Origin of the sequence: Saliphagus infecundisoli (assembly GCF_020177375.1) — an archaeon.
GTDB lineage: Archaea > Halobacteriota > Halobacteria > Halobacteriales > Natrialbaceae > Saliphagus > Saliphagus infecundisoli.
Genome location: NZ_JAIWHV010000001.1, coordinates 753,472 through 807,520 on the forward strand (window position 1 = coordinate 753,472; position 54,049 = coordinate 807,520).

A 54,049-nucleotide genomic window follows, 5' to 3' on the forward strand; every position below is an offset into this window, starting at 1 on the left:
TTTACTCCTCGCCCGGACTGTAGTTGGGCGCCTCGTCGGTGATGACGACGTCGTGGGCGTGGCCCTCGGCCTGGCCCGCACTCGAGACCCGGACGAACTCCGAGCGTTCCTTGAACGCCGGAATCGAGCCGGCGCCGACGTAGCCCATCCCCGAGCGCATCCCGCCCGTGAGCTGGGTGAGTTCCGATCTGAGCGTGCCCTTGTAGGGCGTGGCGGCCTCGACGCCCTCCGGGACGACCTCCTCCTCGTCGCTATCCTTCTGGTAGCGGTTGCCCTCGCCGGATTTCAGCGCGCCGACGCTGCCCATCCCCCGGTACTGCTTGTATCGCTTGCCGTTCATCGTCACGACCCGGCCCGGCGCCTCGTCGGTGCCCGCGAAATAGGAGCCGAGCATGACGGCGTCGGCGCCCGCCGCGATGGCCTTGATCGCGTCGCCCGAGTACCGGATTCCCCCGTCGGCGATCACGGGAACGTCGTGGTCGCTCGCGACGTCTGCCACCTGGGCGACGGCCGTGATCTGGGGCATTCCCGAGCCGCTGACAACCCGGGTCGTACAGATCGAGCCGGGACCGATGCCGACCTTGATCCCGTCGGCGAACTCCACGAGGTCGGCGGCGGCCTCGCGGGTGCCGACGTTGCCGACGACGACGTCCGCGTCGACCTCGCTACTGATCTCGCGGGCGCTGTCGATCACGTTCGCGTTGTGGGCGTGGGCACAGTCGATGAAGAGCACGTCCGCGCCCGCCTCGTCGGCCGCGGCCGCGCGGTCGGCCTCGAAGGGGCCGACGGCGACCCCACACCGTAGCTGGCCGTTTCCGTCCCGAGCGGCCTCCTTGTACTCTCTGCGCTGGAGGATCCCCTGCATCGTGACCAGGCCGACGAGCAGGTTCTCGTCGTCGACCACGGGAACGCGCTCGATCTTATGGTCGTACATCAACTCGAAGGCGTCGCGGGGATCAACGTCCTTCGGGGCGGTAATCACCTCGTCGGTCATCGCCTCGGTGACGGGGTCGTCCTCGCCGACCTCCAGATGGGGCCGGATGTCCGTACTCGAGATGATCCCCAGCACCTCGCCGCGGGTGTTGACGACGGGTGCGCCCCCGACGCCCTCCCGGGCCATCAGCTCGTCGACCTCGCGGACGGACGTCTCGGGGTGGGCCGTGACGACCGACTCGAGGGGGATGATGAGTTCGTCGGCGCGTTTGACCTTCTCTATCTCCTTGACCATCCCGTCGACGTTCATGTTCCGGTGGATGACGCCCATCCCGCCGTGGCGGGCCATCGCGACCGCCATCTCTCCTTCGGTGACGGTGTCCATCGCCGCCGAGAGGATCGGGACCGAGACCTCGACCGACCGGGAGACCCGCGAGCCGAGATCGGCCTCGTCGGGTTCGACCCGGCTCTCTTTGGGACGGAGCAAGACGTCGTCGAAGGTGAGCGCCTCCGGGACACGAAGCTTCGAGGAAAACGGCTCGTCTACATCGTTCGCCATGTAAACTGTGTGGAACCCCGCCCCAAAAGGGTTGCGAGGGAGGGGGTTTCACGGACCGAACCCCACGTTCGGTGATCGGATACGTTCATCGGTGACCGTTTCCGGACGGTCGGCCGCTGTTTCGAGGACAAACGCGTGGCGGATGGGGGCGCGTCTCACGCAATCTTTATTGACGCAAGTCTGTTGCGATCTATTATGTTCGCTGCAGGAACGAACGATGCCCGCATCGGCGGTCGGACGAACGGCGACGCCAGCGGCGGCGCCAAAGCGTTCACGGGCACGTTCACCCCCTTTGCAGCGACGGGCGGTTTTACACGGTCGATGGACTGGCTCGCCCCCGCGACGTGGAGCCACCCCGATCGAGGAGCCGCCCGACCCGAAAGACGGGGCCCCCGCCACGATCGATGAGCACCTCACGCCACCCCGTTGCGCTGCGCCTCGAGTCGATCGTGGGAAACGACGCGCGCCTGCTCGCGCTCGTGATGGCCCTGCCGCTCGTGGACGGGATCTTCGTTGCTCTCGTTCTCTCGGGAGCCCTTGACACCGTTGTCGGGGCCGTCCAGGTCGGCCTGCTCATCTTCGGAGGCAGCGCCACCGTCGCCGTCATCCTCGCGGACATGACCGGAACGCCCCGCGAGCAGGCCGGCGTCGTCCTCCTCGTGGGAGTCCCGCTCATCGTTCTGGCGGCGATCCAGGCCGCGCTGGCGCCCGCGATCGCGAGCGTGCTCGATATCGCGATCTTCGAACGGTTCGCCGCGCTCGTCATCATGGCGGTCGCCGCCAAGACCGCGAGCGCGACCATCGGCGACTACCTCCCCAGCTCGGCGGTCATCATCGCGCTCGGGCTGGTTGCGAGCCTCGATCCCTCGGGCGCCGAGTTCGCGGTCCTGCACGACACCGCGCTCGTGGTCAACGCGACCGCCGCGGCGGTCGTCGCAGTGACCTTCGCGCTCGCGCTCTCGCTCTCGGGACCGTACCTCCGGGCGTACGTCGACCTCGACCGGTTCCGGTTCGGCAGCGCCGTCGCGCTCGGCTTGCTCCCGCTTGCGGTGCTCGGGATGCCCTTCGGAAACGCTCCCCTGGCGGTGCTCGCGGTGAGCGCGCTGTTCGCCTTCGACCCCGGCGACGTCGACCTCGGCGACGCCGTCACCGGGGCGTTCGGCTCGAGGGAGACCACCGATGGCGGTTCTCCGGAGAAGCCCGAGGCGAGCCCGGAGATGGGCGCCGACGGCGCGAGCGAGGGGGAGTCGGGAGCGATCGACGAGGCGTATCCCGGCGGCGATTCCGGCGAGGAACGCGCCCCCTGGCTGTAGGGGGAACCGAAACCACTTTAGGCGGGATCACCCAACGGAGGGACGCGGGGTCGTGGCCAAGCCAGGAATGGCGACTGACTCCAGAGGTATGCGCCCGGGACGAAACTCCAGACTGATATACTGATCCGGCGGCTGATCACCGTCGGTGTGATGACCCTCTGGAGTTCCGAGGCGCACCGGAGATATCAGTCGATCGGGGGTTCAAATCCCTCCGACCCCATACCTCTGCCGCGAGCAAATCCACGAGCGGCAGATATGTAACTCGTGGGATTTGAACGAGACCGAGGTTCTGCGAGCGAAGCAAGCAGGTTCTCGGGCGTAGTTCACAATCCCTCCGACCCTACAGCGACGAACGATATTTCCACCTGTCGAAACCGCTTACTCCACCTGATTGTCGGGGACCACGCCCGTCACCTCGTGGCCCATCTCTCGGATCTCCTCTAGGATCGCCTCGTGGTCGGCCGTCGCCTCGTAGTAGAGCACGACGTCGAAGGTCCCCTCCCGGAGCAACTGTTGGCACTCCCAGACGAACGCCTCGTCCTCTAAGGTCCGTCCCTGGTGCTGGTTCGAGGAGAAGTCGGTGTCGTCGTTGCCCGAGTAGACGTAGCAGTCGGCGGGGTCGTGGCCGGCGGCTGCGGCGATGACGTCGCCGGCGTCGATCGTCGCCTGCATCATCTTGACCTCCGCGTCGGAGCCGTAGTCGGTGTGGACGATCGCGCCGTTGAGTTCGATCTCGCCGGGCTCGAGCAGGGCCTGTGTCCGCCGGTAGAGGTCGTCGTCGATCGAGTCGGGCATGCTCGTGAGGTGGCGGGCCGGACGGATAGCGCTCACGATCGGTGTCCGTGATCGACTGTCGGGATTCCTGTGGGGGCCGCCGAGTCGCAAGAATCATGGTCGTCGGCTGGCATGGGGGAGACGAATGAAACGTCGCCTTCGCCGGGGCGTCTACGCGGCCTACGAGCGCCTGCTGAGCCGGGAGGTCGGGAAAGCGCCGACCCACGTCGCGGTCATCCAAGACGGAAACCGTCGCTACGCCCGGAAATCCGGCGACGAGCCCACGGAGGGCCACCATGCAGGCGCGAAGACGACCGAGCGGGTCCTCGAGTGGTGCCAGGAGGTCGGCGTCGAGGAGCTGACCCTCTATACGTTCTCGACGGAGAACTTCGACCGGCCAGAGGACCAACGGGAGGCGCTGTTCGATCTGCTCTGTGAGAAGCTCTCGGAGTTCGCCGACGCCGATGAGGTCCACGACAACGAGGTCTGTATCCGCGCGATCGGCGACATCGACCAGCTTCCAGGACGGGTCCAGGAGGTCGTTGACTACGCGGAGAGCCGGACCGAGGGCTACGACCGGTTCGTGCTCAACATCGCGCTGGCCTACGGCGGCCGCTCCGAACTACTGGAAGCCGCCCGGAGCGTCGCCCGCGACGTCGACCGGGGCGAGCTCGCTCCCGAGGAGATCGACGTCGGGACGATCGAGCAGCGGCTGTACGACGACCCCGTGCGGGACGTAGACCTCATCATCCGGACCGGTGGCGACGAGCGGACCTCGAACTTCCTGCCCTGGCACGCCAACGGCAACGAGGCCGGCGTCTTCTTCTGTACGCCCTACTGGCCGGAGTTCTCGAAGACCGACTTCCTTCGGGGCATTCGAACGTACGAGCACCGCGAGGCCTCCTGGCGCCGGACCCGGGCCCGCCGGGCGCTTTCTCTCCTGCGTGCGGTCGGCGAGACCGAACTCGCCGAGGCCCGCGAGGTCCTCGCCCGATTCCGGGACTCGCTGCCGATCGCCGAACGCCCCGACGCCGAGGACATAGAGGGCGACGTCGCGGATTCGGCCCGCGTCGCCGACGGCGGGGAGTCCCCCCGGCTGTAGCCCGCGGTCCGCGGATGGAGTTATATTTATAACATAACCAGGAGTTGCCGTTGGTAATGAGATCGACGGCCACCCCGATCGACGTCGAACGGTTCCGGGACCGGACGAGGATCGGGACGGACGACGCGTACCGACTGCTCGCCGACAGCCGCGTCCGGACGACGCTTCTGGTCCTCCGCGAGAACGAGGTCGTCGGCATCGATCGCCTCGTCGAGGCTGTCTTCCGGGTTGAGAGCACGGTCCGAGCTGACGTCGTCAGGATCGAACTCGTCCACGTCACGCTCCCCAAACTCGAGGAGTACGGTCTTCTCGACCGTGAGCGCGATGACGGTCGGCTCGTCGTCGAGCGTGGGCTCTCCGCGGAGGCGTTCGCGGCGGCGGTGGTCACGGCCGACCGGGCCTGATCGGACGTCGGTGTCGCCTACTCGCCGTAGCGCCTCGATCGGTTACAGAACTCGCGGACGGCCCGAAGGAAGTCCCGTTTGCGGAAGTCCCGCCAGTTGACGTCGGTGAAGTAGAGTTCGGAGTAGACCGACTGCCAGATCATGAAATCGGAGAGCCGTTCGGCGCCGGTCTTGATCACCAGGTCGGGCTCCTCTGGGAAGACGAGGTGGTCCTCGATGTGGCCGTCGTCGATCTCCTCGGGGGACAGCTCGCCGGCCTCGACGCCGCCGGCGATCGTTTCGACCGCGCTCGTGAACTCGTGTTTCCCGCCGAGGCCGATCCCGATCTGGATCGGCGCCGACGCGGGCGTCCGGTCGTCGGGTCCCCGGACGGCGACCGCTCGCGGGGCGTCGATCCCCTCTAACTCCCGGCGGAGCGTCGGGACCGCTGCAGCATCGAGGACGCTCACGTAGACCGTCACCCGCTCGGCGTACTCGATCGCCCACTCGAAGAAGTCGGTGAGGGTCCCGTAGGCGCCCTGCTCCAGCAGGTCGCGTTCGGTGATCACGAGCGCGACGTGATCGGGGGGGTCGCCCTCGTGGCGCCGGAGGCGAACCGAGAGGTAGCGTTCGTACAGTCCCACGGCCTCCCGTTCCCGGCCCGGAATCCTAACGATACCGGTTTCGGGTCGAAACTCACGGAAAGGGGAAGTTAAGTAACCCCCACGGAAAGAAGCGACACCGTGACATCGACCGTTCGGCGGGCGGGAGCCTTCGCCGCGCTCTCGACGCTCTCGCTTGCCGTCCCGCTCGTCGGCCCGGCGCCCGCGGCTCCGATCGCCGCGGTCGTTCTCGCCGGGGTCGTCGCCGTCCGCGACGGCCCGCTGTTCGATCTCTTTGCCTATCCTGGCGACTACGAGGACGAGCGTCTCTACGGGCTCGCGACGTTCGTCCTCGCGGCGGCCGCCCTCGGCCTGCTCGCGGCCGCCTTCGGGCTCCCGATCCCCGTCTTCGTCGCCGCCGTCGTCCTCGTCGGCTACGGCAACCTCGCGGCGGTCGCCGCCGGCGACCGGACCGACCGCGACGTGGCCCCCGCCGTCGCCTTCTGTCTAGGGGGTGCAACGGCGGCCGTCGCCGGCCAGACCCTCGCGCGGTGGCTCCTCGCCGCCCCCGTCGAGCCCGCGCTCCCGCTGGTCGTCTTCGTCGCCACGAGCGCCGGCCTGCTCGGGGCGCTCCTCCGGGACGTGCTCACCCCCTACGACGACCCGATCGTCATGCTCGCCGTCGGCCTGCTCGCCTGGCTGCTCGCCGGCTTCGAGCCCGTCGTCGGCACCGTCGAGATCGCGGGTGCGCTCGCGGTTACCGCCGCCGTCGGCTACGCCGCCGTCGCCCTGGGCGCGGCATCGGTCGCCGGCATGCTCACCGGAACGTTGCTCGCGCTTCTGACGATCGTCCTCGGGGGATACAGCTGGTTCGCCGTCCTCATGGCGTTCTTCGGGATCGGCAGCGTCTCGACGAAGTTCCGCTACGAGGAGAAGCGAAGCCGGGGCATCGCACAGGAAAACGACGGCGCCCGGGGAAGCTCGAACGTCCTCGCGAACTCCGCGGTCGCGCTTGCGGCCGTCCTCGGCTACGCCGCCGGCTCTGCCGACCTCCTTCCCGTCCCGCCCGACCCGTTCCTCTTTGCCTTTGCCGGCTCGCTGGCGACCGCACTGAGCGACACCTTATCGAGCGAGGTCGGCGGCGTCTTCGATACGCCCCGGCTGATCACGACCCTGAAGCCCGTCGATCCGGGCACCGACGGCGCCGTCACCTGGCAGGGCGAACTCGCCGGGATCGCCGGCGCGGCGGCCGTCGCCGGCATCGTCTACGCGCTCTTCCCGACCGTCGGGGCCGCCGGCGCGGCGGTCGTCGTCGTCGCCGGCGTCGTCGGGATGACCGTCGACAGCCTGCTGGGCGCGACGATCGAGGGCGGAGCCGTCGGCAACCAGGGCGTCAACTTCCTCGCGACGCTCTCGGGCGCTCTCGTTGGGGCCCTCGCGGTGTTCCTGTTTTAAGGATTCTCCGGGGCGACGTCGGCGATCGAGTGGAGCCGAACGGCCGTAGGGCGTTTCGTGAACTCCCCCAGCGACCGGCCGACGATCCGGGCGACCCCCCGGTCGGCCGCCAGGTCCGCCAGCTTCTGATCGACGACGCCGTCGACGACGACCGTCTCGGGGACCGTCTCGAGGGACGCGAGACGGTCGTAGGCCTCGCCGGCGTCGGTCTCCGCGATGACCGTCCCGGCGTCGTCGACGTATCGGACCCGGCCGGTTCCCTCGCGAACGATCTCGGTGGCGTGGTCGTAGACGGTCCTGGCGGGGTCGCCCCCGGAGTCGTCCTCGTCGCCGTCCGTGTCGGTTCCTTCCTCGCCGGGTGTGGCCGTACCCTTTCCCGATCCCACGTTCGCGCCGTCCGGTTCCGGCGGTCGCTCCGGTTCTCCGGTGGACTCGGGGGTCGGCGCCGGATCGGGTGCCGGTGCCGGGGTCGCGCTCCCGTCGGTCGCCGCGACCTCCCTGGGGGCGCTTTCCTCGGCGACGGCGTCGTAGGGGGTCTTGTTGCGAAGCGCGGTGAACACCTCGTGGTGGCCCAGTTCCTCGACCGAGCGCTCCTCGGGCGCGAAGGCGACGTAATCGACGTCACCGACCTGGGTCAGTTCCTCCAGAATGAGGTCGCCGCCGCGGTCGCCGTCGAGGAAGGCCGTCGTCGTCCGCTCCTCGGACAGCGCCGCGACGGCCTCGGGGACGTTCGTCCCCTCGACGGCGACCGCGTTCTTGATGCCGTACTTCAGAAGCGTGAGGACGTCCGCCCGCCCCTCGACGACGATGATCGCGTCGCCCTCCTCGACCCGCGGGCCCGCGGGCAACCCCTCGTACTCGGTGACGTCGTCGACCCTGACGTGTTGTCGGACCTCCGCTAAGATCTCCTCGGAGCTCATCACGGTGTCGTCGAACCCCGTCCGGAGGAGTTCGGTCGCCCGGTCTACCACCTGCTTTCGTTTCGCCGCGCGGACGTCCTCGATCTCGCGGACCGTGAGTTCGGCCCGACAGGGGCCGACCCGGTCTATGGTCTCGAGGGAGGCCGCCAGCGTCGCGGTCTCGACCTTGTCGAGGCTGGTCGCGATCGTGACTTTCCCCCTCGAACGGCCCTCCGTGCTCTCGATCTCGGCATCGATCCGGCCGACCTTCTGGGAGTGGCGCAGGTCCCGGAGGTCGAGTTCGTCGCCGAGCAGCCCCTCGGTCTGCCCGAAGATGGCGCCGACGACGTCGCTTCGCTCGACGACCCCGTCGGCCGTGACGTCCGCGTGAATGAGGTATTTCGACGTGTCTTCCATGGAACCACCCCTCTCGGGGGACCGGCGCGGGCCCGCGCCGGCGATCTATTGGATACTCGTACGGACGTTACGTGCAAATACCTGTTGACCTCCCGGTCGGTCTCAGTAGGGCCTGCGGTACCACCAGACGGTCACCAGGGTGAGCACGCACAACCCGCCGAGGAAAAAGAGGACACCGGGCGGGACCGCACCGAGGACGGCGTCGGCCGCCTCCGGCGCCCCGTCGGCGGGCGTCCCGGTGCCGACCGGTTCGGTTTCGGTCGGTGTTGGCGTCTCCGTCGGGGTGGACGTCTCGGTCGGCGTCGGGGTGTCGGCCCCGCCAGTGCCCGTTTCGTTCGTACCGGTCGCGTTCGCGTCGGCACCGTCGTCCACGCCGCCGGTCTCGTTCGCGCCGCCGCCGGTGTCAACGCCGCCAGTGTCGTTGCCGCTCGATTCGTTCGCCCCTCCCACGTCCTCTATCCCAGCACCCTCCTCCTCGAGGGCGTCCTCCTCGTCGGCCGCCTCGGTCTCGCGCGCGTCGTCCCCTTCGTCGCCGTCCCCTTCGGTACCGCCGCCCTCGCCAGCGTCGTCTCCGTCCGTCGAGGCGTCCTCCGGACCGGCGTCGTCGCCGCCAAAACCCGACGAGTCCAACAACCCCATCGCGGAGGCGAGTCGCTCGAGGCCGTACTGGACGAACAGGCTCGCGCCCGCGAGCACCGCGAGCCCGCCGAGATACCGCGACAGGGCCTCCCGGAGCCGGTCCGCCCGCGAGCGGTCGGCCGCGACCACGAGCGGGCCGTCGCTGGCCGCGTAGACGCTCATCTCGTTGCCCCGCGAGGAGTACCAAGTATCGACGACCTCGATCAGCCCCGCCTCCTCCAGGCTCTCTATGTGGTAGCGGACGTTCTGGATCGAGGTGTCTACCGCCTCGGCGACGTCGCTCGGCGTCGCGGGCTCTGCGGCCAGGTGGCCGTAGATCCGCCGGGCCGTCGTCGAGGACAGCGCCCCGAAGACGGCGTCGGCGTCCTCGCCCTCGAGGTCGACGACGCGGGGTCGGTCGTCGGTCTCCGGCGTCTCCGAGCGCAGGGGGAACAGCCGGGCCATCTCAGGTCGGTCATTCGAAGCGACACGTATAATCCCTTCTGCTACCTGAAATCGCCGTTTCACCTTGGAAAACGGGCGTTTCACCGTCCTCACTGGACGGCTGCCGGGATGGAAAGCGTTACCACCCGCCCACGGCAAGCCCGGTCATGAACCACGGTAGCCTCGAACTGGCGGGCTGGATCGCCGTGGCGGTCGTCCTCGTCTCCCTCGCGATCCCCTGGTTCCTCTGGGGAGTCGAGACGACCGCCGCCGGCCTGCCGGTCTGGCTCTGGTGGCACGTCGGCTGGATGCTCCTCGCCTCGGTGGTCTTCCGGCTGTTCGCCGACCGTGCCTGGGGAATCGGAATCGAAACCGGCGACGGGACGGACGGCGACTCCGACCACACGGAGCGGGGTGTCGAGTCCCGATGAGCGTCGCCCTCCAGGTCGGGATCATCGTCGGATACCTGATCCTCGCGCTCCTCGTCGGGGTCTACGCCTACCGGCTGACCGACCGGACCGCCGAGGACTTCTATCTCGCGAGCCGTACCCTGGGGACCGTCGTCCTCCTCTTTACGACGTTCGCGACGCTGCTGTCGGCGTTCACGTTCTTTGCGGGGCCGAACATCGCCTACGCGAACGGTCCCGAGTGGATCCTCGTCATGGGGTTGATGGACGGCATCGTCTTCGCGATCCTCTGGTACGTCATCGGCTACAAACAGTGGCTCCTGGGCCGCCAGTACGGCTACGTCACCGTCGGCGAGATGCTCGGCGACCGGTTTGGCTCTCGGTACCTGCGGGGACTCGTCGCCGGCGTCAGCCTCCTCTGGCTCTTTCCGTACGTGATGCTCCAGCAGGTCGGTGCCGGCACGGCCCTGGAGGCGCTGACCGAGGGGGCGATACCCTACTCGGTCGGCGCCGGGCTCATCACCCTGTTCATGATCGTCTACGTCGTCCTCGCGGGGATGCGCGGGATCGCCTGGACCGACACCCTCCAGGGGGCGTTCATGCTCGTCATGACCTGGGTCGCGCTCCTCTGGGTGCTCGTCGCCATCGGCGGCCCCTCCGCTGCGACCGCGACCCTCGCCGACTCCGCCGAAACCGCCGGCTTCCTCTCGCTGGGCGGCGACTTCTACACCCCCCAGTGGATGCTCTCGACGGCGATCACGATCGGCTTCGGCGTCGCGCTCTTTCCCCAGGTCAACCAGCGATTCTTCGCTGCGGGCTCCCGAAAAGTCCTCAAACGGTCGCTGGCGCTGTGGCCGATCCTCTGTGTCCTGCTTTTCGTCCCCGCGTTCATGCTCGGCTCGTGGGCCGCCGGGCTCGAGCTCTCCGTGCCTGCGGGCGATAACGTCCTGCCGGTGATCCTCGCCGAATACACCCCGACCTGGCTCGCCGCGCTCGTGATCGCGGGCGCGATGGCCGCGATGATGTCCTCGTCGGACTCGATGTTGCTCTCCGGCTCCTCCTATTTCACCCGAGACCTCTACCGGCCGTTTATCGACGGCTCGATCTCCGACCACCGGGAGGACCTGATCGCCCGCGTCGGCGTCGTTCTCTTCGCGACCGCCGCCTTCGTCGCGAGCCTCTACAATCCTGCCACTCTCTTCGAGATCGGCGACGCCGCCTTCAGTGGCTTCGCCCAGCTCGCACTTCCCCTCATGGTCGCACTCTACTGGCGGGGGACGACCCGCGCGGGGATCACTGCCGGGATCGCCGCCAGCCAGACGTTCTACCTCGCGAGCCTCTTTACTGCGATCTTCCCGGCGACGTACGCCGGGTGGACCCCCGGCGTCGTCGGGATGGCCATCGGGCTCGCACTCACCGTCGGCGTCTCGCTCGTGACGACGCCCGCGACCGACGAACGCCGAGCGCGATACTTCGAGGGGGTCGGCGGCGACTAGAGGTTAGATCCCGAACACCGGCAGCGGCTCGTACGGTTCCTCGAGATATTCCCGGTCGCTCTCGGTGAGACCGATCTCCATCGCCTCGACGGCCTGCTCCAGGTGATCGATTGAGGTGACGCCGACGATCGGCGCGGTGACCAGTTCACTGCCGTACTGCCAGGCCAGCGCGATCTGGGCCATCGAGACGCCCTTCTCGTCGGCGAGTTCCTCGACGCGCTCGTTGATCTCGTGGCCGCCGCCCTCGTGGTAGACGTCGCCCGGATCGTGTTTGTTGTCGGGATCCGAGCGGGTCGTCGCCCGGTGGTCCTCGTGGGGCCGGGTCAGAAAGCCCTGGGCGAGCGGTCCCCACGGGACGACGCCGACGCCCTCGCGCTCACAGAGGGGCAGCATCTCGCGTTCCTCCTCGCGGTAGGCGAGGTTGTAGTGGTTCTGCATCGAGACGAACCGCTCTTTGTCCAGCCGGTCGCTCGCGTACAGTGCCTCGGCGAACTCGTGGGCCCACATCGAGGAGGCCCCCAGATACCGAACCTGGCCCCGGCGGACCGCGTCGTCGAGCGCCCGGAGGGTCTCCTCGATCGGCGTTTCCGGACCGGCGCGGTGGATCTGGTAGAGGTCGATCGTGTCCATCCCCAACCTCCCGAGGGACTTCTCGAGTTCCGTCTCGATCGTCTTCCGGGAGAGCCCCGCCGAGTTCGGGTGGTCGGTGTCGGAGGGAAACCGGACCTTGGTTGCGACGACGAACTCCTCGCGGTCGTAGCCCTCGAGGGCAGAACCCAGGATCTCCTCGCTTTCGCCGCCCGAATACATGTTCGCCGTGTCGAAGAAATTGACCCCGAGGTCGATCGCCCGATCGATGATCTCGTGGCTCTCCTCCTCGTCCAACATCCACGACTCCCTGCTTCCGAAACTCATACAGCCCAGGCAGAGTTCGCTCACCGAGAGGCCCGTGTTTCTGAGGGTGGTGTACTCCATGGCCGACCGGTGAGTCCCGCCGGGGATACGTGTTGTCGTTCCGGCGATGAGACTCGTGTCGTCGCCGACCCGTCGCGTGTCTCCCCGGCGGACCTTAAGTGGGTCCGGAAGGAACGTCGTCGGTGATGGCCGATTCCCGCCCGGAGCGTCCGGACGATTCGAACCCCCCAGATCGCCCGGATCGCCCGTCCGGTGGCGAGCGCCCGGAGGATCCCGAACTGGTGGCCGCCGAGTGCGAGGGGGCGATCGACCTGCGAGTGGATGTCGGCGTGGTCGTCGCCCACGCTCCCGACACCGACCCCGACGACCTTCGGTCGTTCGCGAGGCGGGCAGCGGGAGACGCCGTCGAGGAACTGGCGTCGGCGACGGACGTCACCTGGCGGTTCTACCTCGAGGACTCGACCCGACTGGCAGACCACGACCGGCGCCGGCCCTCGGAGTTCCTCGACCGTGCGACCCACCGGATGGTCGAGGGCCCCTACGACGCGGTGGTGGTCGTAACGGACGTCCCGCTGATCTCGCGGCGCGAGCGGGTCGTCCCCGGGCTGGCGTCGCCGCTCTCGCGGGTCGCGGTCGTCTCGACCCGGCCCCTCCGGCGTGCGCGGCGGGGCCGACCGCGCTACGCCCTCGATGGGGCGCCCGTCCGCTGGAACGCGGCGACGCTCGTGGTCCACCTCGTCGGACACGTCCTCGGCGCCCGCCACCGCGAGGGCGGCGGCGTCATGGACCGGTTCCGGTTCGACCCGGACCGGCGAGAGGTTCCTCCCTTCGACGCCGACGTCGAGGCCTCCCTCCACCGGCTCGCCGGCGAGATCCCCGCATCCGAAATCCGCCCGCGGGGACCGCTTTCCCGCCTCGCCTTCCACGCGGGAAGCGCCGTCCGGAACTCCCGCATGGTCGGTCGAGCCCTCCTCGACAGCCGGGCACCCCTGCTTCCCCTCTCGCTGCCGAAGCTCTCGACGGCCGCGGTGACGCCGACGCTCGTCATCGTCTTCAGCGCCGAGTCCTGGGACGTCGGCTTCCACATGGGGAACCCGACCGCAGCGCTGTTCGCCGCCACGAGCGTCCTCGTCGCGGCGCTCTATCTCCTGTTCGCCCAGAACCTCCAGTTCCCCCGGAAGCGCCACCGGATCGTCACCGAACACACCGCCCTGGTCAACGTCACGGTCTTTCTCGTCCTCGTGCTGGCGATGGCCGGCCTGTTCACGCTCGTCTGGGCGATCATCCTCGTCATCGAACTGGTCGTCTTCCCGCCGAACCTGATGGGAAACTGGCCGAGCCTGGAGGATCCCTCGGTCGGGCTCGCCGACCTCGTCCGGACCGGCGCGTTCATCAGCACTATCGGCGTCCTCTCGGGTGCACTCGCGGGCGGACTGGAGAGTCGGACCATCGTCAGCCACCTCACTCTCTTTCTCGATCGCCCCTGATCTCGAGTTGGTGCCTGAAAGCTGGCCTCGGCACTCATAGGGCTCGTCACGACCGGATGCCGAGTCCGGCTCGGAGCGGATGATTCGTCATCGGCCACCCCGATCTACCGTCGTCGGGCCAAAGACCCTTGCGACCCGTTCGAGCGGGGACGACCCACATCGGGACGGTTTTAGTGGGTCCGGCGCGAGCCCCCGCGTATGGCGAACACGAAGGCCGACGACGGCGAGAACGAGTTCGATCACGCGGTCGAGACCGCGGTCGTCACTGGCGCGGCGGGGAGCGTCGGCTCGTGGGTGACCGATCGGCTCGCCGACGACGGCGTGGAGGTCGTCGGGCTCGACCTGAATCTGCCGGAGGGGACCCGCTCGAACGCCCACTTTCGGAGTGTAGACCTCACCGAGCAGGGACCGACCTGGGAGACGATCCACGAGATCGACCCCGACGCGGTAATCCACTGTGCGGCGATCTCGGGCCCGCTCGACGATCCGGGGACGCGGGTCTACGAGAACAACGTCATGAGCACGTACAACACGCTCGTTGCCGCCGGGCGGGCCGACGCGGAGGTCGTCTGGACCTCCTCGCAGGCGGTGTACGGACCCCTGTTCGCCGCCGAGCCCTGGGTGCCCGACGACCTGCCGATCGACGAGGGGACGGAGCTCCGACCCGAAGACCCGTACGGAACCTCGAACGCGGCCGGCGAGGAGATCGCGGCGATGGTCGCCCGCCGCTATGGAGTGTCCGTCACGACGCTGCGTCCGACCTCGATCTACACCCCCGGCGAGTACCGCGCCCGCCCACAGCGCGAGGGCTTTGACCTCTCCTCGGCCGAACTCAGCGGGAACTTCTGGTCGTACGTCGACGTCCGGGACGTCGCCCGGATGGCCGAGGCCGCGCTCGCGGCCGACCTGCCGGGCCACGAGGTCTTTTGCTGTACCGCCGACGAGAACCACCTCGGCCACCCGACGGCGGAGCTCATCGAGGCGACGGGTCACGACCTCCCGGCCGACCACGGGCTCTCGGGCGACGAGTCGGCCTTCTCGAACGCGAAAGCCGAGGAGCTGCTGGGGTGGGAACCCGCCGTCTCCTGGCGAGGCGTCGAGGAGGAGACATCCTCGCATCCGGAGTGGCTGTAACCCGCCTGCGGGCCGAAAGCACGGACGGTTAAGACCCTCGAGGTCGGAATCGGGAGGGATGGCGCGGACGGACCCACCCGACGTGAGCTTCGTCGTCCCGGCGATCGACGAGGCCGACTACGTTCGGGAAACTCTCGGAAGCATCCGGGACCTCGATACTGACTACGTCTACGAGACTCTCGTCGTCGACGGCGGCTCCACGGACGGAACCCCCGAAATCGTCCGCGAGTCCGGCGCCCGACTGGTGGCCCAGGAGGGAACGGGGATCGGTGCGGCCCGCCACCAGGGGGCCACGGAGACCGACGGCGAGTGGCTCGCGTTCGTCGACGCCGACACCGAACTCCGCGCGAACTACCTGACCGAACTGCTCGGCTTCGCCCACCGGGAGGGGCTCGCCGGGGCCTCCTCGCGGTGTCGGATCACGGGTCCCTGGCGAGCGAAGCTGATGGAAGCGACCATCAACCACGTCTTTCCCCGGCTCTCGCGGCCGATCCTCCCCGGATTCAACCTCCTCGTCCGCCGGGAGGTCTACGAGGCGTCGGGCGGGTTCCCCAACGTCGGCAACGAGGACACGGCCTACAGCCGCCGGCTCGGCAGCCGGTATCCGACCGGCTACTGTCCCGAAGTCTTAGTCGAGACTTCCGGCCGGCGGATCGCCGACAGCGGCCTCACCGGCGCCGCCGTCCACTATCTGGCTCTCGACGCCGCCCGGCTTCGGTCGGGGTACTGACCGCCGGGCCAAACCGCTTTGGCCGTCCTCACCGTACGTCGCCCATGAGCGTCCCCCCGGAGGCCGAGCGATTGCTCGAGAGCCGACCGCTGATGGCCCACCTCGCGACCTCGGTGGAGGATCGCCCGCACGTGGCCCCGGTGTGGTACCGATACGAGGACGGAACTATTGACCTCTCGATCGGGGGCCGAAAGCTCGAGAACGTCCGGGCGAACCCCCGGGTCGCGCTCTCGGTCCAGCACGACGAGGACGGCGACGCCCGCTGGATGGTCTCCCTGCGTGGCACTGCGCGGGTCGTCGAAGAGAGGGAGCAAGCGGAGGCCGCGATCGCCCGGATCAACGAGAAGTACGGCGCGAGCGCCGATTCCTACGGCGACAACGAGTTCGTCCGGGTCGAGATCGGGTCGGCGACCTACAGCACCTATTAGGACTCGACGCGCTCGCGGGCCGCGGCGACGACCAGCGGGAGCGTGATCGTCGCGTCGGCGTACACCGAGACGTTCTCGGCCGTTTTCTCGAACTTCCCCCACGACCGGGCCTCGTCGAGCGTGGCGCCCGAGAGCCCGCCGGTCCGGGGTGGGTCCATCGTGAGCTGGACGCCGTAGTCGTAGGCGCCGGGCGTGACGAGCATCGTCTGGAGCGTGAAGTTCTTCGGGACGCCACCGCCGACGACGAACGCGCCGGCCTCCTCGGCCTCGAACGCCCGGTCGGTCAGCGAGGTCATGTCCCCCAGGGCGTCGAGCGTGAGGTCGTTGGTCTGGGAGTAGATCCACGCCTGGAGGCCGAGCACCGAGTCCTGGATCGCCGGACAGTAGATCGGGACGTCGTGTTCGTACGCTGCGGCGGCGATACCGGGGTCCTCCGCGACGTCCTCGCGGTCGTTGACCGCGGCGTTCGCTCGCCCGAGTTCGCGGGTCAACTCCTCGATCGAGACCGTCCCCTCGGCTTCGGGGAACACCTCGCTGCGGAGATGGCTCTCGAACTCGGCGAAGTGTTCCTGTGGGAGGTAGACGTTGTAGATCCGATCGACGCCCTCCTCGCGCAGGGCCTCGTCGTGTTCGCGCTCGGTCTTGCCCTCGCTACAGACCTCGCCGTGGTGGTGTTTGCCGCCGATGGCCTCGATCGAGTCGTGGGTCAGCGTCGCGCCCGTCGTCACGAGGACGTCGACGTACCCGTCACGAATCAGATCGGAGACGATCCGGCGCATTCCCGAGGGGGCCATCGCCCCCGCGAGCCCGAAGAAGACGCTCACGTCGTCGTCGAACATCGCCTCCGTAATCGAAACGGCCTCGTGGAGGTCGGTCGCGCCGAGGCCCGCAGCCCCGTACTCGTCGGCGAGGTCCCCGACCGTCATCCCCGCTCGAGCCTCGGCGTGGCCGACCGGATCGTGGGAGAACGTTTCCCGGTCTCCCGTCCCGTCGTGGGTCATGTCGAAGGATGAAACCGCCGGGGGCTTCAACGCCGCGATCGGTCCCGGCGAGAGACTGGTCGCCCGAACCGACGAGCCGCCGGATCAGTCGGGATCAGTCCTTGCAGTCGCAGCCGATATCCGTCTCCGCGTCCGCGGTGGCGATCTTCTTCCCGTCGTAGTAAAGCGACACCGTCGCCGTTCCCGAGTTCCCGAGGCCGACCTGGAAGCACTCCTTTTTGCCCGCGGCGACCGCCATGTAGTCTCGCTTCCCGTCGCAGTGGCGTTTCCAGCCGACCTTCACGTCCTGCTTGCCGTGGTTCTCGACGCGGAACGTGCCGTACTTCTCGTTGCCTTTCTTCCCGCCGGACTCGTAGCACACCGGGGCCAGGTCGATCCGCTTGGCGGGGTCCTTTCCGTGATCGTCCTTCTCGTCGTCGTACGTGCCGTCTTTTCCGTCGTGCTTGCCGTCGTCTTTCTTCTCGTGGTCGTCTTTCTTCCCGTCCTTCCCGTGGTCGTCTTTCTCGTCGTGCTTGCCGTCTTTTTCGTCGTCCTTCTTCCCGTCGCTCTTTTTCCCGCCCTTTTTGTCGTCGTGCTTGCCGTTGTCGTCTCTGCCGTCGCTCTCGTCGTATTCCTTTTCGTTCTCGCCCTTCCCGGCGTCTTTCTTGCCGCGTTTTTCGTCCTTCTTCCGGCCGTCTTTGCCATCGCGGTCTTTCCCGTCGTCCGTTTTTCCTCCCTTGCCGTCGTTGTTGCCGTCCTCGCCCGTTTCGTTTCCGTGCTCGTCGCTTTCCTTCCCGTCGCCCTCCTCGTGGGCCATCGCGGTCGAGAGCCCGAGCGTCGCGCCGCCGATCACCGTGCCGGCCGCGGCGATTCCTTTGAGGCTGTCCCGTCGAGTGAGTCGTTTTCGGTCCGTCATGGTGGCTCCCTCGCGGTCGTCCGAGGGATGGAGGACGGTCCTCGGTCCCTGACTATTGTTAGTTCAGGAGTATCAGCCGCTAGCGACTGCCATCTCAGGGGTGTCCGTTCGCCATCCCGAACCGAGATCGTCCCTGACCTGTCGGAGCAGCGACCCCCGTCCCGGTAACGAATTCCTACCTTCGGGTACGGATACGGCACTCGAACTGATCCGCCCAGTAACTGGTTCGGCTCGCGCTCACAGGCCCGTCGGAGCGTCGACGTACGTCGTCTCGAGTCCCCAGTCCGAGACGAGGTCCGCGAGCGAGCGCACGCCGAAGGTTTCGGTCGCGTAGTGGCCCGCGAGCACGACCGAGACCCCCGACTCCCGGGCCTCGTGGTAGACCTTCCCTTTGCCCTCGCCCGTGATCAACACGTCGGCGCCCCCGGCCTCGGCCTCGTCCAGCCAGTCAACGCCGCTGCCGGTGACGACGGCGACCCGCTGGAGTTCCTCGGGGCCGAACTCGAGGCTCCGAACCGGCTCGCCGCCGGTATCGAGTTCGTCGTTCAACCGACTCACGATCTCCTTGAGCGATCGCGGCTCCGGGAGCGTACCCCGTTGGCCGATATATTGGCTCCCGAGCTCGCCGAACGGTTCGCGCTCCTCGAGGCCGAGCGTACGCGCGAGGCCGGCGGCGTTGCCGAGTTCCTGGTGGCCGTCGAGCGGGAGATGGGAGACGTACAGCGCGAGGTCGGCCTCGACGAGCGCCGCGATCCGGTCGTAGGTCCGGCCGGTCACGCGTTCGAACCCGCCCCAGGAGAGCCCGTGGTGGACGACGAGGGCGTCGGCGCCGGCCTCGCTCGCCGCCTCGAACGTCTCTCCGACGCCGTCGACGGCGAAGGCGACGTGCTTGACCTCCCGTTCGCCGGGGCCCACCTGGAGCCCGTTCGCGCTCGCGTCGACGTCGGCGTAGTCGGCGGTCCCGAGTTCGTCGTCGAGCCGGTCGGCAAGGTCCTGGAGGTCCATGCCGGCCGTTCGATCAGGAAGCCCTTGTAGCTCACGTCCCCAGGTCGGTCCGACGAGTCGGCGGGCCCGCCGCGACGAGTCCCGGCTCAGTCGTCCGCGGCGACGGCCTCGCCGCCGGCACTGGCTTCCGCCCGCTCGAGGTCCTCCAAGTACTCGTCGGCGTCGATGGCGGCCTTCGAGCCCATCCCTGCGGCGGTAACGGCCTGCTGGTAGTGGTAGTCGACGACGTCCCCGGCGCCGAAGATGCCGGGGACGTCGGTCTCGGTCTGGCCGCCGCCCTCGCCGCCACGCGTCTCGAGATACCCCTCCTCGTCGGTCTCGACGCCGGTCCCCTCGAGATACTCCGTGTTCGGGGTGTGGCCGATCGCGAAGAAGACGGCGCCGACGTCGAACGCGAACTCCTCGGTCTCGGGGTCGTCCAGGCGGTCCGTGGGATGGCCGGCGTCGTTCGTGACCAGCGTGACGTGATCGACGCCCTCCTCCTGGGAGCCGTGGATCTCGGTCAGCTCGGTGTTTCGCATGATCTCGATGTCGCCGGCCTCGATCTGCTCTTGGACGCGATCGATCCAGTAGTCCTCGGCGCGGAACTCCTCGCGGCGGTGGACGAGGTAGACCGTGTCGGCGAACTTCGTGAGGAAGGAGGCCTCCTCCATCGCGGCGTCGCCGCCGCCGACGACGAGCATGTCCTCGTCCCGGAAGAAGGCGCCGTCACAGGTCGCACAGGTCGAGAGCCCGTAGCCCATCAGCTCCTCCTCGCCGGGGACCCCGAGGGTGCGCGCACTCGCCCCCGAGGCCGCGATCACGGCGTCGGCGGTGTAGACGTCACCGTTGGTGAGTTCGACGCGGAACGGCCGGCTCGAGGCGTCCACGTCGTCGATGATCCCGTTTCTGAGCTCGGCGCCGAACTGGGTCGCCTGCTCTTTCATGTTGTTGACCAGTTCGGGGCCGCCGATCCCCTCGGGGAAGCCGGGGTAGTTCGCGACGTCGGTCGTGAGGGTGAGCTGGCCGCCCGGCTCGTCGCCCTCGATTACCAGCGGCTCGTTGTTCGAGCGGGCCGCGTAGATCGCCGCCGTCAGTCCCGCGATCCCCGTTCCCGCGACGAGCAGCGTTCGGTGCTCGGCCTCTCCGTCGTCCTCCGTTTCGATCCCGAGTCTCTCGTCGAGTTCGCCGGTCTCCTCGAGCGCGCTCGTCTCGTCCCAGCCGCCGATCAGCTCGTCGTCGACGAACACTTCGGGGGCGGTCTTGCGGCCGTCGGCGCGTTCGACCATCTCCTCGAAGCGCTCCTCGTCGCCCGTGACGTTGTACTCCTCGTACTCGATGCCCTTCGCGTCGAAGAGGTCCTTTGCCTTCTCACAGTAGGGACACTCCTCCTTGGTGTAGATATCGACCCGGGGCTGGTCGCTCATGGTCATGTGTAGGGAAACGCGCCGTATACGCGTTGCGCTCGCGCCACCGTTGTCCGGTAGACACGACGGGGTCGGCTCGCTTACCGATTCCCGCTCTCGGTAGTGGTCTGTTCGACGTACTCGACGGTGACGGCGACGTCCCGTCCGGTGCGCTCGCTCACCCGCTCGTCGATCGCCTCGGCCAGATCGGGATAGGCCCGGTCGGCCGGACGGCTGACCGAGACCGCGATCTCGTTCGTCTCGCTCAGGAGCCCCCGGTCCTCGAACTCCACGCGGACGCCGACCACCTCGAGGTCCTCGTAGCGCTCGTCGGCGAGGACGGTCCGGACCTCGTCGTGGACCTCGTTCTCGAAGGCGACGTGTTGGCCGAGGACGGCGCCGCCGGCGAGGAGGACGACCGAGAGGACGAGGACCGCTGTCAGCATCGTTCCGATCCGGTCGCGCCTGAGGTTCGCCCGAAGGTGGCCGGCGTTCCAGCCGTCGGGACGGTAGCCCAGGTGCCAGAAGACGACCAGGCCCGCGAGAACGATCGCGACGACGTTGGTCAGGAGCAAGACCAGCGCCCCCAGGGCGATGAGGGGCTCGCCCCACGCGACGCCGATGCCGACGGCAGCCGCGGCGGGGATCAGGGCCGCGGCGATCATGACGCCGACCAGCGAGACGGGAAGCGCCGTCGCCAGGCCGAAGGCTCCGGCCGCACCCGCCGAGACGCCGACGACCGTCGAGAGCAGTCCCGGAGAGATCCGGGAGTTCACCTGCTGGATCGCCGAGACGTCGATCGTCGAGGGGAAAAACCCGCCGTGGCGGACGAGCACAGCGAACGCGAGCGAGCCACAGACGGCGACGACCAGCCCGCCGAGCAGCGAGGAGAGCCCGTCGACGACCATCTCCCGGTCGTTGATCACGGTGCCGACGGTGCCCGTCATCGCGGCACTGACCTGCGGGGCGATCACCATCGAGCCGACGACGATCGCCGGCGAGTCGAGCAGCAGTCCGGCAGTGGCGACGAACGCCGAGAGCAGCGTCATCGCATAGTAGGTCCCGGCGCCGGGGGTCATGCCGATGGCCTTCGACCTGATCTCCTCGTGGGCGACGGAGTCATCAGTTTCGGATCCGCTGACGAACCGCTTCTCGAGCTCGTCGATGTTCGTCGTCTGTGCGGTCTCGATCGTCGAGACGACGCTGTAGTCGCCGTCGTCGAACCCCGTTTCCCTGACCCGCGAAAGGACGTGATCGACGGCCTCCGTCGGGATTGGAAACTCGATGACCATCGCGTCGGAGCCGTTTTCCTCCTCGCTTGCGGCCACGTAGTCGATGTTCTCGTCGTTCAACACGCCGGTGACCGCCTCGACGTCCTCTCCCGACACCAGTAGCGTAATCTCCCGCATCTAACGTCTGGCTCCCAGGACGGTCAGCTACTTACGCCTGTCCGAAACCGACAGAGCGTTTAGGCAACGGGCGAACCCCCACCCATGCCGGCCGACCTCTCGGAGAAGACCGACCGCTACGGGGAACTGCTCAAGGCGGCCCTCGAGGCGGCGGCGATCGCTCCCCCCGACGGGACGCCGATGGCCGAGGCCGCCACGGAGTGTTACGAGATGGCCGAGGCCTACCTCGAGGACGGACGGCACTTCCGGGCCGAGGGTGACCCCGTCAACGCCCTCGCGGCCTTTTCGTATGGCCACGCCTGGCTCGACGCGGGTGCGCGGATCGGGCTCTTCGACGTGCCCGAGGAGGGCCACCTCTTTACGGTCTGACGACCGGAAGCGATATGTACGGTCGAGGCGCCGACTCCGGCCGGGCGACCGCCGGGCCGGCCGAAACCTTCATAAACTACATAGTAAGTCGTTTATTATGGAGGCGAAAGCTTTATACGGCTTTCGGACTTACGCTATGTTAGCTGGGGCGTCCGGGGTTCTTCTGGTTTCACCCACCCGGGAGCCCCGAGTAACAGACCAACAATGACTGACACCATTACCCGGAGCTATACCGAAGAAACGGAGCGAACGAACGCCCGGACCGAGGAGACCGAAGAGGAACAGGCCGGCGAGCAAGAGCACTGTCCGGAGTGTGGCGGCCGGCTCGTCTCCGACGACGAACACGCAGAGACCGTCTGTACGGACTGCGGGCTCGTCGTCGAGGAAGACGAGATCGATCGCGGCCCCGAGTGGCGCGCGTTCGACGCCAGCGAGAAAGACGAGAAGTCCCGCGTCGGCGCCCCCACCACGAACATGATGCACGACCAGGGGCTGTCAACGAACATCGGCTGGCAGGACAAGGACGCCTACGGCAAGTCCCTGTCGAGCCGCCAGCGCCAGAAGATGCAGCGCCTGCGCACCTGGAACGAGCGCTTCCGCACGCGTGACTCCAAGGAGCGGAACCTCAAACAGGCCCTCGGAGAGATCGACCGGATGGCGAGCGCGCTCGGCCTCCCCGAGAACGTCCGGGAGACCTCGAGCGTCATCTACCGCCGAGCGTTGGAGGACGACCTCCTGCCCGGGCGCTCGATCGAGGGCGTCGCGACCGCCAGCCTGTACGCCGCCGCCCGCCAGGCCGGCACCCCCCGGAGCCTCGACGAACTCGCCTCGGTGAGCCGCGTGGACAAGATGGAGCTCACCCGGACCTACCGCTACATCGTCCGGGAACTCGGCCTCGAGGTCAAGCCCGCCGACCCCGAGAGCTACCTCCCGCGGTTCGTCAGCGACCTCGATCTCTCCGACGAGACCGAGCGAATGGCCCGGGACCTGCTGGACAGCGCCCGCGACGAGGGCGTCCACTCGGGTAAATCGCCCGTCGGCCTCGCGGCCGCGGCCGTCTACGCCGCCGCCCTGCTGACCAACGAGAAGGTGACCCAGAACGAGGTCTCTGGCGTCGCGAGCATCTCCGAGGTCACCATCCGCAACCGCTACAAGGAGCTCCTCGAGGCCTCCGAGACCGCCCCGGCGGCCTGAGATGACCGACCCGACGACCGCGACGACGGCACCCATCGTTCTCCGCCCTTAATTCTCGCCGACGCCGTACGCGACTCCGCGAGTGGCGACGCTCCCGCCGCGATGCGAAACGTTTTGGGTTAGTGGTCTGTACACACGCAGCATGGACGAAACGAGCGTACAACTTCTCTGTCCGGAATGTGCGAAAGACTGGCAGCTCGGCCCGAGCGAGCTTCCGGGCGCCTCCGAGCTGTTCCACTGCCCGAACTGTCACGCCTCGCGGCTGACCGCCGAGTTCACCCGGACCGACCGCGATCTGCAGACGCTGAAACAGCTCGGCTAACCCCGTCCGGCCGGTCGTTCAACCCCTCCCGGAAGCTCCCCGTTCGCCAACAACATACGACCATAAATCGTTCAGGATCGTTCGTAATCGCGCCTTTCTGCGACCGTTCACCCCGTTTGGTTCTCCTACCGGCCCGCGCCGAGAACCGTCCTCGGAGTTACATGAACGGGTTCCGGTGGACTCAGTATGGTAACGAGGCTCAAGATAATAATATAACCCTGCGGTGGATAGGCGAGGATGGTTATGAAGAAACAGGAACTCATCCACCTTCACGGGCTTCTTGCGGAGGTATCGAACCAGTGTGCGGCATGGGACGACTGTCGGATCGACTTAGAGGAGTACGACTCCCTTGGCATTCGACCGACGTCGATCCACAAGTCGAAGACCGACCACAAGGCGGCTGTTTTCGCGCTCGCGGCGGGCATCACCGAGGAGATGGACGAAGCCGAGTCCCGACCGGTCGCCGCGACCGCGGACTAACGAGGAGACGTCGTCGCAGTCCGAACGCACGTCCTACTGGCGAGACTCGACCGTTCACGACGGTTGGTTCGGATTCAGAACTCCTGTCACCGGTTCCGGGAGGACGTTGCTACGTCGATACGGTACCCACATCCATTCGGACGGCCGTCGGTCCGGGCCGTTCGACGCCGACCAGGATGGGGGGTTCCCGGGCCGACTCGAGCGAACCCGGGAAGCGGGTCGTCGTTTCACCGTCGAAAGGCCCGGTTTCCGGCCGAAACGGTCCGGGTTACTCGACCAGGTCCTCGAACTCGGGGAGGATGTCGTCGTCATCGCTGCCGGCATCCGTGTCGCCGTCGTCCGGGGATCCATCGTCGTCGCTGTCGTCATCTCCCCCATCGTCCTCGATGACCTCGACCTCAAGGACCTCGAGGGGAATGTTCTCGAGGCGCTGGCCGATCTCCTTGCGGGCGATCCGGGAGGCGTGTTCCTCGCGTTCGACGTTGAAGACGGTCATCTCGAGTTCGAGCGCGACGAGGGCCTCGTCGGCCGCGATGAACGCCGGGGGGAGTTCCTCGCCCGAGGGGGAGGTTCGGGTGCCCATGTCGATCTCGACGTAGTTCAGGTCGGGGTTCAACATCTCGCCGGTCTTCGAGATGCCGATGCGGATCGCCTCGTCCTCCGTTTCCACGTCGAACACCGGCACGGCAGCCTCGACGACGACCCTGCAGTCCATACCCGGAGTACCGTCGCCGGCAGTATGAAGGTTCTCCCTGCCCCGAGAGCGGCCGTAGCGGGCCTCTGGAGGGAGCCGCCGGGTTCCGAAAGGCAAAAGCGACCGCTCCCGACACGACGACCATGGCAGGCGACCCCGTCTCCGGTGCCGTCCCGATCGAGGACCTCCCCGGCGGCCTCGACCTCTACTGTACCCTCGAGAGCGGCCAGACCTACCTCTGGAGCCGCGAGGACGGCGCGATGTACGGCGGCGAGCCCGCTCCCGGCGCGTGGTACGCGACCGTCGCCGACGGCAACGTCGTCCGGGTCCGCCAGCGCGAGGGCGTCCTCGAGTGGGAGTCGACGACCGACGCCGAGGGGACGGTCCGGCGCCTCCTGCGACTCGACGCAGACCTCGGGGCGATCGTCCGGCGGGCGCCCGAGGACCCGCTCGTGAAGACGGCGTTCGAGCGCCATCGGGGGCTCCGACTCATCGACGACCCCGCGTTCCCGACGCTGATCTCCTTTATTTGTTCGGCACAGATGCGCGTCTCCCGGATCCACGCGATGGTCACCTCGCTCGCGCGGGCCTACGGCGAGGAGGTCGCCTTCGATGGGAGGACCTACCACGCCTTTCCCGACCCCGACTCCCTCGCGGCGGCGACCGAGGCCGAACTCCGCGACCTCGGGCTGGGGTATCGCGCGCCCTACGTCGTCCGGACCGCCGAGATGGTCGCCGCCGGCGAGGGCCACCCCGAAGAGGCCCGCGACCTCCCCTACGAGGATGCCCGGGAGTACCTCACCCGGTTCGTCGGCGTCGGCGAGAAGGTCGCCGACTGCGTCTGCCTGTTCGCGCTGGGCTTCGACGAGGCCGTCCCCCTCGACACCTGGATTCGGTCGGCGATCGAGGAGCGCTATCCCGACTGCGACCGGGGGTCCTACGCCGAGACCTCGCGGGCGATCCGCGAGCGCTTCGGGGGGAGTGAGGCGGGCTGGGTCCAGACCTACGTCTTCCACCATCTCCGCACCGGCGGCGAGGCTCAGTAGCCGAGCGCGAGGACGCGGTTGGCCGCGAGCGCGAGGAAACAGCCGAGCAGGAGCACCCCCAGCGTCACGAAGGCGACGCCCCATCCCAGGAGGTCGGCGGTGAGGCCGACGCCGGCCGATCCCGCGGCACCGAGGACGGTGTAGACCGTCCGGACGAGCCCGAACCCGGTCCCGCGGTCCTCGTCTCCGAGCGCGTCCATAAAGCGGGGGTCGATCGCCGAGAAGAAACTCGAGCTGAGCCCGGCGAGGATGATTCCGGCCGCCACGGTGGCGAGCCCGCCTGCCACGACGAGCAGCGGGAGGCCGACCGCGCCGGCGGCCATCGAGCCGGCGATCGCGGCGTCCCGGCCGTAGGTGTCGGAGACGCGCCCGACGGCGATCTGGCCGCCCGTCCTGACGACGAAAAACGCCGAGAACGCGACCCCGGCCGCGGTCGCCGTGTAGCCGTGGAAGCCGACGAGGAAGGCGGGGAGAAAGGAGAGCAGCCCCTGGGCGACGTATGTTCCGGCGACCGCGATGGCGAGGGGAAAGGCGACGGAGGGCCGCGAGAGGAGATTGAGCAGCGGAGCCAACTCGAGTCCCTCCCGGAGCGGCTTTCCGGGGTTCCGGGGTTCCGTCGGACGGACCCGGAGGGCGAACAGGACGAAGATCGGGACCCCGACGACCGCCGTCGAGGCGACCGCGGGCCGCCATCCCCATCGAACACCGATCCCGGCGGCGGCGACCGGCGCGACCAGTCCCGCCAGCGGACCGCCGACGGAGTGGAGCCCGACCGCGGTGCCGAGGTCGTCGAACGTCCGCGAGAGCAGGGTCGTCGCGACCGCGTAGTGGAGGCCCGCGACGCCGCCCAGCGCGACCGCGGCGGCGACGAACAGGGGGTAGACCGGCGCGAGCGCGAGCACGAGAGCCATCGCCGTCGTCCCGCCGACGGCCACGAGGATGACCGGACGCTCGCCGTAGCGGTCGGCGAGGATCCCGCTCGGGAACTGCGCGAGCCCGTAGGCGAGCCACATCCCCGTCAGGGCGACCCCGACCAGCGTGTTCGTGATCGCGAACTCCGCCGTCAGAAGGGGGACGACGGGGCTGATCGCCAGCCGGCCGAAGTAGGTGACGAAGAACGCGAGCAGACACGAGAGGAGGACCGTGTGCCGGTACTGCCAGGTTATCACGCGATGTGTACGCGACTCGGTGGACTGACATGAGGGTGGTGCTTCCGGCGAGGACCTCCCGCGACCCGGGTTCGTCCGGCCGCGATGCTCTCGGCTCGTCGCCCATTCCATACGCTTTTCGTTCCCTCCCCGTTCGGGTCTGCCGTGGACGAGACTCGCCGGGCGTACGGGCTGGTTGTCGCCGCGACGCTCGGTTACGCCTGTCTCTCCGTCATCTGGTTCTCGCTGCCGGCGTACCTCCCGACGATCATCGAGGACGTCGGGCTCTCGAGCACCGAGGCGGGGATCCTCGCCGGGGCCGTCCCGCTCACGTACGTCCCGCTGGCGCTGTTTTCGGGACTTGCCGTTGATCGCGTGGGCCCGGGACGGATCATCGCGGTCGGCGCGATCTGTTACGGGTTCGGCCAGATCGGCCGGAGTCTCTCGCCCGGTTTCGCCTCGCTGCTCGCGTTCTCCTTGCTGATCGGGGTCGGCGCGACGACGATCACCTTCGGTCTCCCGAAGCTCGTCTCGATCCTGTTCGCCCCCGAGGAGACCGGCCGTCCGTCGGCGATCTATCTGGTCGGGGCCTCCGCTGGATCGGCGTTCGTCTTCGCCGTCGGCCGGCCGGTTCTGGGACCGGCTCTCGGGGGGTGGCGTCCGCTCTTTCTCTGGAGCGGGATCGTCGCGGTCTGCTACGGCGTCTGCTGGCTCGCCCTCGCGCTTTCGGCCGGGATCGACGACGGGACCGACGGCGGCAGCTTCGCCCTCGAGTCCGTCGTCGCCGACCTCCGCCTGGTGCTCTCCCACCGGGAGCTCCGGCTCGTCGTCGCCGTCGGGACGATGTACCTCCTGCTCAACCACGGGATACAGGGATGGCTTCCGACGATCCTCGAGTCCCGGGGGATCTCACCGGCCGTCGCCGGCCGGGCGACGAGCCTGTTCGTCGCGGCCTACGTCGCCGGAGTCCTGGCGATCCCAGAACTCGCGGACCGCTTTGGCGCCCGTGGGCTCGCCCTGGTCGGCTGCGGGCTCGGGGTCGTCGTCGGAATGGCGGGCGTGATCGCCGGCGATGCGGGCGCGGTGGCGGTCGCCGGCATCGTCGTGACCGGTGCCAGTACCGGCGGGGTCTCGCCGCTCGTCCGGGCGATCCCGCCGGACCTGGAAGGGATCGGCGCGCGGCTGACCGGGACCGCGGTCGGCTTCATCTTCGCCGTCGGCGAGATCGGGGGCTTTCTCGGGCCCGTCCTCGTCGGCTCCGCCCGCGACCTCACGGGCTCGTTTCTCCCCGGGCTCTGTCTCCTGCTCGCCGCCGGGGCAGTCGTCGTCCTCGCCGGCCGGGCACTCCGAGGGGTCGCCTGAGGCCGCCCCTAACCGCGTCACTGCAGGAAGTAGGTCGCGATCTCCGCCGACTCGCAGCGCGGACAGCGCTCGGCCCCACCCTCGACGGTCGTTCCGCATCGCCGACACTCGTGGAACTCCCCGGACGCCGGCCCCCCGAGCGCCGCCCGGAACAGCCGCGGGATCGGCGAACTCATACCGGACGGATCACCTCCCGGCAGCCGGGACACTCGGCGAACGCCGTCACCTCCCCCCCGCCACGCTCGTACTCGATGAGCACGCGTGCGGGCGCGATCGCAGCCGCACACTCCGGGCAGATGCCGAGTGCCGGCGTGTCGTGGGTGGACATCACGCCCATCTTGACCATCATCGAGGGTAAATGATCCGGGCGATTCCAGCGAGCGTACCGACCCCGTAGCTATTTACGGGAGAACCTCGTGGCCGGGAGAAACGCCTATCTTCACGGGGCCAGTACCGTCCCCACGAACTGACCGTGCTCCTCGAGTCGACGTTCCGGATCCTCGCCCAGCGGCCCGTAGCCGTGATACCGTTTCTGGTCGCGCTCTGGGTGACCTACCGCCTCTTTGGATCCCGTCGGGACGCGCTCCGACGCTGGGCGGTGAGGGGGGCGCTCCTCCTCGGGGTTCCGCTCTTCGTGGTCCTCTTCCTCGCGGAGTTCGCGGCGAACCCGCTTTTCGACCGGGGCGCAGACCTCCTGATCCGGGCCGAAAGCGCGGTTCTCGGGCTGGCCGTCCGCCTCCTCGATGCGCTGCTGGCGGCCTGGCTCCGGGTGGCCCTGCTGGGAATCGACGCCACAGCGGCGGCGTTCGGGGAGACGGCCGCCGACGCGGTGCCGGCGCTCTCGGGACTCGCCTTCCCGGTCGCCGTCTTCGCCCTCGAGTTCGCCGCCGGCGCCCTCCTGATCTACGTCCTCCATCGCTCGACCCGCCCGGACGGCTCGTGGTGGCGCCCCTGGTTCACCGGGGTCGGGGCCGTCCTCTTCTGTTCGGGCTGGCTGGCCACGCTCGTCCGGGCCGACGCCTGGCGGGTCGGCGAGGCGACGGTGGCCGGCGGCTTCGTCGCCGGCATGGTCGGGCTCTCCCTGGGCGTGACGACGATGATCCTCGCCGTCCGCCCGAACTTCGAGGGCGACTCGCTGGGCGCTCACCTCCGGGGGACCGACCTCCGGGCGGCGCTGTGGGGGACGGGAAGCGAGGCGCCCGATCCCGAGCAGGGGGCCGACCGGGGCGTCGGCTCCCGGGCGAAGCGTTGATGGCGGTTCCCGCGAGGACGGAGGTATGGACGGAAGCGGGTTCCGGCTCGACCGGTGGTCCGACCGACTCGTTCGCGAGTCCGAGCGCCGTCACGCCTACGACGGCGAGGCGGTCGCCGACTGGCAGCGGGCCTTCCGGGCCGACCTGATCGAGACGCTGGGGCTCGCCAGCCGCGAGGAGGTCGGCGTCGACACCCGCCGCCTCGGGACGATCGAACGGGAAGACCACGAGCGCCAGAAGTGGGAGATCCGGACCGAACCCGGATTTCGGCTCCCGTTTTACCTCCTGGTGCCGGCCGAGGGCTCGCCGCCGTACCCGGTCGCCTGTACCGTCCACGGCCACACCCCGCTCGGCAAGGAGCTGTACGTCGGCCGCACGGAGACCGACGAACAGCGAGCCCACGTCAAGGAGGAACGCCGCGACGTCGGGCTCCAGGCCGTCCGTCGGGGGTACGCCGCGCTCGTCCCCGACATGCGCGGGTTCGGCGAGCTCGCGGCTCCCGAAGACCGCCACGCGGGGGGGCGGAGCTGTCAGCCGATGCAGCTCCGCGGCCAGTTGGTCGGCCGCTCGCTCGTCGGCGACCGGGTCTGGGACCTCCGGCGGCTGCTCGACTTCGCCGAGAGCCGCCCCGAACTCGACACGGAGCGCATCGCCGTTACCGGCAACTCTGGGGGCGGGACGGTGACGCTCTTTTCGGCCGCCGTCGACGACCGGATCGACGTCGCAGTCCCCATCTCCTACTTCTGTACGTTCGCGGACTCGATCGGCTCGATTCCCCACTGTGCGTGCAACTACGTTCCCGGAATCCTCGAACTCGGCGAGATGGGGGACGTCGCCGGACTGATCGCGCCCCGGCCGTTCCGGGCGGTCCACGGCCGCGAGGACGACATCTTTCCGGTGGAGGCGACCCGCCGGGCGTTCGAACGGCTAGAGAGGATCTACGACGCCGCCGGCGCGCCCGAGAACTGCCAGCTCCGGGTCCGCGACGGCGGTCACCGCTACTACCCCGAGGCGGCCTGGCCCTTCATCGACGCACACCTCCGGGAGTCGCCCGGTCAGTAAAGCGGGAGGTCGCCGGTGACCCGATCGACGCGGTCGTCGGCCGCGGGTCCCACCGCGAGGGTCGTGACGGTGCCGGGCTCGAGCTGGGTGTGGCCGGCGTCGCGGACGATGGCGTTTGGAATCCCCTCCCGGTCTGCGAGCTCGGCGAGTTCGAACAGGGTCCGCTCGCCGTCGCCCTTGAGAACGACCTTCTTTTGGCCGCTTCCCTTCCACTCCGATCTCGCGGATTTCTCGGTCTTCTCGACGGCCGACAGCGAGGCATGTGCGACCTGGGCGGCGAGCTTTCCCGTCCCCATCCCGATGTCGGTCCGGGCGACGATGGCCTGTTTCATGGCCGTACTCGGTGGCCCGAGGGTTATAGCGGTGGCCACTCGGCCCGGGAAAACCTCTTGTAACGCTGCCGTAACATCGATCCGTGTCCCCGATCGATCCTCTGGTCCGCCCGGATCGCTTTTTCGATCGGCAACGGTGGGACTGGCTGCTCGCCAGTTCGGCCGCCGTGGTCGTCGTCCTCGCGCTGGTCAGCGGGGTCGGGTTCATGGCGATGGGGTGGGTGCTCGCCGACGAGGTCACCGGAACGACGACGACGGTTGACAACCCCGCACACGTGCCCGACTGGGTCTGCGAACAGCAGGGCGAGGACGGTCCGACACAGAACGCCTGTGACGAACCCGAGAGGATCGAGGTCGAGACCGGCGAGGTGCTGTGGGACGCCTGGGCCGATCCGGGCAACGTGGGGGCGCTTTTCTTCTCTGTTCTCCTCGCCTGGCCCCTCACCGCAGTCGCCCTCCAGGTCGTCTCCCGGCTGGCCGGCGGGGAGGGCTCGTTCCGGCGTACGCTCGCGGTCGCCGGCTGGGGGATGGCACCGGCGGTTCTCGAGGTGGTGCTCGCGGTCGCGCTCTGGTGGTACCAGGTCCGGACGACGGCGCTGTCGTCGGATCCGGAGGCGCTCGTCGGGCAGGTCGAGGGGATCGAGCCGATGGCCGGCGGAGCCGTCCTGACGATCGCGTTCGGGATCTGGCAGTGGTACGTCTGGACCCACGGCCTGAAACACGGCCGGGAGTTGTCCGTTGGGGCGGCAGCGGGCGCCGCGGGCGCGGTGGCAGTTGTCTCGATCCTGTTCGGGCTCGCTTGAAGAGAAGACTTACGCCCGCCCGTCCGAGTCGTTGGGACATGATCCTCTCGGACGCGGACATCCTGCGGCGCTTAGAGGAGGGCGACCTCGTCGTCGAACCAATCGACGACCCCGCCCTCCAGATCCAACCCGCGAGCGTCGATCTTCGCCTCGGTGAACGGTTCCTCGAGTTCCGCCGGACGAACATCCCGTGTATCCACCCCGACAGCGCGGGCGAGGTCGAGGAGTACGTCAGCGAGACGGTCGTCGCAAACGGCGACGACTTCATCCTCCATCCCGGCGATTTCGTGCTCGGAACGACCACGGAACGCGTCGAGATCCCCCGGGACCTGATCGCCCACGTCCAGGGGCGCTCCTCGCTCGGCCGGCTCGCGGTCGTCGTCCACGCCACCGCCGGCGTCGTCGATCCTGGCTACAGGGGTCAGATCACGCTCGAACTGTCGAACCTCGGGACGGCACCCGTCGCGCTCTCTCCCGGAATGCGGATCTCCCAGCTGATCTTCACCGAACTCTCCTCGCCCGCCGACCGGCCCTACGGCGCCGAACGCGGCTCGAAGTACCAGGACCAGGACGGTCCCCAGGCGTCGCGGATCGGCGGCGACACCGAGTTCGACGGCGACCGCTGACTGCGGTCCTCCGGGCCCTCATCGAGCGTTCCGGTCCCGGGCGGCACCGAGGGGGAACGCCGCGAACGGAACGAGCATCTCGGCCCGGGAGAGCCCCCCGTGGAGCCCGACCGTCCGGAGCGAGTCGTCGTCGTACCACGCGCCCCCTCCCGACGGAAACCAGAGGAGGTCGGGGGCATTGCGGTCGTAGACCGCGCTCGGATCGGTCGGCCCGAACAGCTCCCGGGACTCGTATTCCGGTCGCGCGAAGACGCGACAGTCGAACCCCCGGCGCAGCCGTCGCTGGAGGCCCTCGGCGGCTCGCGCCCGGAGGTGGAGCTGTAGCTGCCTGCTCCCGCCGACCGGCGGGATCCGGTTTCCCTCGGAATCGGTCGCGAGCGATTCCCAGAGGGGAACGTACTCCCGGAGATCGACGTTGTTCCCGCTGGAGTCGATCTGTCCGTGGTCCGCGGTGAGGACGAGCAGCGTCCGCTTGGCGACGCGGCCGTCGAGCCGAGCGACGAGTTCCCGCCACAGCGCGTCGGACAGCTCCTTGAGCGCGGCGTCGGTTTCGGGCGCCCACGGCCCCGAGCGGTGGGAGACCCGGTCTACCGTGGGGACGTGCGCGTAGAGGTACCGGGATTCGGGGGATCGCTCGAGGGGTCGGCGGAGTCTCCCGGCGAGTTCCGGAACCGTCGAGTACCCCGTATAGCGGTCCGCGCCCCGCGAGAAGTGCCGTCGGCCGTCGCTGATCTCGTGGGGTTCGAACAGGCCGGTCGAGATCCGGTCGGGAACGCGCGGGTAGATCGGGGTCGCCCCCGAGAGCGCCGACGGGTCGGGCGCGTCCGGAACGGCCTCCCGGACGGGCGTCCCGTCGGCCGTCAGATACGGGAGCGCCTGGACCGGGCCGACCCCCCCTCGAGATACTGCCACCAGCCCAGTCGCCCGTGTTCGGTCGGATACTGACCCGTGTGGACCGTCGGGATCGCGCTGGCCGTCTCCGAGGGGACGATCGACGTCAGCGCCGTCATCGTCCCGCGGTCTCCGACCGCCGGGAGCAACGGCGCGTCGAGGCGATCCCGGGCATCTCGGAACCGGTCGTAGCCGAGGCCGTCGATCACGACGAGGACGACGTTCGCGATCGGGTCCGGATCGATCCCCTCGAACACGTCCGCGGGGAGCGACGGGACGCCGTCCGGACGGCCGTCCAGTAGGTCGAGGCAGGCACCCGGAACGCCGGCGAAACAGTACCCTCCGTAGTCGGGGAGGACGAGGCCGTCCTCGCCGACCCGGTCGAGAAGTGCCTCGACCGCCGCCCGGTCGTCGCGATCCTCCGGTTCAATCGGGCGATCACTTCCGCCAGTCGCGGTTTCCGAGCAGGATGTCCGTCCCGACCCGGAGGTAGGTGTAGGTCAACACGGGCAGGACCACCGTCCGGATCAGGACGAAGGGGACCAGCCCCCTGAGGAGGGTGACTCGGCGCGTCCGCGTGATCACTGCGAGCCCGACCGACAGGAGGTACTCGAGAACGATCAATATCATGACGGCGTCGATAGCGACGAACCCCAGTCCCGAGAGCGCGAGCATGACGAACACCGTGGTCGGGTACAGTCCGTCGAGAACCTGGGCGATGATGAGCCGCCCCATCGGCCGCTTCAGTGCCGGGGGATTCCGGTCCGATTCGGGCTCGGAACCGGCTCCCTCTGGCGGATCCGTCTCGGGGTCGGCCCGTTCGTCGGCGGGCTCTGCTCCCTCGGGGGAGGCGACCACTGACGCGGACACGGAGGTGCCCCGGTCGGTGCCGCCGTCGGTCGTCACCCCGCTTTCCTCGTCGGCGGGGACCGAGTGCGTCCGGAACCGGAACGTGAGGTTCGTGAAGTAAAAGGCGCTCTGGAGATAGCCCGACCCCCAGAGGTAGTTCTGTTTGAACGTCTTCCGGAGCCCCGGGACGTCCGACCGGAGGTAGGTGTCGTGGAGGTGAACGTTTGCCCAGCCCCGCTCGGAGAACGCGAAGCCGAGGAAGATGTCCTCGCTGTTGGTCAGGTCGTCGCCCAGCGACTCCTCGTAGTCGTCGAACACCGAGACCAGCCGCTCGCGGTCGTACAGCACGGCCGCCCCGACGGGAAACAGCGTCGAACCAAAGGCCCGCATGATCCCATCGGCGAAGACCCGCTGTTGGACGTGGTAGTCGACGTTCCGGAAGCCGATGATCGCCTCGTTGTTCGCGAGGTAGCCCTCGACCCCGGTCCGGGAGGCGTGTTCGGCGAGGTCGGCCCGGACGTGTTCGTGGGCGACGCTCCCCTCGGGGAGCGAATCGACGACCTGCTCGTGGTAAAACTGGCGTTTGGCCCGCGGGCTCGTCGGGTAGACGGTTCCGAAGGAGCTGGCGACGCCGGGATCGGCATGGGGTTCGAGCAGCCGCTCGACGTAGTCGGGGCTCTCGAGGAAGGTGTCGGCGTCGAGGACGAACACCGTGTCGGTTTCTGACTCCCGGGCGACCTCCTTCATCCCGACCGTTTTCCCCTGGGGGACCTCGTGGCGCCGGTGGACGATCTCGAGGTCGAACTCCGTCGCGAGTTCAGCGACGATCTCGGTCGTGTCGTCGGTCGAGCCGTCGTCGACGACGACGACCCGGTCGGGCGGGACCGTCTGGGCGGCAAGCGACGCCAGCGCGTAGGGGATCGTCCGCTCCTCGTTCAGCGCCGGGATCATCGCCGTCACCGTCGGCCGCTCTCCCGACGCCGGAAACGACCTACGGGACCTGAACAGTTTGCCGTACGCCGAGATCAGCGTCGAGAGTCCTACGACCATCTCCCCGTCCCCCAGGTTCGGGGCAGGCTCATATGAGGGCGTCCACCGTTTCGCCGGGAATCCCGCCGTTACCCGCCATAGGGACGACGTACGGCGGGAGCGAAGACGGGAGACGGACGCTCACTCGATCCACGCGGAGGGGTCCTCGGCTCCGTAGAGCACGTCGAGCGCACAGACGTTGCCGCCCTCCCACCCGGGGGTCCAGTCCTGGACGAGGACCTCGAGTCCCCGGCGCTCGAACGGGCCGGTCCGCATGTAGTTCTCGTAACCCGTCCTCCCCGAGAGGTAGCCGTCGCCGCCGAAGTGGTCGGTCAGTCGGGCGAGATACTCGGGGGCGTCCCCGGTCCGTTCGACCGGAAGCTCGCTCGAGCGGACGATCCGGGAGCCGACCCCGAACCGGTCGAACAGCTCCGAGAGCAGCGGAACCGTGAGCTCGACCAGTCGGACCTCCCCCACCCACTCGCCGACGTCGACGCCCTCGAGTTCCCAGCGGCGGTCCATCGGGGTGTCCTCGACGGAGCCCTCGAGCTCCGCGGAGAGCGCTGCCAGCGAGCGGTCGCGCCGGGCCTTGAGCTCCCGGCAGTCGCCCTCGACCCGCTCGAGCCGGGACTCGAGGTCGGCGGCGGCGGCGACCAGGCCCTCGACCGACGACTCCGGGTCCTCCCGTTTCCGGAGGGCGATCTCGTCCCCGAGCCGGTTCTTGCGCGCTCGCAGCCGGTCCAGCCGCCGCCGGCGCGTGCGCCACTCGGCGTCCACCGTCCGCCACGCGTCTACCTCGTCGCCGACGCCGGCGTCGGCGGGCGGACCCTTCCGGAGAGCGGCCGGATCGACGAGCGGCGGGCAGAGCCGCTCGTAGAACGGGCGCAGCTCCGTCGCCGCCTCGCCGTACTTCCCGACGAGGGTCCGGAGGTGGCGCGCCGGCCACGGCTCGGACATGTCGATCCGGGCGTCCTCGATCGGCGTCTCGACGCCGGTGTCCCGGACCGGAACCGTCAGCCACGACCGGCCCTGGTAGTCGATCGGTGCCCGGTGGTGGGGCGAACTCCGGGAGAACTGGACGTCGTCGTAGATCACGAACACGTCCGCCTGCCGCGCCCGCGCGAGGTAGTGCAGCCGCGGATAGTAATGGGGTTGGTACGCCGCGACGAGGCCGGTCATGGCAGTCGCCTCCCCGACGACGCCCTTCAGTATCCGTCGCGTACAGCGATCGCTCGCCGGGACGCCGGCAGCCGAAAGCGACCGTTACCGGCCGACCGCGTTCGGGCGGCCGAAACGGCCCTCCGTCGCGTGCGGGACCGATGGCTTCGGTCGGACTCGGGTCATCGACGGCGATCCAGCACCACCTCGAAGGGCTCGGCCGCCCGAAACCCCGACCGATCCCCCCAGAGGCGGGCGTTCGCCCGGAGGCTGTCCGGGCTTCGCGGATGCGGGCGGTCTCGCATCTCGCTTTCGTAGACGTCGATTGCCTCCATCTTCGCCTCCATCGTTTCGGTGATATCGACGAACGTCGAGGGCTGGAACGGGTTGTTCTCGGTGGGGATCGCCAGCTCGGTCGAGGAGGGGGTCTCGAAGGAGAGGATCCGATCGACCGTGGTGTCGGCGACGGGGCGTGCGGCCGTCCGGACGGCCCGCGCGACGAGCTGGTGGTCGACGTTCAGATCCCCGGAGTAGTGGGTGTAGATCGTCGTCGGCTCGACGTCCGCGATGGCCCGCTCGACGTCTCTCACGACGTCGATCAGGGCGACGTCGTCGAGCTGGTTGCCCCAGTAGTCGAGGATCCGTACCGACTCGACGCCGAGGACCTCGCCGGCGGCGCGGGCCTCGCGGCGGCGTTCCTCCCGGCGCTCCCTCGCGGCCTCGGTCTCGGTCTCGTGGCGGGCCATCTCGCCGTCGCTCAGGAGAAGCACGGAGACCGTTTCGCCGTCGGCCGCGTGTCTCGCGAGCGTCCCGCCGACTCCGAGGACCTCGTCGTCGGGATGGGCCCCCACACAGAGCACGGTCATCGCTCCCCTCTGTCGGGGATCCCGGCAGTAAGTATGCGGACGATACAGCCGGCAATCGCGACTTACCCGGAATCGCGTCCCTCTCGGACCCGGCGGCGGCTCCGTTCGCGGACGAACGGGGCCCGGGGAGTCAGCCGCCGGACCCGCTCGCGGCGTCGGCCATCGCCTCGAGCAACTCGTCGTCGTAGTCGTAGCTCAGTTCCCAGCAGAACACCCCGCGACAGTCGGCGTCGCGGGCGAAGCCGGTCGCCGCCCGGACGTAGTCGGGATCGGTCGCCGAGACCCAGTTGCGCTCGTCGGCGGCGTAGAGGTAGGGCACCTCGGCGTGGTCGTCCCAGTGGTAGCTCCAGGCGCCGTCGGCGATCCGCCGCGCGCACTCCCCGCCGTCGATGGTGGCCTCGTAGGACTCGAAGTCCTGGCCGAGGCCGTCGTCGTTCGGTCCCGGTTCGACCCCGTCGAACGCGCGGCCGTAGAAGGCGTGGCCGACCATCAGCTGGGATCGGTCCATCCCCTCGGTCGCCCAGGTCGAGACCGCCTCCTCGGCGGAGGGGGAGCCGTACACCGGCGCGTTGTGGGCGGTCGTCGGGCTCGAGGGGCCGGACATATCGTAGGACATCACGTTGACCCAGTCGAGGTGCTCCGAGAGCCCCTCGACGTCGAGCGGCCGGACGTGGTTCGGATCGGACGGTCCCGAATACGAGAGGACGTACTCCCGGCCGTCGGCCTCGCCTGCCTCGTCGAGCTGTCGGCGACACTCCTCGACCAGCGCGAGCGCGTTCTCGACGTCGTCCTCGCGCCGAGCGTTCTCCGCTCGGCCGCCGCCGGTGGGGTACTCCCAGTCGATCTCGAACCCCTCGAAGCCGTACTCGCGCATGAGCGAAATCGCGTTCCGGGCGAGTCGCTCCCGGCTCTCGGGCGAGCTCGCCGCGTCCGAGTAGTGGGTCGAACTGTTCCAGCCGCCGACCGCAAACCCCGTCCGGACGTCCTCGCCGGGCCCTCCCGGCGCCGTGAGCTCCCGGATGTCCGCCAGGTTGGGCTCGTCGTGCTCGTCGGTGAACTCGATCGTCCCGTCGGCCGCGGGCTCGAAGTTCGCGTAGTAGAGCAGGTCGAGCAGGTCGAAGGCGACGTCCTCGGGGGGGTACTCCTCGCGCATCCAGCCCGGATACCACCCCAGCACGGGGAGGTCCCGCCCCCCCGCCGAATCCGCGGTCGATCCGACGCGGTCGAGACAGCCCGCGAGCACGGCGGCCCCGACCGGAAGGGTGGACTCGAGGAGCCGGCGGCGGGTCGTCGAAAGGAGATCGTCGGGACGCGACGGGGAGGCGAGTATCCGACGGATCGACGCCGCTCGCTCCGACCCCCCCTCTCTTCCCCACGTCGTCGGAACCATTGGACCGTGTATCGCGCTCGCCGGTTTTGTTAGGGTGGGGGTACGTCGGGCGGCGCCCCGGTAATCCCGGATTGGTTCGCCGGTAGACGGTCCGGACGGTCCGGCCGGAAACCCGCCCCGGGTACGATGCCCATAACAATAGCTAATGGAGATCTTCTGCTGGTCGTCGGACGGACACCGACCGAGGGAACGAACGATGGACACAGTCGAACAGGAACTGACGGGCGCGATCGGGGACTCGATCGGGAGAGCGAGGGCCTTCGCCGGCTACGTCGAGAGCGCGGGCGACGTCGATCCGGAGGCGGCGGGTCCCGAGCCGATCGACACTGCGGGGATCGCCCGATCGCTTCGGGGGTATCTCGTCGGGATCAATGCCGCCGTCGATCTCCTCGACGTCCGCGACGGCCGGGAGTCGGCGCCGACGGGGCTGGGAGCCCACGGACCGCTCCGGCGGTTCGCCCGCAGGAACCGGACGGCGATCGTCGAGTTCCGGGCCGATCCCGCCGAGGCGGCGAACCCGGAGGAGGACCTGCTGATCCTCGGGTTCGAGATCGACGCCGAGCGCCGGCGGTTCTACGCCGACGTCCCCGCGCTCCCGGCGGCGGTCGAGGACGCCTACACGGGAGAACGGTACGTCCCCTACACCCGCCCCGATGACCGACCCAAGGTTCCGGTCTCCGGGCTTTGTCTGGAGATCACGGACCGGGTCGAACGGTGGGCGAGTCGTCGCCGAGAGGGGTGAGAAACCGAGTCCATCCGCTCCGGCACTCACTCCTACGGGCCTGTGGATACAAGAGGTTCTTGGATATTACCATCGGAAAGTAATATCGTCGAGAACGGAGCCGGGTCGGTAACGACTCCATGGCCGTGGTTCGAATCCGGCCGCCGTGAGAGGGTAGGCCGTGCGTACACGATCGTTTCAGTGGCCGTAGATCCCGTTAGGCGGAGAAATCGGACTCTTATCGTGGAAACGATAGGTGGGTGATTAACCCGAGACGGTAGCCGATCCCGGTGGGGTTACGTGAGATGCATATAGGAATCGTGGGGCTGGGATACGTCGGTGCGCCGCTCGCGGCAGCGTTCGCGGACGCCGACTTCCCGGTCACCGGCTACGACGTGGACGACGCGCGAATCGACTCCCTCCGGGCGACCCGTACGCTGGTCGCGGAGCCGGCCGGAGGCGCGACCGGCACGGAGTCGGCGGGAGGGGCGGGCGGTACCGAACCGCCGGTCTACACCACCGATCCCGACTCGCTGACCGCCTGTGACGTGATCGTCACGGCGGTCCCGACGCCCCTAACCGGGGAGTCGAGCCCGGATCTGAGCAGGGTCCGGGCGGCGGGTCGGACGATCGGCGAACGGCTCACCGCGGGGACGACCGTCGTCCTCGAGTCGACGGTGTATCCGGGCGCGACCCGGGGGGAGTTCGTCCCCGAGATCGAGGACGCCTCGGGCTTTCGGCTGGGGGCGGATTTCGAGGTCGGCTACTCGCCCGAACGGATCGATCCCGGCAGCGACCGACGGCTCGAAACCACGACGAAGCCCGTCAGCGCGAGCTCGACGGCCACCCGGTCGATGCTCGCCGCCCTCTATGGGGAGGTCGTCGGCGACGTCCACCTGGCGCCGTCGATCGAGGCCGCCGAGGCCGCCAAGTGTCTCGAGAACGCCCAGCGCGACGTGGACATCGCGTTCGTCAACCAGTTCGCGATGGCGTGTTCGGGGATCGACTGGCTCGACCACGAGGAGGTCCTCGCGGTCGCGGACTCGAAGTGGAACTTCCGGCGCTACGAGCCGGGGCTGGTCGAGGGCCACTGCATCCCGATCGACCCGTACTTCCTGGCCCACGCGATAGAGCGCGAGGGCGGGGAGACGTCGCTCATCCGGGAGGCCAGGGCGGTCAACGAATCGGTCGTCGACCACGTCGGCTCGCTGACCGTCGAGGCGTTCGAGCAACGCCGCGAGCGCGTTGGCGGAGGTGGCGGGGAGCGCCTCCTCGCCGTCGGTCTCGCGTACAAGCCCGACACCGACGACGTCCGGTCGAACGCGAAACGCCGGCTGTTCGACGGGCTCCGCGAGGCCGACATAGAGCCGATCGGCTACGACCCGCACGTCGATCCCGACGCGGCAACCGAGGAGTTCGGCATCGAGGTCAGGCCCGAACTCGACGTCAGCGACGTCGCGGGCGTGCTCGCGCTCACCGCACACGACCGGTTCGACGACCTCGCCGTCGAGGACCTCGTCGGAGATCTCCCGGAGTCCCCGGTCGTCGTCGATACGACCGGTCGTCTCGAGGCGCCGGCCGACGCCGACGTCATCTACCGGAGGCTCTAATGGCGGACCGATCGTCGTCGGGGGCCACATCGACCGATCCCCTCCCGGCAGAGCCCCGAAGCGACGGGGAGGTCCGGGCACGCAAACGATCCCACGGCGAGGCGATCGACCACCTCGCGGGCCGGCGCGTCCTCGTCACGGGCGGGGGCGGGTTCATCGGCTCGAACCTCGCGGCGTGGCTCGCGCCACACGCCGAGGTCACCGTCCTCGACGACTTCACCAGCGGCGCCCGCGAGAACGTCAGCGACCTGAGGGTCGACGTCGAGACGGCCGACGTCCGCGACCGCGAGGCCGTCGCGGCGGCCGTCGACGGCCAGGACGTCCTCGTCCACATGGCCGCGATGGCGGGCGTCCAGCGGACGATCGACAACCCGGTCGACACCCTTGAGGTCAACGTCGAGGGCACCCGGACGGTCCTCGAGACGGCTCTCGAGGCGGACGTCGATCGAGTCCTCTTTACTTCGACCTCGGAGATGTACGGCGACCTCTCGGAGCCGCCGTACCGCGAGGACGGCCCGATCGCGCCCAAGACCAACTACGCGGTCGCGAAGGCGGTCAACGAGCGCTACGTCCGGGCCTACTGCGAGCAGGCCGGGATGTCCTACACGATCGTGCGCTACTTCAATGTCTACGGGCCCAACCAGGACGGCTCGACCGACGGCTACGTCGTCCCGAAGTTCGTCCGGCGCGCGCTCGCCGACGAGTCGGTCCCGGTCTACGGCAGCGGCGAGCAGAGCAGGGACTTCACGTTCGTCGACGACGCGATCGACGGAACGGTCCGCGCGCTCGGCCCCGCCGGCCGGAACGGGACGTTCAATCTCGGGACGGGCATCGAGACGAGCGTCCGGACGCTCGCCGACCGGGTCGCGGAGGTCGTCGGGGGCGGCCGGGTCGAGCACGTCGAGGATCCCCGTCCCTACCGAGTCGAGCGCCGGTGTGCCGACGTCACGAGGGCGCGCGACCGGCTGGGCTACGAGCCGCGGGTTCCCCTCCGGGAGGGGATCGGGAGAGTCGCCGAGTCGGTAGCGCCCGCGGGAGGGGAGGCCCGATCCGGCGACCGCTGATACGGTTTGCTGTACCCGTTTCCCGGGGTACCCGCATGGCGGGTCGAGGGTACGCCGGTGATGACTTACAACGGTCCGGATGAGGCGGCCGGACGACCGCAGGGTTTTGGTCGCGGGGTTCCAACGTCCGCCAAATGAGGTTCGTCGAGGAAGTCGTCGTCGAGGAGTTCCTGCCGACGGTGCGGTCGCTGCTGGCGGCCGAACTCCGCGAGCAGGGACTGACCCAGAGCGAGGTCGCGGACGTGCTCGGGATCAGCCAGAGCGCCGTCTCGAAGTACGCCCACGGCGACGTCGAGACCACCGAGGCGATCGCCGAGGACGAACGGGTGCGGTCGCTGGTCGATCGGCTGGGGGAGGAACTCGCGACCGGCGAGACGACCCGGGTCGGTGCCTTAGTCGAGATCGAGGTCCTGATCCGCGAACTCGAGGCCGGCGGCGACGTCCTCTCGCGGCTCCACGAGGAGCGAATGCCCGAACTCGCCGACCACGACGCGAGCATCCGGGTCCACGACCCCGACAACGAGCTTCGGACCAGCGAGCGGGTGCTCTCGTCGGTCCGTCGAGGGCTCCGGATCGTCGAGTCGGCCAGCGGCTTCGCCGGGCTGATCCCGGCGGTGGGGTCGAACCTCGTCGCCGCGCTCCCCGACGCCCAGGACGTAGACGACGTCGCAGGCGTCCCCGGCCGGATCGTCGACGTCAAGGGCCGGGCGACGGTGCCCGCCGAGCCGGAGTTCGGGGCCTCGGGCCACGTCGCGAGCGTGCTGCTCGCGGCCCGCGCGGCCGGAAGCCCCGCGTCGGCCGCGATCAACCTCCGGTACGACGCCGGGATCGTCGCCGACCTGCGGGAGGCCGGCCACGTCGCCGTCGAGTTCGACGCCGAGGGCGACCTCACCGAAAGCGTCGGGGAGGCGATCAAGGCCGAACCGGAGGCGACGGCGCTCTACCAGACCGGCGGCTACGGGATCGAGCCGATCGTCTACGTGCTCGGCCCCGACGCCGAGGCGGTCGCCGACACCGCCCGGTCGCTGCTCTGAGCCATGACCGGGCCGTCCGGACCGAACGGCGGAGCGAAGCGGACGAGCGACGGGGAGGACGCCCAGGGGTTCTACGGCAGGTGGGCCCGCCTCTACGACCTGCTCGCACGGCGGACCCCCGGGATCGTCGCCCTCCGGAAGCGGGCGGCTGCGGCCTGCGAACTCTCTCCGGGCGACCGCGTCGTCGAGATGGGCTGTGGCACCGGCGCGAACCTCCCCCATCTGCGGGAGTCGGTCGGTCCCGAGGGCAGCGTGGTCGGCGTGGATTTCACCCGACCAGTGCTCGAGCGCGCTCGCGGGCTCACCGCCGACTACGACAACGTCCACGTCGTCCGCGCCGACGCGACCCGGGCGCCGGTCGCCGACTGCGACGCGGTACTCGTGACGTTCGTCGTCGGAATGCTCGCCGATCCCGCGGGCGCGGTCTCCGACTGGGCGGACCTCGTCGGTCCCGGCGGACACGTCGTTCTCGTCAACGCCGCCAGCAGCCGCCGGTGGTACGCCCCGGCGGTCAACGCCGCGCTCCGGGCGGTAACGATCCTCTCGACGCCCCCGACGACCCGACTCCGGTACGACGAGGATCCACTCGATCGCCTCGACGAACGGGTCGCGGCGGCTCACGACCGGCTCCGGGAGCGGTCGTCGGCGGTCGCCGACGAGACCCACGCCCTGGGCGCGGTCCGGCTCACCGGCGGCCGGGTGCGGTGAGCGCGGTATTGGGGTCAGCCCTCGAGACCCTCGTAGCCGACGAGGCGCTCCCGAAGCCCCTCGGGGATCGGCGTCGGGCGGCCGTCGCCGCTGACCGAGACGAGCGTCGTCTCGCCGGTCGCCGCCACGTCGTCGCCGTCGCGGACCTCGTAGGCCATCGTCACGCTGGTCTCGCCGACCGCCGTCGTCTCGACGGCGACGGTAAGCGGCCCCCGCCGGGCGACGGGGCGCTCGAAGGAGAGTTCGATTCCCGCGACGACGCCGGGGAAGCTTTCAGGGTCCTGGTCGATCGCGTCCTTCAGGTAGGCGATGCGGGCTTCCTCCAGGTAGGTCGCGTAGACGGCGTTGTTGACGTGGCCGTAGGTGTCGAGATCGCTGTAGCGGACCCGCACCTCGGTCGTGAAGGGATCGTCCATGGCGGAGAGACGGGGCCTCGTGTCAAGTGCGCTGTGGTCTCTCCGGCGCTCGACTCCTCTCCCGGTCTCTCACCCGCCGCCGTAGCGGTCGGCGTGGTCGGGGCAGAACTCCGGTTCGCGGAGTTGTGCCTCGATCAGGTCCTCCTGATAGTGGGCGTCGTAGAGCCGACAGCCTTCCTCGGGGCAGAACGCCTCGCCCGTCTCGAGGAAGTGGACCGCCGCGAGGGCGTACCCCTTCAGCGCGTCGGTCGTCCGGGGGTCCGAAGCGATCAGAAACTCGCCCTCGACCTCGTTCTCCAGGACCTCCCGCGGCGGGGCACCCCCCGAAAGCAACGCGTGGCGTTCCTTCTCTCGATAATACGCCTCGGGCTTGGCGGGGGCCTCGTACAGCCCCGGGACGGAGACGATCGAGGGCTGGCCCGGAACCACGACGCGCTTGTGCCACCGGGCGTCGTGGTCGCCCCAGGTCGCGATCGCCCGATCGAGCAGGACGACATGAGCGTGGTCGAGCCCGCGTTCGCCCACGGGGAGGGCGTCGTTGAACGCCAGGCGGAGGGCGATCCCGTCGTAGAGCACCCCGCCCGCGCGCTCTGGCTCTGCCATGGCGCGCTCCTCGTAGCGGACGGCGCCGAGCATCGTGTTGCCGGTCTCTCGCTCGCCCGGCGAGCGGACCCGCGCGGCGGCGAACGCCTCCGCGAGGGAGTCGTCGCCGTCGGTCCTCAGAAAGCGATCGCGAACCTCCACCCGACCACCGATCCGCTCTGCGAGCCACTCCTCGATCGCGTCGGCGTCGGCAACGGTCGTCGGCGCGCGGTAGATCGAAACTCGCTCCACGCTCATGAAACCTCTTCGTGGTACCACCGACGAAACGCTTCCGGTCGCGCCCCACCACAGCGATTTTCTCCCTGTCGGCCGACCGACCTCTATGGTCGATGCACTCGAGTACCACGAGGAGACGAACCACTCCCCCCGTGAGATCCACAACGGCGACTTCTCGCTGGATCCGCGGACCAAGCCCCGGCCGTACAAGGTCTACGAGGACCTCCCGCGGGTCGAACTGCCGTCGATTCGCCCGCCACAGGGGCCGGCACTCGATGCGATCTCGGAGTCTCGAGCGGATCCCGTGACCGACGCCGCCGACGGACCGGAGGAGTTCGGCCGTGAGGCCCTCGCGACGCTCTGTTACGAGGCCAGCGGCGTCATCCGGGAGATCACCACGTCCGACGGCCGCGAGATGGCGTTCCGGGCGGCCTCCTGTACGGGAAAGCTCTACCACGTCGACCTCTACGCCGTCTGTGGCGACTTCCCCGATCTCGCCGCCGGCGTCTACCACTTCGATCCCTCGCGGATGGCGCTTGACGTCCTCCGGGAGGGCGACTTCCGGGGGATCGTTGCCAACGCAGTAGGGGGTGGCGGCGACGGCTCGACCGGCGTCGCCGACGCGCCCGTGACGTTCGTCGCGACCTCGACGTGGTGGCGAAACGCCTGGAAGTACCGCGAGCGCACCTATCGACACGCCTTCTGGGATTCGGGGACCGTACTCGCGAACCTGCTGGCGGCGGCCCACGCGACCGACCGGCGAGGGGAAGTCGTCGCCGCCTTCGCCGACGACCCGATCGCCGAGTTGGTGGGCGTCGATCCCGGCAAGGAGGCACCGATCGCACTCGCGCCCGTCGGGAGCGGCGATCCGGTTCCCGATCCCCACCCAGTGGAGCCGATCGACCCTGCGACCGAACCGCTCTCGTCCGACTGCGAGGAGTACCCACTGATCGGCGAGGCGTGGGGGGCGAGTACCCTCGCCGACGGCGACGCGGTCGGGAAGTGGCGCCGGCGGGTCCGGGACGCGATCAGCGGGCGTCGCTTCGGAAGTCAGACCGAGGACGACGAGGACCGAGAACGGATCGCCCTCGACCCCGTCGATTCCGAGACGGCCTCCGCGCGCCCCCTGCACGCCACGATCCGGCGGCGGGGCTCCTGTCGGGAATACTCCAGGGAGGGACCGAGCCGACGGCAGGTCAGGACGATCCTCGACCGGGCGACTCGAGGCGTTCCCGCCGACTGGAACGCCGGGGCGGGAAACGGCCTGGCGTTCACCGACCTCCACGTCCTCACGACCGGCGTCTCGGGGATTCCCGACGGGAGCTACCGGTACCGTTCCGACGAGGACGTCCTCGAGCGAGCCGCAGAAATCGACCGTGAGGAGAAAGCGAGGCTCGCACTCGACCAGTCGTGGGCCGGCGACGCCCACGTCAACGTCTACCTGCTCGCCGACGTGGAGGGGATCGTCGAGGAGTTCGGGAATCGGGGCTACCGGCTCGCCCAGTTGGAGGCGGGGCTCACGCTCGGCCGACTCTACCTCGCGACCTACGCCCACCGCGAGCTGGGCGGGCTCGGGCTCACGTTCTACGACGACCTCGCCAGCGAGAAACTCGCCCAGGGGGAACGGACGCCGACCTGTCTGTTCGCCTTCGGGAAGCGGGGAGACTAAGCAGGATTCTCAGTCGTCGGCGGGTGCTCGCGAGGTCATCTCGACGGGGTCGGCCTCGACCTCGAGTTCGTCGAGTGCGACCTGGGCGGCACGCTTGCCCGAGACGAGCATGGCGCCGAAGGTGGGCCCCATCCGTGGGAGGCCGTAGGTGGTCGCGACGGCCATCCCGGTCGCGATCAGGCCGTCGTGGACGAGGCCGGTGTGTTCGACGACGGCGTCCTCGCTCTCGCCGACCCACATCGAGTCGTGGCCCGGCGAGTCGTGGCCGGGCGCGCCGTAGGAGTCGTCGCCCGTCTGGTCCATCCCGCCGGCGCTCGCGGCCGCGTCGCCGATCCCCGGGGCGTCGAGGACGCCGCGTTCGTGGAGTTTGGTGACCGCCATCGCGTCGTGGCCGGTGGCGTCGATCACCAGACTCCCCTCGACGGCGATCGGATCGACGCAGGTGATCTCCCGGGGCAGGGCGTGGACCGGCGTCCAGTTCATCACGATCCCGCCGACTCTGTGATCCTCGCGGATCACGATGTCCGTGAACTCGGTCATGTTCTGCATCTTCGCGCCCGCGTCGCAGGCGGCCTTGATCAGTCCCGAACAGGCCTCGGGACCGTTCGCGACGTACAGACCCTCGCTGTCGCGGGACTGCTTGAAGTCGACGTCCAGGTCCTCGAGAACCTGCTGGGCCGGATCCCGGACGGTGACCTTGTTCATCAGGAACCCGCCGAGCCAGAACCCGCCGCCCAGATAGTTGTTCTTCTCGACGACCATCACCTGGACTCCCCGCTCGGAGAGCTCCTTTGCGGCCATCAGCCCCGACGGGCCGCCGCCGACGATGATCACGTCCGAGTCCGAGAAGTCCATGAACTCCTCGGTCCACTCCTGTCCGATCGCGCGGGTCACGTCCGCCTCGCCGACGTCGCTGAACTGGCCGAACTCGCTCATACAACGAGGTAGTACCACTGGGTATAGAAAAGACTGTCGTCCCGCCGTCCGAACCCTCAAGGTGAGACCCTTCCAACGTACCGCCAGGATGAAACGCCGCGCGTTCCTCGTCTCCCTGCTCGCGGCCACGGCGGGCTGTCTCGACCGCTTTTCGGAGGACGAGGGCGGCGATCCGATCGACCCCGAGGACGTTGCGATCACCTACGACGAACTCGTCCGGGAGGACGCCGGTACCGACGACGAACGCGTCTACGTCTGGGGGGTCGTCCGCAACGAGGGCGACCGGGAGATGAGCTTGGTCGAGATCCGGGCGATCTTTCTGGACGACGACGGCGAGGAGCTAGACCGGGTCATCGAGGCCGTTCCCGACGTCACCTCCGGCGACGAATGGGAGTTCGAGATCGAGTTCCCCGACTTCGGCGAGCGTGCCCGCAGGGTTGCCGGCTACGACCTCGAGATCGTCACGGGCGTATAGCAATGAGATCGACGACCACCCTCCCCGATCGCGCGACCGCCTCCGGAACGACCGGACAGACTGGCATGTCCGTGCGAACACTCCCCACGAGACGGCCATGAGCGACCACGACGAGGGCGTGTCGGTGCTCGCCAAACAGGGAACGATCACCTTCGTCGGCAACGTCGCCAACGGACTCTTTGGCTTCGCGATCGTCATGCTGATGACGCGGTACGTCAGCCCCTCGATCTACGGGCTGTTCATCCTCGCGACCTCGATCGTCCTCTTCATGCAGGTCTTCGGGAACCTCGGACTCCCGCTGGCGATCGACTACTTCGTTCCCCAGTACCTAGACGACGGCGAGCAGGGGAAGGCAAAAGGCGTCATCGTCCAGGTGACCGCGACCGTGCTGGTGACTTCGACGATCGTCGCCGGTGTGCTGGCCTACGGCGCCACCTTCCTCTCCGTGTTCCTGGGCGAGCCCTCTCTCCGGATCGCGCTGCTCGCCCTGAGCGTCACGATTCCGATGCTCGCGATCTACAACGTCCTGCTCACGTCCTACTACAGCATCAAGAAGCTCCAGTACCGTGTGATCATGCGCGACCTCGTCCGTCCGACCGTCCGCTTTTCGATCACGCTCGGGCTCTTGCTCGCGGGCTTTGGCCTCTTCGGGCTGCTCGGGGGGTATATCGTCGGTCTCCTGGTCGCCATCTCGGTCGGGACGGCCGTCTTCCTCTACAAGGCATGGTCGGTGCTCACGGCCGAGACGGAGTTCGTCCCCGCCCGCCCGCTGGTCACCTACTCGGTTCCCCTGGCGATGACGAGCGTCGTCTTCGTGCTCATGGGCCAGGTCGATTACTTCGTCCTCGGGTTCTTCCTCGACTCGGGCGACGTCGGGATCTACCGCGTCGGCTACATGCTCGGCTCCGCGCTCATGATCATCTTCAACTCGCTGGCACCCGTCTTCAAACCCCTCATCGCCGAGACCAGAGACGACAGCGAACTCGTCCGGGAGCGCTTCCGGATCGCCGCCCGCTGGATCGCCGGCTTCACCCTCCCGATCGCGATCGTCCTCTCGCTCGGCGCCACCTCCTACCTCTCGGTGTTCTACACCCCCCAGTACGCCGAGGCGAACCTCGTCGTCGTGACCCTCTGTGGCGCCTTCCTCTTCAACGCCGTCTTCGGCGGCCCCGACGGCACCCTCCTCCAGGGGATGGGCTACTCGCGGATCGTCTTCGCGAACACGCTGGTCCTCTTCGGGGCGAACACGCTCGTCTCCTTTCTGCTCGTCCCTCGCATCGGTATCGAGGGCGCCGCGATCGGCTCGGCGACCGCGCTCGTCCTCGTCGGCCTGCTCACGCTCGCCGAACTCTACTACCTCGATCGGGTCCACCCGTTTACGGCCGCGTTCGGGAAGGTGCTCCTCGCGGGCGTCCCGGCAACGGCCGCCGGCGCCGTCGTCGTCACCCTCCTCGAGTCGACCACCGCGATCGCCGCCGCCCTCCCGGTGGCCGTCGTCGGCACCTACGCGCTCGCGCTGGTCGCCACCGACGCGTTCACCGAGGCCGACGCCCGGATGGCCGCCGAGTTCGGCGTCGGGCTCGAGAACTGGTCGCCCCGCTCGACGCTCGACCGGCTCGGCTCCCGCCTGCGGGGTCGGTAGGTCGGAATCCTCATAGCGAACCAGTCGTTAGACGCCTCCGATGGGTTACAGCGAGGACGTCGTAAAGCCCTCCGGCGGAGCACGATCCCCCAGATCCACTACCTCTTCCGGGGGACCTTCGGCGGCTACGCCGTGAGCCCCACGACCGCCGAGGAGTACGTGTTGACCGCCCACTGTAGCGAGGCGTCGATCGAGGCCGTCCTCTCGGAGATGGGGTTTTCCCGGAACCCGATCGCCTCCCTGAAGGTCCGATTCGACGGCAACACCTCGGAGGGATCGTGGGTCTGGCGGCCCTCACTCGGCTCCTTGTGGCAACTCCACGTCGTCCTCCACGCACTGACGGACGACCCCGACGACCGCGTCGACGTCTACGCCCACTGGGAGTGTTCCTGGATCCGCCACCCCTTCAGACACTACGTCGCCCGGGGGTACGACGCCGAGACGGGCGTCGAACTCGCCCGCCGGTGGCTCACCGGCTACGACGGCGACGCCATCGACGGGCTCGAGTACGAGATCGACGACTCCATCGAGCGCCGGCTGAGCGAGCGCCTCTCGCTTTCGTACTACAAGGTAAAGGAGTACGAACTCGCCCTCCGCAAACGCCTGCCGCTGGTTGACGGCGACGACCGCGGGATGACGATCGACCGCGAGGACGCCCGCGACGCCGTCTCCCCGCGGATCACCGACGAGATCTGATCCCTTCGCTCGATCACCGTCGGTCCACCGTGACTCTCGGCCGCGGCTCCGGACTATCGGCCGGTCGACCGGCGATCGGGTTCGGCCGCTCCAGTCCCGCTCGACCCGCGGATCCGGAGGAGTTCGTAGCAGTAGCCGACGGCGACCGACACTGCGTAGCAGCCGACGGTGAAGGGAACCCAGTACGCCCAGAACTCGAAGCGCGCCGAGAGGGCGTTGCCGATCGCCGTCCCGACCACGTAGATGAGATAGCCCGGCAGCGCCAGCGGCGTCATCCAGGCGGTCCTGAGCCAGCCGGCCGCGAGGGGCACGACGAGGACGGCGTAGGTGGCGAGCGTCGCCGGCCCCGCGAGGACCCGCCGGAGCGAGACGGTTCGTTCGGTCATCGGCCCACACCCCCCCGGCCGTCGGCCGCTTCGAGCAGTCCGTGGAGCGAGAGGACCTTCGCGACCGCGTGGCGGGTCAGCTCGTTTTTCGCCTCCTGGTCCAGGAGGAACGCGGTCGTCTCGAAGAGGTAGGCGTCGGCGCCGAACTCCCGGTCGACCGCGTGAAAGAGCAGCGGGCCCCCCATCATGCTCGTGGCCGCGGTGAACCGGTGAAAGGGCATGTACCACGGGATCGCGACCTCGTTCAAGTACGCCGCGAGCTCCTCGCCGCGGGCCGACGGCGAGTGAAAGATCGCCTGGCCGACGTATCTGGGATGGACGCCGTAGATCCCGAGCGAGCGGTGGAGGTCGAGGAAGACGTCGGGGGCATGGCGTTCGATGGTGGTCCAGAGCCCGCGGGCGAGCTCCGTCTCCGGGGGTCGATCGGGCGGAAACTGGCGGTTCAGGTCGCCGCCGACCCCGTCCCGGCGACCGTTCTCGATCGCGACCCGGTTGGCCTCCGGGATCACGACCAGCCGGCCCGCGTCGGGATACCAGCTCGCGGCCTCGCGGGCGACCTCGATCCCGTTGGGTTCGTCGCCGTGGATCCCTCCCGTCACCATCACCGTCGGTCCCGCTTTCGGCGCGTCGACCACGTAGAGGGGCGTCTCGTGGCGGGTCCCGGGGAGGATCGTCTCGGTCTCCGTCCGGACGGGCTCGCCGCCGGGACGCCGTGCGGCCGCCACCAGCCCCGCGCCGGCCGAGGCGTTCTCCCGGCCGACCACGGTCGTTCCCGCGAGGATATCGGTCACGAGAACCTCCCATCGGGTCATCGTCGTCCCCGAGGCCCTCGCCACTAATGCGTGTTTCCCTCCGGAGCAAAGCGGTTCGATACCGAACCACTATACTCCCCGGCGACGTACGGCCGGCGATGGCATCCGACCGCTCGAGCCCCGCGGCGACTGCCCGGGAACCGAACCCCGAGGCCTGCCCGGTGATCGAATCGATCGAACAGATCGGCTCCCAGTGGCGCCTCGCGGTCCTCCACGAGCTCCAGGACGGCGAGTACCGGTTCAACGAGCTCAAGCGGGCGACCGGCGCGAACGCACGGACCCTCTCGCGAGTGCTCGACGACCTCGGCGAGACGGGGTTCGTCGACCGCCGGCTCGAGGAGGACGCACCCGTCGCGACCTACTACAGCCTCACCGCGAAAGGCGAGTCCCTCGCGCCGGTCTTCGACGAGATCGAGTGCTGGGCGGGCGACTGGCTCGGAGAGGTCGAAACCGAGTGAGACGCCGGACTACAGGACGCCCATCTCGTCCAGCCGTTCGGGCAGATACGTCTCCGTAACGAAGTCGAGCCCGCGGGCGGCGAGTGCCTGCTGTTCTGCCTTCTTGTCGATTTCGAGCTGGAGCTCGATCTGTTCTTCCCAGTAGTCGGTCTGGAACCGGGGGTCCTCGAGTTCGCTCTCCAGGGCGTTGACGTCCGAGTCCGAGAGGGGGTCCGTCGGGAGGTCGTACTCGACGATGTCGGCGGGCTGGATCCCGATGAACTGCGCCTGGGGCGTCGCGAGGTACTCCGAGAGGTGAGCGGACTTGATCGAGCCGTAGGCGACCGAGCCGAAGATCCGGTAGGACCACGGGTCGCCGTCGGTAAACACCGTCACGGGCAGGTCGAGTTCGTCGTGGAGGCGCTTCGTGAGCCGCCGGGTCGCCCGCGCGGGCTGGCCCCCGAGGTGGACGGTCAGCGCGCCGAACTCCTCGTCGAACCCGTTCTCGACGAGCCGGTCGCGCATCCCGCCGGTCTCGACACAGAGGACGAACTCGGCGTCACACTCGAGGAACTCGATCGTGTCGGGATTGTTCGGGATCTGGTAGCCACCCTGTCCGACGTCGTCCTGGCAGTGGATCTCTCTGGCACCTCGGTTCGTCTGCTCTCTGATCCGAAGCGGCCCCATCACCTTCGCGCCCGATTCCTCGGGGCGCATGTGGAAGTCCTCGCGGGTGACCTCGCTGACGATCTCTAGGTCCTCGACCAGTTGGTTTGACTCGTCCTGGTCGTTGAACTGGGCGTTGTCGTTGTCCCAGCTTTCGGAAAGGTAGTACAGCTCACGCAGGGTCGACGACCTGTCCTGCTCTAGCTGGTCGGCGAGGAAGTCGATGGTGTAGACTGCCTTCAGGAGCTTCTGGGCGCCCCGAACGGAGTTCGCCGACCGCGTCGATTCCCGGTCGCCGTACACCCAGACGTCGGCCTCCTCGTCGTACTCGATGTTGCTCTTCGTCCGGGTCGGGATCGACATCGAGGGGACCTCCCCCTGCTCGAACTGGTCGTAGAACCGTGCGGCGAGGTCGATCAATTGCTCTCTGGCCCGGTCGTCGTCTGCGCTCATTGGTTCACCGTGAGTTTCTCGGTTTCGACTCCCTTCACGTCGAGGTCGAACGCCGCGTCGTCTCCCGTCCGGTACTCGAGCACTGCTTCGCCGTCGCTGGGAACGTCGGTCTCCCAGCGGACGAACCACTCGCCGTCCATCTCGACGACGCTCGCGCCGTCGCTCACCTCCGTCGGTTCGGCGGTGACGATGTCGGTGAGTTCGATCGACTCGTTGGTCCCCGAGTGGTTCTCGATGGCCACCCGGACCCGCTGGCCGTCGCCGTTCGCCTCCGTCCGGCGTTCGACGAGCACGTTGTTCATGATCCGGGCGATCGCGTCGTCGATCTCGGGTTCGTCGTTGCCCGTGACCTCGGCGACCTTCTCTGCCATCTCGGGGAGGATCTCCCCGAGTACGCTCTGTTTCTTCCGGCGTTTCTGCATCGACCGGCGCTTATTGAGGTAGCTCTTCAGGTCGCGGGCGGCCTCCCGGATCGCGAGTTCGATCTCGTCTTCGATCTCGGGGACGTTCGCGACGGCGTCCTTGGACTCGCTCGTGAAGGGGACGTTCGTCGAGGCGACGTGGACCATGATCACGGCGGGGCCGTTGGGCATCCCGCTGCCGCCCGGCTGATCGAGCCCGTAGTTGCGCCACCCGATCCCCTTGACGACGTCGGTCGTCGCACACGCCCCGCGCTGGTAGACCAGCGGGACCCGATTGGCAAAGCGCATCACCTCGGCGCTTCCCTCGGCCTCGATCTCGCCGCCGTAGGCGATCCCCGCCTCGACGATGAACGGGTCCCCGCCCGCCACGCCCGCGTCGCGGGTCGCGGCCGCGTAGAAGTCCGCGTCGTACTCCTTT

59 protein-coding genes, 1 tRNA gene and 1 pseudogene (1 of these 61 cut by a window edge) are annotated in these 54,049 nt (G+C 68.8%); 32 read left to right on the top strand and 29 right to left on the bottom strand.

Annotated features, from left to right (window positions below; genetic code table 11):
* Position 1: 1 nt before the first annotated feature.
* Entirely contained in the window at positions 2-1,492 is a 1,491-nt protein-coding gene (gene guaB, locus LCF40_RS04260) for an IMP dehydrogenase (RefSeq protein WP_224827487.1), read from the bottom strand.
* Between the two features lie 195 nt (positions 1,493-1,687).
* On the opposite strand from guaB, the gene LCF40_RS04265 reads away from it, so the two are divergent.
* From LCF40_RS04265 to LCF40_RS04275, 3 genes are all read left to right on the top strand, one after another.
* Positions 1,688-1,900, top strand: a complete 213-nt coding sequence (locus LCF40_RS04265; RefSeq protein WP_224827488.1) for a hypothetical protein — start codon at positions 1,688-1,690, stop codon at positions 1,898-1,900.
* Positions 1,897-2,805 (top strand): DUF5794 domain-containing protein, encoded by a 909-nt coding sequence (locus LCF40_RS04270; RefSeq protein ID WP_224827489.1) that lies wholly within the window; start codon positions 1,897-1,899, stop codon positions 2,803-2,805. Before LCF40_RS04265 ends, LCF40_RS04270 begins: the two co-directional genes overlap by 4 nt.
* A gap of 46 nt (positions 2,806-2,851) precedes the next feature.
* Positions 2,852-3,025 (top strand) — tRNA-Trp (locus LCF40_RS04275).
* Positions 3,026-3,183: 158 nt separating this feature from the next.
* Here LCF40_RS04275 and LCF40_RS04280 read toward each other — a convergent pair.
* Positions 3,184-3,600 (bottom strand): DUF5778 family protein, encoded by a 417-nt coding sequence (locus tag LCF40_RS04280; RefSeq protein ID WP_224827490.1) that lies wholly within the window; start codon positions 3,598-3,600, stop codon positions 3,184-3,186.
* A gap of 124 nt (positions 3,601-3,724) precedes the next feature.
* Between LCF40_RS04280 and uppS the strand changes: the two genes are divergently transcribed.
* Entirely contained in the window at positions 3,725-4,681 is a 957-nt protein-coding gene (gene uppS / locus LCF40_RS04285; RefSeq protein WP_114575527.1) for a polyprenyl diphosphate synthase, read from the top strand.
* Between the two features lie 56 nt (positions 4,682-4,737).
* Entirely contained in the window at positions 4,738-5,085 is a 348-nt protein-coding gene (locus tag LCF40_RS04290) for a DUF7344 domain-containing protein (RefSeq protein ID WP_224827491.1), read from the top strand.
* Positions 5,086-5,102: 17 nt separating this feature from the next.
* Here the strand turns inward: LCF40_RS04290 and LCF40_RS04295 are convergent, their stop codons facing one another.
* Positions 5,103-5,708 (bottom strand): undecaprenyl diphosphate synthase family protein, encoded by a 606-nt coding sequence (locus LCF40_RS04295; protein WP_114575525.1) that lies wholly within the window; start codon positions 5,706-5,708, stop codon positions 5,103-5,105.
* Between the two features lie 99 nt (positions 5,709-5,807).
* On the opposite strand from LCF40_RS04295, the gene LCF40_RS04300 reads away from it, so the two are divergent.
* Complete coding sequence (locus LCF40_RS04300; protein WP_224827492.1) at positions 5,808-7,121, top strand: DUF92 domain-containing protein; 1,314 nt, start codon at positions 5,808-5,810, stop codon at positions 7,119-7,121.
* Here LCF40_RS04300 and dnaG read toward each other — a convergent pair.
* Positions 7,118-8,437 (bottom strand): DNA primase DnaG, encoded by a 1,320-nt coding sequence (gene dnaG, locus LCF40_RS04305; RefSeq protein WP_224827493.1) that lies wholly within the window; start codon positions 8,435-8,437, stop codon positions 7,118-7,120. The genes LCF40_RS04300 and dnaG overlap by 4 nt on opposite strands.
* Before the next feature lie 102 nt (positions 8,438-8,539).
* The gene (locus tag LCF40_RS04310; RefSeq protein ID WP_224827494.1) at positions 8,540-9,520 is read right to left on the bottom strand and encodes an ArsR/SmtB family transcription factor; all 981 of its coding nucleotides are present in this window, start codon (positions 9,518-9,520) and stop codon (positions 8,540-8,542) included.
* Between the two features lie 146 nt (positions 9,521-9,666).
* Between LCF40_RS04310 and LCF40_RS04315 the strand changes: the two genes are divergently transcribed.
* Together LCF40_RS04315 and LCF40_RS04320 are read left to right on the top strand one after the other, a co-directional pair.
* Complete coding sequence (locus tag LCF40_RS04315; protein ID WP_114575521.1) at positions 9,667-9,930, top strand: DUF3311 domain-containing protein; 264 nt, start codon at positions 9,667-9,669, stop codon at positions 9,928-9,930.
* Complete coding sequence (locus LCF40_RS04320; RefSeq protein WP_224827495.1) at positions 9,927-11,402, top strand: sodium:solute symporter family protein; 1,476 nt, start codon at positions 9,927-9,929, stop codon at positions 11,400-11,402. Before LCF40_RS04315 ends, LCF40_RS04320 begins: the two co-directional genes overlap by 4 nt.
* Before the next feature lie 3 nt (positions 11,403-11,405).
* Here LCF40_RS04320 and LCF40_RS04325 read toward each other — a convergent pair whose 3' ends face one another.
* Positions 11,406-12,377: an aldo/keto reductase gene (locus LCF40_RS04325; RefSeq protein ID WP_224827496.1), complete on the bottom strand. Its 972-nt coding sequence runs from the start codon at positions 12,375-12,377 to the stop codon at positions 11,406-11,408.
* Between the two features lie 125 nt (positions 12,378-12,502).
* Here LCF40_RS04325 and LCF40_RS04330 point away from each other — a divergent pair, with 125 nt between their 5' ends.
* The 4 genes from LCF40_RS04330 (at position 12,503) to LCF40_RS04345 (ending at position 16,096) form a co-directional block, all read left to right on the top strand.
* The gene (locus tag LCF40_RS04330; protein ID WP_224827497.1) at positions 12,503-13,804 is read left to right on the top strand and encodes a zinc metalloprotease; all 1,302 of its coding nucleotides are present in this window, start codon (positions 12,503-12,505) and stop codon (positions 13,802-13,804) included.
* Positions 13,805-14,002: 198 nt separating this feature from the next.
* Positions 14,003-14,938 carry an NAD-dependent epimerase/dehydratase family protein gene (locus LCF40_RS04335; RefSeq protein WP_224827498.1) on the top strand — a complete coding sequence of 312 codons (936 nt, stop codon included), beginning with the start codon at positions 14,003-14,005 and terminating at the stop codon, positions 14,936-14,938.
* A 58-nt stretch (positions 14,939-14,996) separates the two neighbouring features.
* Positions 14,997-15,668, top strand: coding sequence for a glycosyltransferase family 2 protein (locus tag LCF40_RS04340; protein ID WP_224827499.1), 672 nt, complete (start codon positions 14,997-14,999; stop codon positions 15,666-15,668).
* Between the two features lie 44 nt (positions 15,669-15,712).
* Positions 15,713-16,096 carry a pyridoxamine 5'-phosphate oxidase family protein gene (locus LCF40_RS04345; protein ID WP_224827500.1) on the top strand — a complete coding sequence of 128 codons (384 nt, stop codon included), beginning with the start codon at positions 15,713-15,715 and terminating at the stop codon, positions 16,094-16,096.
* Here the strand turns inward: LCF40_RS04345 and LCF40_RS04350 are convergent.
* The 5 genes from LCF40_RS04350 to LCF40_RS04370 form a co-directional block, all read right to left on the bottom strand.
* The gene (locus tag LCF40_RS04350; protein ID WP_224827501.1) at positions 16,093-17,097 is read right to left on the bottom strand and encodes a deoxyhypusine synthase; all 1,005 of its coding nucleotides are present in this window, start codon (positions 17,095-17,097) and stop codon (positions 16,093-16,095) included. The genes LCF40_RS04345 and LCF40_RS04350 overlap by 4 nt on opposite strands.
* 94 nt (positions 17,098-17,191) lie before the next feature.
* Positions 17,192-17,992 (bottom strand): hypothetical protein, encoded by an 801-nt coding sequence (locus tag LCF40_RS04355; RefSeq protein WP_224827502.1) that lies wholly within the window; start codon positions 17,990-17,992, stop codon positions 17,192-17,194.
* A gap of 237 nt (positions 17,993-18,229) precedes the next feature.
* Positions 18,230-18,997 (bottom strand): Nif3-like dinuclear metal center hexameric protein, encoded by a 768-nt coding sequence (locus tag LCF40_RS04360; protein WP_224827503.1) that lies wholly within the window; start codon positions 18,995-18,997, stop codon positions 18,230-18,232.
* 86 nt (positions 18,998-19,083) lie between these two features.
* Positions 19,084-20,403: an FAD-dependent oxidoreductase gene (locus LCF40_RS04365; RefSeq protein ID WP_224827504.1), complete on the bottom strand. Its 1,320-nt coding sequence runs from the start codon at positions 20,401-20,403 to the stop codon at positions 19,084-19,086.
* Positions 20,404-20,483: 80 nt separating this feature from the next.
* Complete coding sequence (locus LCF40_RS04370) at positions 20,484-21,791, bottom strand: TIGR00341 family protein (RefSeq protein WP_224827505.1); 1,308 nt, start codon at positions 21,789-21,791, stop codon at positions 20,484-20,486.
* A gap of 84 nt (positions 21,792-21,875) precedes the next feature.
* Between LCF40_RS04370 and LCF40_RS04375 the strand changes: the two genes are divergently transcribed.
* From LCF40_RS04375 to LCF40_RS04390, 4 genes are all read left to right on the top strand, one after another.
* The gene (locus LCF40_RS04375) at positions 21,876-22,160 is read left to right on the top strand and encodes a DUF357 domain-containing protein (RefSeq protein ID WP_224827506.1); all 285 of its coding nucleotides are present in this window, start codon (positions 21,876-21,878) and stop codon (positions 22,158-22,160) included.
* Positions 22,161-22,364: 204 nt separating this feature from the next.
* Entirely contained in the window at positions 22,365-23,354 is a 990-nt protein-coding gene (locus tag LCF40_RS04380; protein WP_114575510.1) for a transcription initiation factor IIB, read from the top strand.
* Positions 23,355-23,496: 142 nt separating this feature from the next.
* On the top strand, positions 23,497-23,676 hold the full coding sequence (locus LCF40_RS04385) for a DUF7836 family putative zinc-binding protein (RefSeq protein ID WP_114575509.1): 180 nt from the start codon (positions 23,497-23,499) through the stop codon (positions 23,674-23,676).
* A gap of 243 nt (positions 23,677-23,919) precedes the next feature.
* A complete protein-coding gene (locus LCF40_RS04390) occupies positions 23,920-24,156 on the top strand; it encodes a UPF0058 family protein (RefSeq protein ID WP_114575508.1) in 237 nt (78 codons plus the stop codon).
* 268 nt (positions 24,157-24,424) lie between these two features.
* Here LCF40_RS04390 and LCF40_RS04395 read toward each other — a convergent pair whose 3' ends face one another.
* Positions 24,425-24,871: a DUF555 domain-containing protein gene (locus LCF40_RS04395; protein WP_224827507.1), complete on the bottom strand. Its 447-nt coding sequence runs from the start codon at positions 24,869-24,871 to the stop codon at positions 24,425-24,427.
* A gap of 122 nt (positions 24,872-24,993) precedes the next feature.
* Here LCF40_RS04395 and LCF40_RS04400 point away from each other — a divergent pair, with 122 nt between their 5' ends.
* On the top strand, positions 24,994-25,896 hold the full coding sequence (locus tag LCF40_RS04400; RefSeq protein WP_224827508.1) for a DNA-3-methyladenine glycosylase family protein: 903 nt from the start codon (positions 24,994-24,996) through the stop codon (positions 25,894-25,896).
* Here LCF40_RS04400 and LCF40_RS04405 read toward each other — a convergent pair.
* A complete protein-coding gene (locus tag LCF40_RS04405; RefSeq protein WP_224827581.1) occupies positions 25,890-27,062 on the bottom strand; it encodes an MFS transporter in 1,173 nt (390 codons plus the stop codon). The two genes, LCF40_RS04400 and LCF40_RS04405, sit on opposite strands and share 7 nt — an antisense overlap.
* A 147-nt stretch (positions 27,063-27,209) precedes the next feature.
* On the opposite strand from LCF40_RS04405, the gene LCF40_RS04410 reads away from it, so the two are divergent.
* The gene (locus LCF40_RS04410) at positions 27,210-28,406 is read left to right on the top strand and encodes an MFS transporter (protein ID WP_224827509.1); all 1,197 of its coding nucleotides are present in this window, start codon (positions 27,210-27,212) and stop codon (positions 28,404-28,406) included.
* A gap of 17 nt (positions 28,407-28,423) precedes the next feature.
* Here the strand turns inward: LCF40_RS04410 and LCF40_RS04415 are convergent, their stop codons facing one another.
* The gene (locus LCF40_RS04415) at positions 28,424-28,582 is read right to left on the bottom strand and encodes a hypothetical protein (RefSeq protein WP_198667820.1); all 159 of its coding nucleotides are present in this window, start codon (positions 28,580-28,582) and stop codon (positions 28,424-28,426) included.
* Positions 28,579-28,755: a DUF7837 family putative zinc-binding protein gene (locus tag LCF40_RS04420; RefSeq protein ID WP_224827510.1), complete on the bottom strand. Its 177-nt coding sequence runs from the start codon at positions 28,753-28,755 to the stop codon at positions 28,579-28,581. The genes LCF40_RS04415 and LCF40_RS04420 overlap by 4 nt, the downstream gene beginning before the upstream one ends.
* A gap of 123 nt (positions 28,756-28,878) precedes the next feature.
* Between LCF40_RS04420 and LCF40_RS04425 the strand changes: the two genes are divergently transcribed.
* Complete coding sequence (locus tag LCF40_RS04425) at positions 28,879-29,658, top strand: hypothetical protein (protein ID WP_224827511.1); 780 nt, start codon at positions 28,879-28,881, stop codon at positions 29,656-29,658.
* A gap of 25 nt (positions 29,659-29,683) precedes the next feature.
* Entirely contained in the window at positions 29,684-30,721 is a 1,038-nt protein-coding gene (locus tag LCF40_RS04430; protein ID WP_224827512.1) for an alpha/beta hydrolase family protein, read from the top strand.
* On the opposite strand, the gene pth2 is transcribed toward LCF40_RS04430, so the two are convergent.
* Complete coding sequence (pth2, locus tag LCF40_RS04435) at positions 30,715-31,053, bottom strand: peptidyl-tRNA hydrolase Pth2 (RefSeq protein ID WP_114575502.1); 339 nt, start codon at positions 31,051-31,053, stop codon at positions 30,715-30,717. The two genes, LCF40_RS04430 and pth2, sit on opposite strands and share 7 nt — an antisense overlap.
* Before the next feature lie 83 nt (positions 31,054-31,136).
* Between pth2 and LCF40_RS04440 the strand changes: the two genes are divergently transcribed.
* Both LCF40_RS04440 and dcd read left to right on the top strand, forming a co-directional pair.
* Positions 31,137-31,856, top strand: a complete 720-nt coding sequence (locus LCF40_RS04440) for a Yip1 family protein (RefSeq protein WP_224827513.1) — start codon at positions 31,137-31,139, stop codon at positions 31,854-31,856.
* Positions 31,857-31,894: 38 nt separating this feature from the next.
* Positions 31,895-32,482 (top strand): dCTP deaminase, encoded by a 588-nt coding sequence (gene dcd, locus LCF40_RS04445; protein WP_224827514.1) that lies wholly within the window; start codon positions 31,895-31,897, stop codon positions 32,480-32,482.
* 18 nt (positions 32,483-32,500) lie between these two features.
* Here the strand turns inward: dcd and LCF40_RS04450 are convergent, their stop codons facing one another.
* The 6 genes from LCF40_RS04450 to LCF40_RS04475 form a co-directional block, all read right to left on the bottom strand.
* On the bottom strand, positions 32,501-33,394 hold the full coding sequence (locus LCF40_RS04450) for an alkaline phosphatase family protein (protein ID WP_224827515.1): 894 nt from the start codon (positions 33,392-33,394) through the stop codon (positions 32,501-32,503).
* Positions 33,343-33,630 (bottom strand): alkaline phosphatase family protein, encoded by a 288-nt coding sequence (locus LCF40_RS04455; protein ID WP_224827516.1) that lies wholly within the window; start codon positions 33,628-33,630, stop codon positions 33,343-33,345. The genes LCF40_RS04450 and LCF40_RS04455 overlap by 52 nt, the downstream gene beginning before the upstream one ends.
* A 181-nt stretch (positions 33,631-33,811) precedes the next feature.
* Complete coding sequence (locus LCF40_RS04460; protein WP_224827517.1) at positions 33,812-35,272, bottom strand: glycosyltransferase family 2 protein; 1,461 nt, start codon at positions 35,270-35,272, stop codon at positions 33,812-33,814.
* Between the two features lie 120 nt (positions 35,273-35,392).
* Positions 35,393-36,430, bottom strand: coding sequence for a WbqC family protein (locus LCF40_RS04465; RefSeq protein WP_224827518.1), 1,038 nt, complete (start codon positions 36,428-36,430; stop codon positions 35,393-35,395).
* 161 nt (positions 36,431-36,591) lie between these two features.
* Positions 36,592-37,275 carry a PIG-L deacetylase family protein gene (locus LCF40_RS04470; RefSeq protein ID WP_224827519.1) on the bottom strand — a complete coding sequence of 228 codons (684 nt, stop codon included), beginning with the start codon at positions 37,273-37,275 and terminating at the stop codon, positions 36,592-36,594.
* Positions 37,276-37,405: 130 nt separating this feature from the next.
* Positions 37,406-38,665, bottom strand: a complete 1,260-nt coding sequence (locus LCF40_RS04475; RefSeq protein WP_224827520.1) for a glycoside hydrolase family 18 protein — start codon at positions 38,663-38,665, stop codon at positions 37,406-37,408.
* Between the two features lie 196 nt (positions 38,666-38,861).
* Between LCF40_RS04475 and LCF40_RS04480 the strand changes: the two genes are divergently transcribed.
* From LCF40_RS04480 to LCF40_RS04500, 5 genes are all read left to right on the top strand, one after another.
* Positions 38,862-39,407 carry a hypothetical protein gene (locus LCF40_RS04480; protein ID WP_224827521.1) on the top strand — a complete coding sequence of 182 codons (546 nt, stop codon included), beginning with the start codon at positions 38,862-38,864 and terminating at the stop codon, positions 39,405-39,407.
* Between the two features lie 284 nt (positions 39,408-39,691).
* Complete coding sequence (locus LCF40_RS04485; protein WP_224827522.1) at positions 39,692-40,996, top strand: nucleotide sugar dehydrogenase; 1,305 nt, start codon at positions 39,692-39,694, stop codon at positions 40,994-40,996.
* The gene (locus LCF40_RS04490) at positions 40,996-42,060 is read left to right on the top strand and encodes an NAD-dependent epimerase/dehydratase family protein (RefSeq protein ID WP_224827523.1); all 1,065 of its coding nucleotides are present in this window, start codon (positions 40,996-40,998) and stop codon (positions 42,058-42,060) included. The genes LCF40_RS04485 and LCF40_RS04490 overlap by 1 nt, the downstream gene beginning before the upstream one ends.
* 134 nt (positions 42,061-42,194) lie before the next feature.
* Positions 42,195-43,094, top strand: a complete 900-nt coding sequence (locus tag LCF40_RS04495) for a thiamine-phosphate synthase family protein (protein WP_224827524.1) — start codon at positions 42,195-42,197, stop codon at positions 43,092-43,094.
* A 3-nt stretch (positions 43,095-43,097) separates the two neighbouring features.
* On the top strand, positions 43,098-43,802 hold the full coding sequence (locus LCF40_RS04500) for a class I SAM-dependent methyltransferase (protein ID WP_224827525.1): 705 nt from the start codon (positions 43,098-43,100) through the stop codon (positions 43,800-43,802).
* A gap of 14 nt (positions 43,803-43,816) precedes the next feature.
* Here the strand turns inward: LCF40_RS04500 and LCF40_RS04505 are convergent, their stop codons facing one another.
* Positions 43,817-44,218, bottom strand: a complete 402-nt coding sequence (locus LCF40_RS04505) for an acyl-CoA thioesterase (protein WP_224827526.1) — start codon at positions 44,216-44,218, stop codon at positions 43,817-43,819.
* A gap of 69 nt (positions 44,219-44,287) precedes the next feature.
* On the bottom strand, positions 44,288-45,058 hold the full coding sequence (locus LCF40_RS04510; protein ID WP_224827527.1) for a DUF7001 family protein: 771 nt from the start codon (positions 45,056-45,058) through the stop codon (positions 44,288-44,290).
* An 85-nt stretch (positions 45,059-45,143) separates the two neighbouring features.
* Here LCF40_RS04510 and LCF40_RS04515 point away from each other — a divergent pair, with 85 nt between their 5' ends.
* Entirely contained in the window at positions 45,144-46,706 is a 1,563-nt protein-coding gene (locus tag LCF40_RS04515; protein ID WP_224827528.1) for a SagB family peptide dehydrogenase, read from the top strand.
* A gap of 9 nt (positions 46,707-46,715) precedes the next feature.
* On the opposite strand, the gene LCF40_RS04520 is transcribed toward LCF40_RS04515, so the two are convergent.
* Positions 46,716-47,642 carry a sulfide-dependent adenosine diphosphate thiazole synthase gene (locus tag LCF40_RS04520; protein WP_224827529.1) on the bottom strand — a complete coding sequence of 309 codons (927 nt, stop codon included), beginning with the start codon at positions 47,640-47,642 and terminating at the stop codon, positions 46,716-46,718.
* Positions 47,643-47,730: 88 nt separating this feature from the next.
* On the opposite strand from LCF40_RS04520, the gene LCF40_RS04525 reads away from it, so the two are divergent.
* From LCF40_RS04525 to LCF40_RS04535, 3 genes and pseudogenes are all read left to right on the top strand, one after another.
* Positions 47,731-48,117: an FxLYD domain-containing protein gene (locus tag LCF40_RS04525; protein WP_224827530.1), complete on the top strand. Its 387-nt coding sequence runs from the start codon at positions 47,731-47,733 to the stop codon at positions 48,115-48,117.
* A gap of 97 nt (positions 48,118-48,214) precedes the next feature.
* A complete protein-coding gene (locus tag LCF40_RS04530; protein ID WP_114575486.1) occupies positions 48,215-49,759 on the top strand; it encodes a flippase in 1,545 nt (514 codons plus the stop codon).
* Positions 49,760-49,799: 40 nt separating this feature from the next.
* Positions 49,800-50,455, top strand: a pseudogene (locus tag LCF40_RS04535) (hypothetical protein).
* A 53-nt stretch (positions 50,456-50,508) separates the two neighbouring features.
* Here LCF40_RS04535 and LCF40_RS04540 read toward each other — a convergent pair.
* Entirely contained in the window at positions 50,509-50,841 is a 333-nt protein-coding gene (locus tag LCF40_RS04540) for a hypothetical protein (protein WP_224827531.1), read from the bottom strand.
* Positions 50,838-51,653, bottom strand: a complete 816-nt coding sequence (locus tag LCF40_RS04545; RefSeq protein ID WP_224827532.1) for a succinylglutamate desuccinylase/aspartoacylase family protein — start codon at positions 51,651-51,653, stop codon at positions 50,838-50,840. Before LCF40_RS04545 ends, LCF40_RS04540 begins: the two co-directional genes overlap by 4 nt.
* Positions 51,654-51,751: 98 nt before the next feature.
* Between LCF40_RS04545 and LCF40_RS04550 the strand changes: the two genes are divergently transcribed.
* Positions 51,752-52,111, top strand: a complete 360-nt coding sequence (locus LCF40_RS04550) for a winged helix-turn-helix transcriptional regulator (protein ID WP_114575483.1) — start codon at positions 51,752-51,754, stop codon at positions 52,109-52,111.
* Positions 52,112-52,120: 9 nt separating this feature from the next.
* On the opposite strand, the gene LCF40_RS04555 is transcribed toward LCF40_RS04550, so the two are convergent.
* Together LCF40_RS04555 and LCF40_RS04560 are read right to left on the bottom strand one after the other, a co-directional pair.
* On the bottom strand, positions 52,121-53,209 hold the full coding sequence (locus LCF40_RS04555; RefSeq protein ID WP_224827533.1) for a DNA topoisomerase IV subunit A: 1,089 nt from the start codon (positions 53,207-53,209) through the stop codon (positions 52,121-52,123).
* Positions 53,206-54,049, bottom strand: partial view of a DNA topoisomerase VI subunit B gene (locus LCF40_RS04560; protein WP_224827534.1) — the final stretch only. 1,598 nt of this gene lie beyond the right edge of the window; only the last 844 of its 2,442 coding nucleotides appear in the window; its start codon lies off the right edge, out of view; the stop codon is at positions 53,206-53,208. The genes LCF40_RS04555 and LCF40_RS04560 overlap by 4 nt, the downstream gene beginning before the upstream one ends.

Excerpts from the sequence above, each read along its gene's own strand:
- LCF40_RS04420 (WP_224827510.1), bottom strand. The coding sequence starts at position 28,755 with ATGATGGTCAAGATGGGCGTGATGTCCACCCACGACACGCCGGCACTC.
- LCF40_RS04555 (WP_224827533.1), bottom strand. The coding sequence starts at position 53,209 with ATGAGCGCAGACGACGACCGGGCCAGAGAGCAATTGATCGACCTCGCC.
- LCF40_RS04335 (WP_224827498.1), top strand. The coding sequence starts at position 14,003 with ATGGCGAACACGAAGGCCGACGACGGCGAGAACGAGTTCGATCACGCG.
- LCF40_RS04415 (WP_198667820.1), bottom strand. The coding sequence starts at position 28,582 with ATGAGTTCGCCGATCCCGCGGCTGTTCCGGGCGGCGCTCGGGGGGCCG.
- LCF40_RS04500 (WP_224827525.1), top strand. The coding sequence starts at position 43,098 with ATGACCGGGCCGTCCGGACCGAACGGCGGAGCGAAGCGGACGAGCGAC.
- LCF40_RS04530 (WP_114575486.1), top strand. The coding sequence starts at position 48,215 with ATGAGCGACCACGACGAGGGCGTGTCGGTGCTCGCCAAACAGGGAACG.
- LCF40_RS04465 (WP_224827518.1), bottom strand. The coding sequence starts at position 36,430 with ATGACCGGCCTCGTCGCGGCGTACCAACCCCATTACTATCCGCGGCTG.
- LCF40_RS04375 (WP_224827506.1), top strand. The coding sequence starts at position 21,876 with ATGCCGGCCGACCTCTCGGAGAAGACCGACCGCTACGGGGAACTGCTC.
- LCF40_RS04325 (WP_224827496.1), bottom strand. The coding sequence starts at position 12,377 with ATGGAGTACACCACCCTCAGAAACACGGGCCTCTCGGTGAGCGAACTC.
- pth2 (WP_114575502.1), bottom strand. The coding sequence starts at position 31,053 with ATGAAACAGGCCATCGTCGCCCGGACCGACATCGGGATGGGGACGGGA.
- guaB (WP_224827487.1), bottom strand. The coding sequence starts at position 1,492 with ATGGCGAACGATGTAGACGAGCCGTTTTCCTCGAAGCTTCGTGTCCCG.
- LCF40_RS04400 (WP_224827508.1), top strand. The coding sequence starts at position 24,994 with ATGGCAGGCGACCCCGTCTCCGGTGCCGTCCCGATCGAGGACCTCCCC.
- LCF40_RS04355 (WP_224827502.1), bottom strand. The coding sequence starts at position 17,992 with ATGACGGACCGAAAACGACTCACTCGACGGGACAGCCTCAAAGGAATC.
- LCF40_RS04525 (WP_224827530.1), top strand. The coding sequence starts at position 47,731 with ATGAAACGCCGCGCGTTCCTCGTCTCCCTGCTCGCGGCCACGGCGGGC.
- LCF40_RS04515 (WP_224827528.1), top strand. The coding sequence starts at position 45,144 with ATGGTCGATGCACTCGAGTACCACGAGGAGACGAACCACTCCCCCCGT.
- dnaG (WP_224827493.1), bottom strand. The coding sequence starts at position 8,437 with ATGGAAGACACGTCGAAATACCTCATTCACGCGGACGTCACGGCCGAC.
- LCF40_RS04395 (WP_224827507.1), bottom strand. The coding sequence starts at position 24,871 with ATGGACTGCAGGGTCGTCGTCGAGGCTGCCGTGCCGGTGTTCGACGTG.
- LCF40_RS04265 (WP_224827488.1), top strand. The coding sequence starts at position 1,688 with ATGTTCGCTGCAGGAACGAACGATGCCCGCATCGGCGGTCGGACGAAC.
- LCF40_RS04460 (WP_224827517.1), bottom strand. The coding sequence starts at position 35,272 with ATGGTCGTAGGACTCTCGACGCTGATCTCGGCGTACGGCAAACTGTTC.
- LCF40_RS04385 (WP_114575509.1), top strand. The coding sequence starts at position 23,497 with ATGGACGAAACGAGCGTACAACTTCTCTGTCCGGAATGTGCGAAAGAC.
- LCF40_RS04390 (WP_114575508.1), top strand. The coding sequence starts at position 23,920 with ATGAAGAAACAGGAACTCATCCACCTTCACGGGCTTCTTGCGGAGGTA.
- LCF40_RS04485 (WP_224827522.1), top strand. The coding sequence starts at position 39,692 with ATGCATATAGGAATCGTGGGGCTGGGATACGTCGGTGCGCCGCTCGCG.
- LCF40_RS04290 (WP_224827491.1), top strand. The coding sequence starts at position 4,738 with ATGAGATCGACGGCCACCCCGATCGACGTCGAACGGTTCCGGGACCGG.
- LCF40_RS04430 (WP_224827512.1), top strand. The coding sequence starts at position 29,684 with ATGGACGGAAGCGGGTTCCGGCTCGACCGGTGGTCCGACCGACTCGTT.
- LCF40_RS04380 (WP_114575510.1), top strand. The coding sequence starts at position 22,365 with ATGACTGACACCATTACCCGGAGCTATACCGAAGAAACGGAGCGAACG.
- LCF40_RS04490 (WP_224827523.1), top strand. The coding sequence starts at position 40,996 with ATGGCGGACCGATCGTCGTCGGGGGCCACATCGACCGATCCCCTCCCG.
- LCF40_RS04270 (WP_224827489.1), top strand. The coding sequence starts at position 1,897 with ATGAGCACCTCACGCCACCCCGTTGCGCTGCGCCTCGAGTCGATCGTG.
- LCF40_RS04280 (WP_224827490.1), bottom strand. The coding sequence starts at position 3,600 with ATGCCCGACTCGATCGACGACGACCTCTACCGGCGGACACAGGCCCTG.
- LCF40_RS04345 (WP_224827500.1), top strand. The coding sequence starts at position 15,713 with ATGAGCGTCCCCCCGGAGGCCGAGCGATTGCTCGAGAGCCGACCGCTG.
- LCF40_RS04510 (WP_224827527.1), bottom strand. The coding sequence starts at position 45,058 with ATGAGCGTGGAGCGAGTTTCGATCTACCGCGCGCCGACGACCGTTGCC.
- LCF40_RS04350 (WP_224827501.1), bottom strand. The coding sequence starts at position 17,097 with ATGACCCACGACGGGACGGGAGACCGGGAAACGTTCTCCCACGATCCG.
- LCF40_RS04545 (WP_224827532.1), bottom strand. The coding sequence starts at position 51,653 with ATGACCCGATGGGAGGTTCTCGTGACCGATATCCTCGCGGGAACGACC.
- LCF40_RS04480 (WP_224827521.1), top strand. The coding sequence starts at position 38,862 with ATGGACACAGTCGAACAGGAACTGACGGGCGCGATCGGGGACTCGATC.
- uppS (WP_114575527.1), top strand. The coding sequence starts at position 3,725 with ATGAAACGTCGCCTTCGCCGGGGCGTCTACGCGGCCTACGAGCGCCTG.
- LCF40_RS04330 (WP_224827497.1), top strand. The coding sequence starts at position 12,503 with ATGGCCGATTCCCGCCCGGAGCGTCCGGACGATTCGAACCCCCCAGAT.
- LCF40_RS04340 (WP_224827499.1), top strand. The coding sequence starts at position 14,997 with ATGGCGCGGACGGACCCACCCGACGTGAGCTTCGTCGTCCCGGCGATC.
- LCF40_RS04505 (WP_224827526.1), bottom strand. The coding sequence starts at position 44,218 with ATGGACGATCCCTTCACGACCGAGGTGCGGGTCCGCTACAGCGATCTC.
- LCF40_RS04320 (WP_224827495.1), top strand. The coding sequence starts at position 9,927 with ATGAGCGTCGCCCTCCAGGTCGGGATCATCGTCGGATACCTGATCCTC.
- LCF40_RS04475 (WP_224827520.1), bottom strand. The coding sequence starts at position 38,665 with ATGGTTCCGACGACGTGGGGAAGAGAGGGGGGGTCGGAGCGAGCGGCG.
- dcd (WP_224827514.1), top strand. The coding sequence starts at position 31,895 with ATGATCCTCTCGGACGCGGACATCCTGCGGCGCTTAGAGGAGGGCGAC.
- LCF40_RS04540 (WP_224827531.1), bottom strand. The coding sequence starts at position 50,841 with ATGACCGAACGAACCGTCTCGCTCCGGCGGGTCCTCGCGGGGCCGGCG.
- LCF40_RS04370 (WP_224827505.1), bottom strand. The coding sequence starts at position 21,791 with ATGCGGGAGATTACGCTACTGGTGTCGGGAGAGGACGTCGAGGCGGTC.
- LCF40_RS04315 (WP_114575521.1), top strand. The coding sequence starts at position 9,667 with ATGAACCACGGTAGCCTCGAACTGGCGGGCTGGATCGCCGTGGCGGTC.
- LCF40_RS04360 (WP_224827503.1), bottom strand. The coding sequence starts at position 18,997 with ATGGACCTCCAGGACCTTGCCGACCGGCTCGACGACGAACTCGGGACC.
- LCF40_RS04310 (WP_224827494.1), bottom strand. The coding sequence starts at position 9,520 with ATGGCCCGGCTGTTCCCCCTGCGCTCGGAGACGCCGGAGACCGACGAC.
- LCF40_RS04495 (WP_224827524.1), top strand. The coding sequence starts at position 42,195 with ATGAGGTTCGTCGAGGAAGTCGTCGTCGAGGAGTTCCTGCCGACGGTG.
- LCF40_RS04365 (WP_224827504.1), bottom strand. The coding sequence starts at position 20,403 with ATGAGCGACCAGCCCCGGGTCGATATCTACACCAAGGAGGAGTGTCCC.
- LCF40_RS04550 (WP_114575483.1), top strand. The coding sequence starts at position 51,752 with ATGGCATCCGACCGCTCGAGCCCCGCGGCGACTGCCCGGGAACCGAAC.
- LCF40_RS04470 (WP_224827519.1), bottom strand. The coding sequence starts at position 37,275 with ATGACCGTGCTCTGTGTGGGGGCCCATCCCGACGACGAGGTCCTCGGA.
- LCF40_RS04520 (WP_224827529.1), bottom strand. The coding sequence starts at position 47,642 with ATGAGCGAGTTCGGCCAGTTCAGCGACGTCGGCGAGGCGGACGTGACC.